This is a genomic window from Ideonella azotifigens, from assembly GCF_021043325.1.
Classification (GTDB): Bacteria; Pseudomonadota; Gammaproteobacteria; order Burkholderiales; family Burkholderiaceae_C; genus Ideonella; species Ideonella azotifigens.
In genome coordinates this window covers 1-56,779 of sequence record NZ_JAJNKD010000016.1, presented here as the reverse complement: position 1 = coordinate 56,779, position 56,779 = coordinate 1, and the positions used below count along the sequence as shown (strand labels likewise).

At 67.4% G+C, this 56,779-nt stretch carries 48 protein-coding genes and 1 tRNA gene (1 of these 49 cut by a window edge); 31 read left to right on the top strand and 18 right to left on the bottom strand.

What is annotated here, in order from left to right; all coding sequences use genetic code 11:
- The 4 genes from LRH25_RS25500 to LRH25_RS25485 all read left to right on the top strand — a co-directional run.
- Positions 1-489 carry the 3' portion of a Tll0287-like domain-containing protein gene (locus tag LRH25_RS25500; RefSeq protein ID WP_141287353.1) on the top strand. The gene continues 423 nt to the left of window position 1, outside the view, so the window shows 489 of its 912 coding nt (coding positions 424-912); its start codon lies off the left edge, out of view; it ends in the stop codon at positions 487-489.
- A gap of 3 nt (positions 490-492) precedes the next feature.
- Positions 493-2,451 carry a mechanosensitive ion channel domain-containing protein gene (locus LRH25_RS25495; protein WP_231012792.1) on the top strand — a complete coding sequence of 653 codons (1,959 nt, stop codon included), beginning with the start codon at positions 493-495 and terminating at the stop codon, positions 2,449-2,451.
- Positions 2,448-2,849, top strand: coding sequence for a type II toxin-antitoxin system VapC family toxin (vapC, locus tag LRH25_RS25490; RefSeq protein WP_141288105.1), 402 nt, complete (start codon positions 2,448-2,450; stop codon positions 2,847-2,849). The genes LRH25_RS25495 and vapC overlap by 4 nt, the downstream gene beginning before the upstream one ends.
- A gap of 276 nt (positions 2,850-3,125) precedes the next feature.
- On the top strand, positions 3,126-3,449 hold the full coding sequence (locus LRH25_RS25485) for a hypothetical protein (protein WP_170200903.1): 324 nt from the start codon (positions 3,126-3,128) through the stop codon (positions 3,447-3,449).
- A gap of 152 nt (positions 3,450-3,601) precedes the next feature.
- Here LRH25_RS25485 and LRH25_RS25480 read toward each other — a convergent pair whose 3' ends face one another.
- From LRH25_RS25480 to alaS, 5 genes are all read right to left on the bottom strand, one after another.
- Positions 3,602-3,985: a hypothetical protein gene (locus LRH25_RS25480; protein ID WP_141288107.1), complete on the bottom strand. Its 384-nt coding sequence runs from the start codon at positions 3,983-3,985 to the stop codon at positions 3,602-3,604.
- A 193-nt stretch (positions 3,986-4,178) separates the two neighbouring features.
- On the bottom strand, positions 4,179-4,655 hold the full coding sequence (locus LRH25_RS25475; RefSeq protein WP_141288108.1) for an NUDIX hydrolase: 477 nt from the start codon (positions 4,653-4,655) through the stop codon (positions 4,179-4,181).
- Between the two features lie 76 nt (positions 4,656-4,731).
- Positions 4,732-5,148, bottom strand: coding sequence for a hypothetical protein (locus LRH25_RS25470; RefSeq protein WP_211361408.1), 417 nt, complete (start codon positions 5,146-5,148; stop codon positions 4,732-4,734).
- A gap of 606 nt (positions 5,149-5,754) precedes the next feature.
- Positions 5,755-6,954, bottom strand: coding sequence for a hypothetical protein (locus tag LRH25_RS25465; RefSeq protein WP_141288110.1), 1,200 nt, complete (start codon positions 6,952-6,954; stop codon positions 5,755-5,757).
- 415 nt (positions 6,955-7,369) lie between these two features.
- On the bottom strand, positions 7,370-9,997 hold the full coding sequence (gene alaS, locus LRH25_RS25460) for an alanine--tRNA ligase (protein ID WP_141288111.1): 2,628 nt from the start codon (positions 9,995-9,997) through the stop codon (positions 7,370-7,372).
- A gap of 208 nt (positions 9,998-10,205) precedes the next feature.
- Between alaS and LRH25_RS25455 the strand changes: the two genes are divergently transcribed.
- Together LRH25_RS25455 and LRH25_RS25450 are read left to right on the top strand one after the other, a co-directional pair.
- Positions 10,206-12,092, top strand: a complete 1,887-nt coding sequence (locus LRH25_RS25455; RefSeq protein ID WP_231012791.1) for a M48 family metalloprotease — start codon at positions 10,206-10,208, stop codon at positions 12,090-12,092.
- A gap of 91 nt (positions 12,093-12,183) precedes the next feature.
- The gene (locus tag LRH25_RS25450) at positions 12,184-12,699 is read left to right on the top strand and encodes a hypothetical protein (protein WP_141289098.1); all 516 of its coding nucleotides are present in this window, start codon (positions 12,184-12,186) and stop codon (positions 12,697-12,699) included.
- Between the two features lie 6 nt (positions 12,700-12,705).
- On the opposite strand, the gene LRH25_RS25445 is transcribed toward LRH25_RS25450, so the two are convergent.
- A complete protein-coding gene (locus LRH25_RS25445) occupies positions 12,706-14,100 on the bottom strand; it encodes an aminotransferase-like domain-containing protein (RefSeq protein ID WP_141289096.1) in 1,395 nt (464 codons plus the stop codon).
- Positions 14,101-14,246: 146 nt separating this feature from the next.
- Here LRH25_RS25445 and gabT point away from each other — a divergent pair, with 146 nt between their 5' ends.
- From gabT to LRH25_RS25410, 7 genes are all read left to right on the top strand, one after another.
- Complete coding sequence (gene gabT / locus LRH25_RS25440; protein ID WP_141289095.1) at positions 14,247-15,545, top strand: 4-aminobutyrate--2-oxoglutarate transaminase; 1,299 nt, start codon at positions 14,247-14,249, stop codon at positions 15,543-15,545.
- Between the two features lie 119 nt (positions 15,546-15,664).
- The gene (locus LRH25_RS25435; protein ID WP_231012790.1) at positions 15,665-16,714 is read left to right on the top strand and encodes an ABC transporter ATP-binding protein; all 1,050 of its coding nucleotides are present in this window, start codon (positions 15,665-15,667) and stop codon (positions 16,712-16,714) included.
- A 127-nt stretch (positions 16,715-16,841) separates the two neighbouring features.
- Positions 16,842-17,876, top strand: coding sequence for an ABC transporter substrate-binding protein (locus LRH25_RS25430; RefSeq protein WP_141289093.1), 1,035 nt, complete (start codon positions 16,842-16,844; stop codon positions 17,874-17,876).
- 12 nt (positions 17,877-17,888) lie between these two features.
- Entirely contained in the window at positions 17,889-19,172 is a 1,284-nt protein-coding gene (locus LRH25_RS25425) for an ABC transporter permease (protein WP_231012789.1), read from the top strand.
- A gap of 4 nt (positions 19,173-19,176) precedes the next feature.
- Positions 19,177-20,007: an ABC transporter permease gene (locus LRH25_RS25420; protein WP_141289939.1), complete on the top strand. Its 831-nt coding sequence runs from the start codon at positions 19,177-19,179 to the stop codon at positions 20,005-20,007.
- A gap of 10 nt (positions 20,008-20,017) precedes the next feature.
- A complete protein-coding gene (gene speB, locus LRH25_RS25415; RefSeq protein ID WP_141289938.1) occupies positions 20,018-20,968 on the top strand; it encodes an agmatinase in 951 nt (316 codons plus the stop codon).
- 110 nt (positions 20,969-21,078) lie between these two features.
- On the top strand, positions 21,079-22,566 hold the full coding sequence (locus tag LRH25_RS25410) for an NAD-dependent succinate-semialdehyde dehydrogenase (protein WP_141289937.1): 1,488 nt from the start codon (positions 21,079-21,081) through the stop codon (positions 22,564-22,566).
- An 11-nt stretch (positions 22,567-22,577) separates the two neighbouring features.
- Here LRH25_RS25410 and LRH25_RS25405 read toward each other — a convergent pair whose 3' ends face one another.
- The 3 genes from LRH25_RS25405 to LRH25_RS25395 all read right to left on the bottom strand — a co-directional run bounded on the left by LRH25_RS25405 (position 22,578) and on the right by LRH25_RS25395 (position 25,852).
- On the bottom strand, positions 22,578-23,495 hold the full coding sequence (locus LRH25_RS25405) for a GGDEF domain-containing protein (protein WP_231012788.1): 918 nt from the start codon (positions 23,493-23,495) through the stop codon (positions 22,578-22,580).
- A gap of 171 nt (positions 23,496-23,666) precedes the next feature.
- Positions 23,667-24,428 carry an OmpW/AlkL family protein gene (locus tag LRH25_RS25400; RefSeq protein WP_141286943.1) on the bottom strand — a complete coding sequence of 254 codons (762 nt, stop codon included), beginning with the start codon at positions 24,426-24,428 and terminating at the stop codon, positions 23,667-23,669.
- 26 nt (positions 24,429-24,454) lie between these two features.
- Positions 24,455-25,852 carry an alpha/beta hydrolase family protein gene (locus tag LRH25_RS25395; protein WP_141286945.1) on the bottom strand — a complete coding sequence of 466 codons (1,398 nt, stop codon included), beginning with the start codon at positions 25,850-25,852 and terminating at the stop codon, positions 24,455-24,457.
- 334 nt (positions 25,853-26,186) lie between these two features.
- On the opposite strand from LRH25_RS25395, the gene LRH25_RS25390 reads away from it, so the two are divergent.
- Positions 26,187-26,465: a type II toxin-antitoxin system ParD family antitoxin gene (locus LRH25_RS25390; protein WP_141286947.1), complete on the top strand. Its 279-nt coding sequence runs from the start codon at positions 26,187-26,189 to the stop codon at positions 26,463-26,465.
- A complete protein-coding gene (locus LRH25_RS25385; RefSeq protein ID WP_231012787.1) occupies positions 26,462-26,779 on the top strand; it encodes a type II toxin-antitoxin system RelE/ParE family toxin in 318 nt (105 codons plus the stop codon). The genes LRH25_RS25390 and LRH25_RS25385 overlap by 4 nt, the downstream gene beginning before the upstream one ends.
- 67 nt (positions 26,780-26,846) lie before the next feature.
- Here the strand turns inward: LRH25_RS25385 and LRH25_RS25380 are convergent.
- From LRH25_RS25380 to LRH25_RS25360, 5 genes are all read right to left on the bottom strand, one after another.
- Positions 26,847-26,920: transfer RNA gene (locus LRH25_RS25380), tRNA-Gly, on the bottom strand.
- Between the two features lie 56 nt (positions 26,921-26,976).
- Positions 26,977-27,957: an isopenicillin N synthase family dioxygenase gene (locus LRH25_RS25375; RefSeq protein WP_141286948.1), complete on the bottom strand. Its 981-nt coding sequence runs from the start codon at positions 27,955-27,957 to the stop codon at positions 26,977-26,979.
- Positions 27,954-28,484, bottom strand: a complete 531-nt coding sequence (locus LRH25_RS25370; protein WP_141286950.1) for a nucleoside deaminase — start codon at positions 28,482-28,484, stop codon at positions 27,954-27,956. Before LRH25_RS25370 ends, LRH25_RS25375 begins: the two co-directional genes overlap by 4 nt.
- Positions 28,485-28,491: 7 nt before the next feature.
- Positions 28,492-29,523, bottom strand: a complete 1,032-nt coding sequence (locus tag LRH25_RS25365) for an ABC transporter substrate-binding protein (protein WP_141286952.1) — start codon at positions 29,521-29,523, stop codon at positions 28,492-28,494.
- A gap of 89 nt (positions 29,524-29,612) precedes the next feature.
- Positions 29,613-30,539: a LysR family transcriptional regulator gene (locus LRH25_RS25360; RefSeq protein WP_170200814.1), complete on the bottom strand. Its 927-nt coding sequence runs from the start codon at positions 30,537-30,539 to the stop codon at positions 29,613-29,615.
- Positions 30,540-30,639: 100 nt separating this feature from the next.
- On the opposite strand from LRH25_RS25360, the gene trmB reads away from it, so the two are divergent.
- Entirely contained in the window at positions 30,640-31,377 is a 738-nt protein-coding gene (gene trmB, locus LRH25_RS25355; RefSeq protein ID WP_141286955.1) for a tRNA (guanosine(46)-N7)-methyltransferase TrmB, read from the top strand.
- A 3-nt stretch (positions 31,378-31,380) separates the two neighbouring features.
- Here trmB and LRH25_RS25350 read toward each other — a convergent pair whose 3' ends face one another.
- Positions 31,381-32,223, bottom strand: coding sequence for an undecaprenyl-diphosphate phosphatase (locus tag LRH25_RS25350; protein WP_141286956.1), 843 nt, complete (start codon positions 32,221-32,223; stop codon positions 31,381-31,383).
- Between the two features lie 168 nt (positions 32,224-32,391).
- Between LRH25_RS25350 and LRH25_RS25345 the strand changes: the two genes are divergently transcribed.
- The 4 genes from LRH25_RS25345 (at position 32,392) to LRH25_RS25330 (ending at position 35,669) form a co-directional block, all read left to right on the top strand.
- Positions 32,392-33,117 carry a TetR/AcrR family transcriptional regulator gene (locus LRH25_RS25345; RefSeq protein WP_141286958.1) on the top strand — a complete coding sequence of 242 codons (726 nt, stop codon included), beginning with the start codon at positions 32,392-32,394 and terminating at the stop codon, positions 33,115-33,117.
- Positions 33,118-33,199: 82 nt separating this feature from the next.
- Positions 33,200-33,853 carry a protein-L-isoaspartate O-methyltransferase family protein gene (locus LRH25_RS25340; protein WP_141286960.1) on the top strand — a complete coding sequence of 218 codons (654 nt, stop codon included), beginning with the start codon at positions 33,200-33,202 and terminating at the stop codon, positions 33,851-33,853.
- A 29-nt stretch (positions 33,854-33,882) separates the two neighbouring features.
- The gene (locus LRH25_RS25335; protein WP_141286962.1) at positions 33,883-34,227 is read left to right on the top strand and encodes a rhodanese-like domain-containing protein; all 345 of its coding nucleotides are present in this window, start codon (positions 33,883-33,885) and stop codon (positions 34,225-34,227) included.
- 89 nt (positions 34,228-34,316) lie between these two features.
- On the top strand, positions 34,317-35,669 hold the full coding sequence (locus LRH25_RS25330) for a TolC family outer membrane protein (protein ID WP_141286963.1): 1,353 nt from the start codon (positions 34,317-34,319) through the stop codon (positions 35,667-35,669).
- A 6-nt stretch (positions 35,670-35,675) separates the two neighbouring features.
- Here the strand turns inward: LRH25_RS25330 and LRH25_RS25325 are convergent, their stop codons facing one another.
- On the bottom strand, positions 35,676-37,013 hold the full coding sequence (locus LRH25_RS25325) for a 3-deoxy-D-manno-octulosonic acid transferase (RefSeq protein WP_231012786.1): 1,338 nt from the start codon (positions 37,011-37,013) through the stop codon (positions 35,676-35,678).
- Positions 36,985-38,373 carry a phosphomannomutase/phosphoglucomutase gene (locus LRH25_RS25320; RefSeq protein WP_141290924.1) on the bottom strand — a complete coding sequence of 463 codons (1,389 nt, stop codon included), beginning with the start codon at positions 38,371-38,373 and terminating at the stop codon, positions 36,985-36,987. The genes LRH25_RS25325 and LRH25_RS25320 overlap by 29 nt, the downstream gene beginning before the upstream one ends.
- Before the next feature lie 245 nt (positions 38,374-38,618).
- On the opposite strand from LRH25_RS25320, the gene LRH25_RS25315 reads away from it, so the two are divergent.
- The 11 genes from LRH25_RS25315 (at position 38,619) to LRH25_RS25255 (ending at position 55,777) form a co-directional block, all read left to right on the top strand.
- On the top strand, positions 38,619-39,812 hold the full coding sequence (locus LRH25_RS25315; RefSeq protein WP_231012785.1) for a sensor histidine kinase: 1,194 nt from the start codon (positions 38,619-38,621) through the stop codon (positions 39,810-39,812).
- Positions 39,809-40,558: a LytR/AlgR family response regulator transcription factor gene (locus LRH25_RS25310; protein WP_141292082.1), complete on the top strand. Its 750-nt coding sequence runs from the start codon at positions 39,809-39,811 to the stop codon at positions 40,556-40,558. The genes LRH25_RS25315 and LRH25_RS25310 overlap by 4 nt, the downstream gene beginning before the upstream one ends.
- Positions 40,559-40,633: 75 nt before the next feature.
- Complete coding sequence (locus LRH25_RS25305) at positions 40,634-42,211, top strand: AlkA N-terminal domain-containing protein (RefSeq protein ID WP_231012784.1); 1,578 nt, start codon at positions 40,634-40,636, stop codon at positions 42,209-42,211.
- A gap of 9 nt (positions 42,212-42,220) precedes the next feature.
- The gene (locus tag LRH25_RS25300; protein ID WP_141291202.1) at positions 42,221-42,790 is read left to right on the top strand and encodes a methylated-DNA--[protein]-cysteine S-methyltransferase; all 570 of its coding nucleotides are present in this window, start codon (positions 42,221-42,223) and stop codon (positions 42,788-42,790) included.
- The gene (locus tag LRH25_RS25295) at positions 42,787-43,683 is read left to right on the top strand and encodes a DMT family transporter (RefSeq protein ID WP_141291200.1); all 897 of its coding nucleotides are present in this window, start codon (positions 42,787-42,789) and stop codon (positions 43,681-43,683) included. The genes LRH25_RS25300 and LRH25_RS25295 overlap by 4 nt, the downstream gene beginning before the upstream one ends.
- A 9-nt stretch (positions 43,684-43,692) precedes the next feature.
- Positions 43,693-45,207: a helix-turn-helix transcriptional regulator gene (locus tag LRH25_RS25290; protein WP_231012783.1), complete on the top strand. Its 1,515-nt coding sequence runs from the start codon at positions 43,693-43,695 to the stop codon at positions 45,205-45,207.
- A gap of 135 nt (positions 45,208-45,342) precedes the next feature.
- On the top strand, positions 45,343-46,473 hold the full coding sequence (locus LRH25_RS25285; protein ID WP_141291649.1) for a hypothetical protein: 1,131 nt from the start codon (positions 45,343-45,345) through the stop codon (positions 46,471-46,473).
- Positions 46,474-46,563: 90 nt separating this feature from the next.
- Positions 46,564-48,087, top strand: a complete 1,524-nt coding sequence (locus LRH25_RS25280; protein WP_231012782.1) for a helix-turn-helix transcriptional regulator — start codon at positions 46,564-46,566, stop codon at positions 48,085-48,087.
- Positions 48,088-48,399: 312 nt separating this feature from the next.
- Positions 48,400-51,549, top strand: coding sequence for a S8 family serine peptidase (locus tag LRH25_RS33205; RefSeq protein WP_310742443.1), 3,150 nt, complete (start codon positions 48,400-48,402; stop codon positions 51,547-51,549).
- Positions 51,550-51,619: 70 nt separating this feature from the next.
- On the top strand, positions 51,620-54,781 hold the full coding sequence (locus LRH25_RS25260; protein ID WP_141289787.1) for a S8 family serine peptidase: 3,162 nt from the start codon (positions 51,620-51,622) through the stop codon (positions 54,779-54,781).
- 69 nt (positions 54,782-54,850) lie between these two features.
- Entirely contained in the window at positions 54,851-55,777 is a 927-nt protein-coding gene (locus LRH25_RS25255; RefSeq protein ID WP_231012781.1) for an alpha/beta hydrolase, read from the top strand.
- Positions 55,778-55,784: 7 nt separating this feature from the next.
- On the opposite strand, the gene LRH25_RS25250 is transcribed toward LRH25_RS25255, so the two are convergent.
- Positions 55,785-56,534, bottom strand: a complete 750-nt coding sequence (locus LRH25_RS25250) for a sulfite exporter TauE/SafE family protein (protein ID WP_141288206.1) — start codon at positions 56,532-56,534, stop codon at positions 55,785-55,787.
- Positions 56,535-56,779: the final 245 nt, after the last annotated feature.

Here is a 56,779-nt window from a genome sequence, read left to right as displayed (position 1 = left end):
GACAGGCGGTTTTACGTGGCCCGCCCCATCCGCCTGAGCAACCCGGCCTGCCTGCAATGCCACAGCGTGCCGGCGGCCGCGCCAGCGCCCATGGTGGCGCAATACGGGCCCGTGAATGGCTTTGGCTGGAAGCTGGGTGAGGTGGTGGCCTTGCAGGTGGTGGAGGTGCCCAGCAAGCCCGCGCATGACAAGGCGCTGCGCAGCGTGCTGGTGACCGTGGGCTCGCTGGCCTGCGTGTTCGTGCTCTCGGCAGCGGTCTTCCTGCTGCTGCTGCGCCGGCATGTGACCTACCCGCTGGAGCGGCTGACGCAGGCGGCGCATTCGATCAGCGTGGACGGCGCGCATGCCCAGCAGCCGGCTTTTGCGGTGAAGGAGGCGGGGCAGTTCTCCGAGCTGCACGAGGCCATCATCCGGCTGCGGGCCAGCATGGACTCGGCGCTCAAGCGCATCGCTGCCTTCAGCAAGCAAGACGACGACGCGGGCAAATAAGCCATGTGGACCTTGATTGCGATGGCGCTGGCTGCCCTGCTGTGGCTGGTGGTGGTGACCCTGGGGCACGGCGTTGATGCGGAGCCAGATGGCATCAACCTCACGGCGATCCAGTTGGCGGCGATGAGCCTGACGGCGCTGAGCGTGGCGCAGCTTCTGCAGCGGCTGCTGAGCCATCTCTTGCTCGGCAAGAGCGCGACGCAGGGTGCGGGGCGCTCGTCGGACCTGCTGCGCTCGGTGCTGAACGTCACCCTGTATCTGGTGGTGGGCGTGCTGTTCCTGCACTATGGCCTGGGGCAGGACGTGACCAGCGTGCTGGCCACCTCGGCGCTGCTGACGGCCATCCTGGGCCTGGCGCTGCAGCCGACCTTGGGGCACCTGTTTTCCGGCGTGTCCATCGAGATCGAACGCCCGTTGCGGGTGGGCGATTACGTGCGGCGCGACGAGTTGGAGGGGCGTGTGGTCTCGCTGAGCTGGCGGTCGGTCTCGCTCGAAACCGACCGCGGCACGCTGCTGGTGATGCCCAACGCCGAATTCACCAGCCGCTCGGTGGAAATCATCCGCGCCAGCCAGCCCTCGCGGCACCAGATCGTGTTCCACATGGCCAGCAACTGCTCTCCCAGCCAGGTGCTGCGGGTGGCCATGCAGGTGCTGCGCAGCGACATCACGGACATCGTGCCGGTGCCTGCGCCCAGCGTCGTCATCCTCGGTTCCGATCCATTGACCGGCACGCTGCGCTTCGCGGCGCGCTTTTTCACGCTGAAGTTCCTGGACCGCTCCCGCATCGCCTCCCTGTTCATGGAGCGCCTGTGGTTTGCCTTGTCCAGAGAAGGCTTGGCGCTGCCGCAGCGGCCCATGCTGGGCAGCACTGAGGAGGCGGCCGGTTGGCATCTCATGCCAGACCATGGCCCGGCCCAGGAGCAGCTTCTGGCCGCAGAGCTTCCTTTGCCGGCGGCTGCCGGCAGAGCGGCTGCCCCGCAGCCTGCCGCAATGCGCGGCCTGGTTGCGCAATCACTGGCGGGCGTGCCCGCCGCGCTGCGACAGGAACTGCTGGCTGCCGGCCAGCTGGCGCTATACGGGCCCGATGAACGCTGCAACCGGCGCCAGGCGGGCGTGCTGGTGCAGGGCCAGCTGGCGCAGGACAGACCGCCGCAGCCCGAGCAACGCCAGCGCGAGCTGGACTGGCTGCGAGCTCAGGTGGCGCCGTTGCCTTCTCAGTCGCCCTCGCAGTTGCTGAGCGCTGAAGCCATGGTCATGGAGCCCGATCACTTCGAGCGCTTCGTGCAACGCGCCGCGCTGGCCATGGGGCCGCTGGCCCACAGCCTGTGCCTGCGCATCGCGCTGCACACCGATGACCTGAGCCTGGCCCACGCGCTGCTCGCCGAGTCCATCCCCGACCCAGCGCAGCGCCAGGCCTTCCTGGCCCAGGCGCCAGCGCCCTCCAGCTCGCGCCTGGCGGCCCCGGCATGGTTCGCGGCTGGCGCAGCCTTCTGGAGTGCGATGCCTGCGCCTGCCGCGCCGTTCAGGACTGCGCGGTCTTTGTGTGGCCGGCGGCCGTGCTGCGGCCGATCCTGGCGCACTGTGCGGCCGCCGATCTGCAGGCCTTCTCAGCCCTGCTGCAGCAAGACGAGGCCGACGGTGCGGCGCTGTCTGCCGAGCGGCTGGTGGCCTGGGCGCGCGCCGAGGCGTGACGCGCCCTTGCGCGCTCAAACCTTGCGCACGCCGGCAGTGATATCCTGTGTACCAGGAACCCGAAAGGTACACATCGTGCGCACGAACATCGAGATCGACGACAAGCTCATGAAAGACGCGCTCCTTGCGACTGGTGCAAAGACCAAAAAGGAAGCGGTTGAGCTTGGGCTGCGGACTCTGCTTGACCTTCGTGCTCAAGAGAAAGCCCGGGAACTGCGCGGGAAAATCACCTGGGAAGGTGACCTCAACGCGATGAGAACCGACAAGTGATTCTTGTCGACTCCAGCGTTTGGATCGACTACTTCCGTTCGACAGACACGCCGCAGGTTGCCTTACTCGACTCCTTGCTTGGGCGAACCCGAATCGCAGTCGGAGATTTGATCGCAGGTGAAGTTCTGCAAGGTATTCGCGACGACAAAGAGTTCAAACGGGTCAAGGATATCTTCGATGCCTTTACCCGTCTCGACCTCTGCGGATACGACCTGGCTTTGAAGGCGGCAGAAAACTACCGCACTCTTCGGGCAAAAGGCATCACCACCCGAAAGACCATCGACACCTTGATCGCAACGCGGTGCATCGAGGATGGTCTGACTCTCCTGCACTCCGACAGAGACTTCGCACCTTTCGCGATGCACCTGGGTCTACGCGAGGCATATTCGGAAGCCTAGCAAGCTGCGACGCCCGACGGTCACACATCGTTCCGACATGGCACGACGGATCGGCGCTGATCGGATGTTGCTACTTCCCTTTACGCGCGCCACGGCAACCGTCGGCGCGCCTGCGGGTACTCAAGAAGGTCCGCATCGATTGCCACCTACGGCTTCCAGGGCACCGCTGAAAAGCGAGCCGGCTGCAGGGGGACGCGATGCCTCCATCCGAGCTGTTCCATGCCACACCCTTGCTACCTCCGCGACCTGCACGGCCAAGAACCTGGCGACTATCCAATGCCCCTGTGGGACATCGTGATCTGGGACGAAACCCGGCAGCGCTACTTCTGCTCGGAAGCCACGTTTGACGACCCCGCCGAGGCACACGGCTACCTGGCCACCACCGAACCGGCGCTCATGCTGCGCACGGCCTACGCCCTGAAGCTGCAGCTGGTGCCACCGGCCATCGTGGCCGCCGTGGCGGCGCGACAAGCCCTGTGCCAGCGCGCCGCCGCTGCCTGCCTGACCCGCACCACATGGACGGTGCCCTGCCAGCCAAGCCAGAAGCTGGCCCCTCCGCCCTGCCCTCTGGCGCTGGCCGCACTGTGGCCGGCTGGCTGATCCCGCCCAGGCCTCAATCGTGCGACTTGCAATTGCAGAGTTCGAATTCGTGACCGCCGGGTGATGCTTGTCTCAGGAGTTCAGTTCGGCGCAACAGGCCTGCCGAAGGCGGGTTCCCCTGAACGAAAGGCTCAGCCCGCAATGTGGCGGAGCTAGAAGCACTGCGCATCATTGGGGTTCTCGGCCACACGACAACTCCACTGGAACAACTCAGCGCCATTCTTCATGGAACGGCGGAACCTGGCTGCGGGCTGATTGGCGATGGCGTCAGGGAGTGGCAACTCGGCTTTGACCGCCGACGTGTTTTCGTAGAAGTTGACGAAGCAGGTGCGCTCAGGTGGACACAACTTGGCCAACTGAACCTGGTAAGCCGAGAAATCTCTCGCCTGCTCTTTGGGAACGATCACGACTTGAACCAGGCCCTGCACGCCGACCACCTGCCACGACGGCGAATCTTCTGCCTTGACGCTGGCGGCGCACAGCATCGCGGCCACGCCCGCGAGCAAGCACACCGCGCGATGCCCCGTCGTATTCATTGCCAGATCTCCGGTGAAAGGCGCAATCCTCATCCTGTCCCATTAGATGCAGGCCGCACCATTTCGTCAACTTGACCAGCACAGGGAAGTCCATGACGATTCTGGCCGTGGGCATTGATCTCGCCAAGAACGTTTTTGCCGAGCATGGCGTGGGTGAGTCCGGTCATCCTGAACTTCAAGGAAGTTTCATCCCTCATTCATACTCTCGCTGAACGGCATGCGAGAAGACCAGCGGATTGGCGGTGAGAGAAGCCTGGAGAAAAGTGGGGCGTAGATTGATCGCAGCCAGATCTTCAAGCGCGAACCAGCGAAATTCCAGATTCAGGTGGCTCTCCAAGCCACAGTAGGTTCGAGCCTTGTCGAGGTGACCTGAGGTTTCGGCAAGTGATACGAGGAAATAAAAACCGATTTCGTGGTTGCGGCGCCCTGCAAGATCAAAGAAATTCTCTGCTATGTGGAGAAGTTGGCCGCATTCAACATCCTCCCCGAGCTCTTCCTTCATCTCTCGGACGATGGTAGCTGATGCCTCCTCGCCCACTTCCACCCGGCCACCCGGGAGAGCCCAGTATTCGTCGCCTGGCGCTCGATGGAGCAGCACGTATCCGGCATGAAGGACGATGGCAGCGGCACGAACCTGGAATCGCTGGCCTTGGAGATCGACAGAAATCATGAGGCCCAGCGTTCGATGTGAGGGTTGGCCCGCTTGTGGGAACTCCCTGCAGAAGGGTTTGGCAACACAGCGTTGCTCAGCAGGGAATTGCTTCGAGATCGGGCTCGACAAACGCCGTGCGAGCGCGCTCAGAGAACAATGCAGCAGCGGAGTAATGAGTCAGCATGACCTTCGTGTCCAGAAGTGCTTGGCTGTGTGCGATGAATTCTGAGAAGGCGCTAGCGTCTCTTCGGCTCATGAAATGAGAGACCGCCATGATCCATGCGCGGGTGAGTGTCTCGTGAAACTTCTCACGAGGAATTTCATTGGCATCGAGGAATGCCAGGAGCGCCTCACGCATCTTCTGCTCGGCGTAATTCAAATCGCCTCGACAAAGATAGACATAGGCCATGCGCAGGTGAGCGAGGTGATTGAACTCGCTGGCTGGTATTTCACCGCCCTCGAATGCGCGCGTGAACTCAAGATCTGATTGCGACGCTACGGAAACTGACACGACATTCTCCTGTGTTGTCTACGTTGAAGCTGAGGGGCCGAAGACAGATGACCGCGCGCAGCAATGGCGGGCTGTTGAGCATAACGCTGGTAGCGGAAGAAGTGCAGCAGCCTGTCGGTGGTCGCCATCAAGGCAGTGGCGCGCGAGCTAGCGCGAGCCTGCTACCACGTCATGAAAGACGGCAAGCCTTTCGACGTGTCCGCCAGCGCCGATCCCACCCAAGCAAAGAGTTCGTTGCGCCCGTACCGTGAGCCACAAGGGGCTGGATCGCACCCGTGCGAAGCCACAGACCTGTGCGGCCGGCTCGACTGGCTGCGTGGATTGGACGCGGTGGGGAACAGAGGGGTTTTCTGGGGCTGCGAACGCAGCCAGGGGCCAGTCGCCGCAAAGCGCCCGAGCCTTGATCCTGATGGGTGACTGGTGCGCAGCGGCGCAACCAATCTCCGAGAACCAAGTGTGCAGTGACCTCAACGGCTGGGAATGCAGGCTTTGGAGGGAAAAATGCGGGGGACGACCGCAGAAATCTGCTCGTCCCCATTGACGGAGGCGGCTAATGGGTGACCCCGAGATCCAGACTTGAGACCGCCTTGGTATTTCAGCAGTCCGCTAGGCCATCTTCTGCAGTGTCATCAACGCGGCGTACAAGTAGTTCCCTGCAGCACCCTGAATAGACCCTTTCACAAAGAGTTCCTTGAGGGTGTTGGCCAGTGATGGCTGACTCTGTAGCAGTGGGTTCAACTGCTCCACGAGTTTATCGACAGATGGCTGATCACTCGTTTCGAAAGAGTCGGCGATAACTCTCATCATCTCGCGATTGTCGCCGGTCAACGACATAGCAATGTTCCGCAGTGCCTCCGCCGTTTGTCCGGACTCATACTGCGTCTTGTCGAGCAGGCGCCGCATAAAGCCAATTTCTCCCTCGAGGGAGGCGATTCGGTCGCCGAGGCCCTTTCTCTCGATATAAAGCAAGTCTCGCGTCTGCTGAACCTCCAAGCGTGAAAGTTCCAGCTTATGTCGAAGTGCCATAGCGTCTCTGGCATCTGGCATGTATTCGTCAACGGACAGATCGCCGGAGACAACCAAGGCATATTGGCCAAGTTCCCGTTCAATCTTCTCTATTTCGCCTGATGGGGTCTCGATTATGAGGGAAACCCTATCGCCCTCCTGTTCGATGCGAATTCGAACGTCGAGAGTTGGATACTTCTTTTCAACTATCGTTCCAAAATAGGCTAGTAGAGCCATCCCCGCTTGTTTGTATTCCGGCTTGAAGACTATTGATCGGACCAGTTCATCTGCAATATTCTTATTCTTGATATCTATATTAAGTTCAATAGCGACTTGGTCGAAGGCCATTTGCGCTTGGCGAAATATCTCAATGAAGTGGACGGGGTGCTGGTTTCGTTCCGGAATTTCTCCGCGCGTATCAAGTGCACGCGCATCGAGGCCAAGCGGATCGCCGGCCATCCTGTCGAATGCTTGCCTGTAGGGTGTCTCATCGAATGGGGCATTGAGTCGACGAGCCTCCTCGCATTCCTTGGGAAAGAATCGAGCGAGCAGTTCGGCGTAGGAGACGAGGCTTCGATGGCAAGAAAGTACATTAGCACGGAGAAGGTCAGCATCGTCTCGGAGAGCGGACTTTGTCACGATAGAGAGCAGCATTAGTAGTTGATCTCGGAGGAACTTCCGCGCATCGGCCAACACCTTGCCGTCCGTATAGTCAGCAAAGAAAGGATACAGGTGCGAGTCTCGATAGTCTAGTCGGCGAGCTAACACTTCGAGGAGGCGTCTTGCGCGGTGAGTATTCATGTGACTCTCAGGAGGTGTTTGTGGTCGCTCGGGTTGACGCGGCAAAGGACGGAGCACGTTGAGTGCCCTACTTCTTTATCGGGCGACCGCTTTGCTGCGTAAGACCTACCTGTCTCCATAAAAATGGGATCTCAAGTGGCCGCAAGTTAGCGTCGGCATTGATTTTTCCAGCGGCTGGACCCGTGTCATTCATTGCGAAATTTCCGGCGAAAGGAGCAGTCCTCGTCCGGTCTCATTGGATGCAGGCGGCGCCATTTCGTCAACCTTTCCCGGATGGATGCAGCAACTTCGCTACGCCGTACCCCACGAGGGAAAACCGGGTTGCGTTGGGTAGCACGCTGGCTCGCAGACACACCGCGCCCCAAAAACAAAAACCCGCCGAAGCGGGTTTTTGAATGAGGCGGGCAGCGCAGTGTCAGAGACGCTCGGACACCCAGGCTTGCACGCCCGCCAGCGCCGCCGGCAGCGCCGCAGCGTCGGTCCCCCCAGCCATCGCCATGTCCGGCTTGCCGCCGCCCTTGCCGCCCACTTGCTGGGCCACGAAGTTCACCAGTTCGCCGGCCTTGAGCTTGGAGATGGTGTCTGCGGTGACGCCTGCGGCGATCTGGACCTTGCCGCCGTCGACTGCGGCCAGCACGATGGCGGCGGTCTTCAGCTTGTTTTTCAGCTGGTCCATGGTGGCGCGCAGCGTTGCGGCGTCTGCGCCTTGCAGGGTGGCGGCAAGGACCTTGATGCCCTTGACGTCGACGGCTTGGGCGACCAGTTCGTCGCCCTGGCTGGAGGCGAGTTTGCCCTTCAGCGAGGCGACTTCCTTTTCGAGGGCGCGCAGCTGGTCCTGCAGGCTGCCGATGCGGCTGCTCAGCTCAGCCGGTGCGGCCTTCAGCGAGGCGGCCACTTCGTTGACCGTGTGCTCCAGGCTTTGCAGGTAGGCCAGCGCGTTGGCACCGGTGACGGCTTCGACGCGGCGGATGCCGGCGGCCACGCCGCTTTCGCTGACGATCTTGAACAGGCCGATGTCCCCTGTGCGCTGCACGTGGGTGCCGCCGCAGAGTTCCTTCGAGCTGCCGATGCTCAGCACGCGCACGGTGTCGCCGTATTTCTCGCCAAACAGCATCATCGCGCCGCTTTTCTGCGCGTCGTCCAGCGCCATCACTTCGGCTTGCGCCGCAGCGTTGGCCAGGATCTCGGCGTTGACCTTGGCTTCAACTTCCTTGATCTGCGCTTCGGTCATCGGCGAGGTGTGCGCGAAGTCGAAGCGGGTGCGCTCGGCGTTGACCAGCGAGCCCTTCTGCTGCACGTGCGTGCCCAGCACTTCGCGCAAGGCCTTGTGCATCAGGTGGGTGGCGCTGTGGTTGCGCACGGTGCGGGCGCGGTGCTCGGCGTTGACGCGGGCGGTGAAGGTGTCGCCCACCTTGACTTCGCCTTCGAGCACGCGGCCGTGGTGGCCGAACACGTCGGCCTGGATCTTCATCGTGTCTTCGACGACCACGCGGGTGCTGGCGTTGCGCAGCTCGCCGGTGTCGCCCACCTGGCCGCCGGACTCGGCGTAGAACGGCGTGTGGTCCAGCACGATGACGGCGTCGTCACCGGCGCGGGCCACGTCCACCGGGCTGCCGTCCACATAGACCTGGACCACGCGCGAGGCTTCGCGCAGCAGCTCGTCGTAGCCGTGAAAGGTGGTGGGCGAGCCGGTGTAGGCCAGGCCCGCGGCCATCTTGAACTTGCCTGCTGCACGGGCCTGCTCGCGCTGGCGCGCCATTGCGGCGTCGAAGCCGGCCTGGTCCACCGTCACGCCACGCTCGCGGCAGACGTCGGCCGTCAGGTCGACCGGGAAGCCGAAGGTGTCATGCAGCTTGAAGGCGGTTTCGCCGTCGATGACCTTGGTGCCCGTGGCCAGTGCGGCCTCGAGGATCTCCATGCCGCGCTCGATGGTCTGGAAGAAGCGCTCTTCTTCCTGCTTCAGCACGGCCGTGACCCGCGCTTCGCCCTGGCGCAGCTCGGGGTAGGCGTCGCCCATCTGGTTGACCAGCTCGGGCAGGATCTTGTGGAAGAACGGGGTGCGCGCGCCCAGCTTGTAGCCGTGGCGGATGGCGCGGCGGGCAATGCGGCGCAGCACGTAGCCGCGGCCTTCGTTGCCGGGGATCACGCCGTCCACGATGGTGAAGGAGCAGGCGCGGATGTGGTCGGCGATGACCTTCAGCGAGGCGCTGTCCTTGTCGCAGTCACCAGCCCCGGCACCGTCAACGGCGGCCTTCGCGGCAGCCAGCAGCGCAACGAAGGTGTCGATCTCGTAGTTCGAATGCACATGCTGCAGCACCGCAGCCAGGCGCTCCAGGCCCATGCCGGTGTCCACCGAGGGCTTGGGCAGCTTGTGCATCACACCGTCTTCGGTGCGGTTGAACTGCATGAAGACGTTGTTCCAGATCTCGATGTAGCGGTCGCCGTCTTCGTCCGGGCTGCCCGGGGGGCCGCCGGCGATTTCCGGGCCGTGGTCGTAGAAGATCTCGGTGCAGGGGCCGCAGGGGCCCGTGTCGCCCATCATCCAGAAATTGTCGGAGGCGTAGCGGCCGCCCTTGTTGTCGCCGATGCGGATGATGCGTTCGGCCGGCACGCCCACCACCTTGTGCCAGATGTCATAGGCCTCGTCGTCTTCGGCGTAGACGGTGACCCACAGCTTCTCGGCCGGCAGCATGAACTTGGTCGTCAGCAGCTCCCAGGCGTACTGGATGGCATCGTGCTTGAAGTAATCCCCGAAGCTGAAGTTGCCCAGCATCTCGAAGAAGGTGTGGTGGCGCGCGGTGTAGCCGACGTTGTCCAGGTCGTTGTGCTTGCCGCCGGCGCGGATGCACTTCTGGCTGGTCGTGGCACGGGTGTAGGCGCGCTTGTCGAAGCCCAGGAACACGTCCTTGAACTGGTTCATGCCCGCGTTGGTGAACAACAGCGTCGGGTCGTCTCCGGGCACCACGGGCGACGAGGCCACGATGGTGTGGCCCTTGGACTCGAAGAACTTCAGGAAGGTCTGGCGGATCTCTGCGGCTTTCATCCGGGTCTTTTCTCGAGGGTCACGCCGAGTCTGGCGAAGCTTTCGATTATAGGTGGCGAGGGCCGGCCTTGCGGCCTGGGCAAGCCCGTGGCCCTGGGGCGCGGGCTGCCCAGGTTGTGCGGCAGGCAGGCCTCGTCACAAAATGCAGCCAAAGCGGAAAACCGCAAGTTCAAAGAGGGTCCAAGAAGCTTGGCATGAGGGAGGAAAGATGGAAATCGAACGTTTCGAGCGCATGGTCGCTCGGCTGGAGGCCGAGAGCGCGGCCGCGCCCCGGCGCTACCAGCTCAAGGTGGCGCTGCTGGCACTCGCCGGCTTCGGGCTGCTGGGGCTGATCGGCCTGGGGCTGGGCATCGGCCTGGTGCTGCTGGGGGGCGCGGTGGCGGCGGCCTTGTGGGTGGGCGGGCCGGCGGCCTGGCTGCTGTTGCTGAAGCTGGGCAAGCTGCTGCTGCTCGTGGCCATTCCGGTCTGGCTGCTGCTGCGCAACACCATGAAGGCGCTGTTCGTGCGCCTGCCCGCACCGCAGGGGCGCAAGCTGCAGCGCAGCGACGCACCGGCGCTGTTCGCCGCGCTGGACGACATGCGCCGCCGCCTGCGCGGCCCGGCGGTGCATCAGGTGCTGGTGGTGGACGGCATCAATGCGGCCATCGTGCAGCGCCCGCTGTTCGGGCTGATCGGCTTTCCGCGCAACCACCTGCTGCTGGGCCTGCCGCTGCTGGAAAGCCTGTCGCCTGACGAGGCGATGGCCGTGGTGGCGCACGAGTACGGCCACCTGTGCGGCGCACACGGCCGCTTCAGCGCCTTCATCTACCGGCTGCGCTTCAGCTGGGCCACGATCCAGGGCCACGCCGCCACCTGGCGCGGCTGGGCCGGCCGGCTGATGCAGCGCGCCGTGGGTGCCTACGCGCCCTACTTCAACGCCTACACCTTCGTGCTGGCCCGGGCCCAGGAATACCAGGCCGACGCGACCTCGGCCCAGCTGGTGGGCAGCGCCGCCGCAGTGGCCGCACTCAAGCGCACCAACCTGGCCTCGGCCCACCGCTCGGGCTTCTTCGACCAACTGCTGGAAACCACGCGCGACCAGGCCACGCCGCCGCCGGACCTGGCGCTGCGCTGGGCGGCGGTCGCTACCCAGTTGCCCGCCACGCGCACCGGCCCATGGCTGGACCGCGCACTGGACCGCTCGCCCGGCGCAATGGACACCCACCCGACGCTGCGCCAGCGCCTGCAGGCGCTGGGCGCGGACGGCGCCGAAGCGCAGGCCGCGCCCGCCCCGTTGGCCGGTCCTTCGGCGGCCCAGGTGCTGCTGGGCCCGGTGGCCGACACGCTGCGCAGCGAGTTCCAGCGCAGCTGGGCCGAAAACGCCGCGGAAGGCTGGGGCGAACAGCACGCCCAGTGGCAGGCCCGGCGCCAGCGCCTGGCCGAGCTCGAAGCCATGGCCGAGCGCGACAGCGACCAGCGCCTGGAACTGCTGCGCCTGAGCATGGGCCTGCAGCCCGAGCTGGACCTGCGTGAGGCGTTTGCCGAGTTCAACCGCGAACACCCGGACCATGCGCTGGGCCTGTTCCTCGAAGGCTCGGCCCGGCTGGCGCGGGACGATGCCGGCGGGCTGGAACAGCTGGAGGCCGCCATGCGCCTGGACGTGGAGGCCACGCGCGGCGCCTGCGAACGTGCGCATGCCTGGCTGATCGAGCGCGACCCGGCGGCCGCCAAGCCCTGGGCAGAACGCTGGCAGGCCCGGGCCGAGCTGGAAGCACTGCGCCAACACCAGCTGGACCGGCTGGACCCCAAGGGCAAGCTGCTGCCAGCCGAGCTGGCGGCGGACACGCGCGTGGCGATGGGCAAGCTGGTGGCCCAGCATGGCAAGGGCGTGCGCCAGGCCTGGCTGCTGCGCCGCGAGATCCCGGCCGACCCGGCCTGCGAGGCCTACGTCATCGTGCTGCAGCTGGGCTGGTGGACGCGGCTGCGCAACCAGGGCGGCCTGGCAGTGCAGGCACTGGCACGGCAGGAATGGCCGATGCCGCTGCACCTGTGCCTGGGCCACCGCTTCCGCGCTTACCAGCGCGCTGCGATGAAGATCGGCACGCGGCTGCGCTGAACTTCACGCTGGCGTGCGCCGATGCACGTCTTCGGCAAGCAACCCGCCAACGCCGGCAGGGATTTGCATCGCGCGTAAGCTCATCGGGATGATGAGCTCGCCCTTCTTTTCCAAGGCCTGGCGTGGCCTTGCCGCCGCCGCCGCGGTGGCCAGTCTCGGTGCCTGTGCGATCTTCTCTCCGCCGAAGTTCGAACCCGGCGCCAGCCCCGCCGCCGTGACGCAGCAGCTCGGCCAGCCCACCGGCGACTACCCGCAACCGGGCGGCGGCCACACGCTGGAATTCGCCAGCGGACCGTTCGGCCGCTTCACCTACCTCGTGCGCTTCGATGGCGACGACAAGCTGGTGAGCGGCGAGCAGGTGCTGACCGAGCGCAACTTCAACGCCATCAGGGCCGGCATGACGGCCGACGAAGTGCGCCTCGCGATCGGCCGGCCCGGCACCACCTTCGGCGTGCACTACCCGAAGGAAATCGTCTGGGCCTACCGCTACGACTCGCCGTTCTGCCAGCGCTTCATGGTCGGCATGGGCTTTGACGACAAGGTCATCGACACAGCCTACGGCCCGGACCCGGCCTGCGACAACGACCGGCCATTCTTTGCGCGCTGAGGACGCTCAGCCCAGGCCTTGCGCCTGGAAGAACTCGGCCAGCTTGGTGTCCAGCGAAAACGCCACGTTGAAACGCATCCACGGCGTGGGGCCGAGGTCGGCCGAGAACAGGTGGCCGGGGCCGAGCATGATGTCGTGCTCGGCCGCCTTGTTGGACAGCGCCACCGGGTCGCTGACCAAAGGGTGCCGAGCCCACAGGAACATGCCCGCCTTGGGCTCGGCAAACAGCTCGAAGCCCAGGCCCGAGAGCCGCTGGCCGACCTGCTGGTGAGCATCGGCCAGCCGCTCGCGCAGGCCTTTGAGGTGCTTGCGCCAGCGGCCTTCGATCAGCACGCCCAGCGCCAGCCGTTCGCCGAATTCGGCGCTGGTCAGCCCGGCGATCATCTTCAGCTGCGCAAGGTCTTCCACCATGTCCGGGTGCGCCACCAGGTAGCCCACGCGGATGTTGGGCGAGATGGTCTTGGAGTAGCTGCCGACCGTGATGACGCGGCTGAGTTGATCGAGGCTGGCCAGCGATGGCCGCGGGTTCGGGTCCAGGTCGACGTAGATGTCGTTCTCGACGATGGTCAGGTCGTGCTTCTCGGCCAGCTGCAGCACGCGGTGCAGGTGCGCCAGCTGGGCCACCGAGCCGGTGGGGCTCTGCAGCCGCGGCTGGGTGAAGAACACCTTGGGCTGGTGCGCCACGATCAAGCGCTCCAGCGCAGGCAGGTCGTAGCCCTGCGGTGTGCGCGGCACGCCCACCAGCGTCGCGCCCTGGAAGCGCAGGCTGAACAGCAGGTTGGCATAGCCGGGGTCGTCAACCAGCACCGTGTCGCCCGCGCGCACCAGGCGGCGCACCGCCAGGTCCAGCGCCTGGCTGGAGCCTTGCGTGAGCAGCACCTGGCTGGGGTGCACCTGCACTTCCTGCTCGGCAAAGGCCTCGGCAATGAACTGGCGCAGCGGCGGGTAACCTTTGGGATCGCCGTAACCGCCGAGGTCCGCGTCTTCGCTGGCCAGGCCGCGCAGCGCGCGGCGCAGGCCGTCTTCGGCCAGCCAGTCGCCCGGCAGCCAGCCACAGCCGGCCTTGATGGACAGGTGGCGGTGCTCGAAGATCTTGCGCATGTACCACATGGCATCGAAACCCTGGCCCGCCGCGACCTGGGTCTGTGCCGGACCGTCGGCCTGCGCCCGCCGCCGCACGAAGAAGCCCGAGTGCGGGCGCGAGACCAGCCAGCCCTGCGCCACCAGCCGGTCGTAAGCCTCGACCACGGTGAACACGCTGACCTGGTGCGCATGCGCGAACTGGCGAATGGACGGCACCTTGGCGCCGGCACGCAAGCCACCCTGCTCGATCTGCGAGCGCAGGCCCTCGACGATCTGGGCCACCAGCGAAATGCTGGACTGGGGCTGAAGCTGGAGCATGGAGGAAGGCCGACGCGGCGCGCTGTACAGGTCTTGCGGCCTGCACAGTGCACCGCACAAGACCTCGCGCTGTACATGGTAACGCCCGTGTCATGAGGCCTAAAGTCGGCGCCTCACCTGCAAACCAGGACAGGAAGGCAAAGACCATGAAACACGAAGCTCCGAACAATGCGATGCTGATGGCGCGCCGCCGCGCTGCGCTGCCCACCGGGCTGGGCCAGACCTACGAGGTCTTTGCCGAGCGCGCGCTGAACGCCGAAGTCTGGGACGTGGAAGGCAAGCGGTACATCGACTTCGGCGGTGGCATCGCGGTGCTGAACACCGGCCACAACCACCCGAAGATCGTGGCCGCCGTGAAGGCGCAGCTGGACAAGGTGCACCACACCTGCTTCCAGGTGCTGGCCTACGAGCCCTACGTCGAACTGGCCGAGCGCCTGATCGAAAAGACCCCGGGCGACTTCGCCAAGAAGGCCTACTTCCTGTCGACCGGCGCCGAGGCGGTCGAAAACGCCGTGAAGATCGCCCGCGCCGCCACCGGCCGCCAGGCCGTGATCGCCTTTGGCGGCGGCTTCCATGGCCGCACGCTGCTGGGCATGGCGCTCACCGGCAAGGTCGCGCCGTACAAGGCCGGCTTCGGCCCCTTCCCGGCCGAGATCTACCACGCCGAGTACCCGAACCCGCTGCACGGCATCGGCACCGCCGAGGCGCTGCGTTCTGTCGAACACATCTTCAAATACGACGTGGAAGCGGCCCGCGTTGCCGCCATCATCATCGAGCCGGTGCAGGGCGAAGGCGGCTTCTACGTCGCCCCCAAGGACTTCGTGCAGGCGCTGCGCAAACTCTGCGACCAGCACGGCATCGTGCTGATCGCCGACGAAGTGCAGACCGGCGCCGGCCGCACCGGCACCTGGCTGGCCAGCGAGCAATGGGGCGTGGCGGCGGACATCGTGACCATGGCCAAGTCCATGGCCGGCGGCTTCCCGCTCTCGGCCGTGATCGGCCGTGCGGACCTGATGGACAAGCCGCTGCCCGGCGGCCTGGGCGGCACTTATGCCGGCAACCCGCTGGCCTGCGCCGCGGCGCTGGCGGTGCTGGACGTGTTCGAGGAAGAGCAGCTGCTGGCCCGCTCGGTGGCCGTGGGCGAAAAGCTCACCGCCGGCCTGAAGGCGCTGGCCACCAAGCACAAGCAGATCCAGGACGTGCGCGGCCTGGGCGCGATGGTGGCGGTCGAGCTGTTCAAGGACGGCGACATCGAAAAGCCTGACGCGGATCTCACCAAGCGCGTCTGCGCCGAAGCCATCAAGCGCGGCCTGGTGCTGCTGTCCTGCGGCGTGTATGCCAACGTGATCCGCATCCTGGTGCCGCTGACCGCCAGCGATGCGCTGCTGGATGAAGGCCTGGCCGTCCTGGGCGAGGCCTTCAGCGCCGCCGTCCAGCAAGGCTGAGACCGATGAACACCATGCCGCATGAGGCAACGCAGGGCCGCTCCCAAGTTGACTCATCCCCCTCGGGGGGCCTGACGCGCAGCGACAGGTCTGGGGGCCCACTTGTTCGGTTTGCAGGTGTGCAGAAGACCTACGACGGGCTCAGCCTGGTTGTGCGCTCGCTGGACCTGGACATCCAGCGCGGCGAGTTCCTGTCGCTGCTGGGCCCGTCGGGTTCCGGCAAGACAACCACGCTGATGATGCTCGCGGGCTTCGAGTCGCCCACCGCAGGCGAGATCCTGCTGGACGGCTCGCCGATCACGCGCACGCCGCCGCACAAGCGCAACTTCGGCATGGTGTTCCAGAACTACGCGCTGTTCCCGCACCTCTCGGTGGCCGACAACGTGGCCTACCCGCTCACGGTGCGCAAGGTGCCCAAGGGCGACATCGCCACCCGCGTGGCCAAGGCGCTGGACATGGTGCAGCTGGTCGGCAAGGGCGAGCGCCTGCCCGGCCAGCTCTCCGGCGGCCAGCAGCAGCGCGTGGCCCTGGCCCGCGCCCTGGTGTTCGAGCCGCAGCTGGTGCTAATGGACGAGCCGCTGGGCGCGCTGGACAAGCAGCTGCGCGAGCACATGCAGATCGAGCTGAAGGAACTGCACCGCAAGCTCGGCGTGACCTTCGTCTACGTCACCCACGACCAGGGCGAAGCGCTGACCATGAGCGACCGCGTGGCCGTTTTTAACGACGGGCTGATCCAGCAGATCGCCCCGGTCGAGCAGCTCTACGAAACCCCGGTGAACCGCTTCGTGGCCGGCTTCGTGGGCGACAGCACGCTGCTGACCGGCACTGTGGGCCAGGCCGACGGCGACAGCTGCGAGCTGGTGCTGCCCACCGGCGAGCGGCTCACGGGCCTGAACATCAACCGTGCGCTGCCCGGTACCCAGGTGCTGGCCTCCGTGCGGCCCGAGCGCATCGAGCCCTGCCTGGTCAAACCCGAGGCGCTGGGCAATGCGGTGCAGGCCGCCGTGACCGACATCATCTATTTCGGCGACCACCTGCGGCTGCGCTGCGCCGTCAACGGCCAGGCGCCGGCCACCGTCAAGCTGCCGCTCGCAGGCGGGCTGCAGCCGGTCGTGGGCCAGGCGGTGTGGCTGCACATTCCGCAGCCCTACCTGCGCATCTATCACTGAACCCGGATCCAAAGGCCCGACCGAGGCCCGCACATCAAGAGGCCCTGCAGCGCAAGCTGACGGTGGCCCGTGACTTCTCTCGCTGCACGACACGTCCCTCCCTCAAGCCCTTTCAGGAGTTATTGCGATGAAGAAGACGTCCATGGCCTTTGCGGCCGCGGCGATGCTGGCCGCGCTGCCAGCGCTGGCCCAGAGCCAGTTGACGGTGGTGAACTTCGGCGGCGCCAATGGCGCGGCACAGAAGAAGGCGTATGTGGAGCCGTTCGAGAAGAGCAGCGGCGCCAAGCTGGTGATCGTGGAATACAACGGCGAGCAGGCCAAGATCAAGGCCATGGTCGAGACCGGCAAGATCAGCTGGGACGTGGTGGAGGTCGAAAGCCCGGACGTGGCGCGCGGCTGCGATGAAGGCCTGTTCGAGAAGATGGACTGGAGCAAGGTCGGCAACAAGGCCGACTTCCAGCCGGCTGCCGTGACCGAATGCGGCGTGGGCGCGTTCGTGTGGTCCACCGTGATGGCCTACAACGGCGACAAGCTCAAGGACGGCCCCAAGACCTGGGCCGATTTCTGGGACACCAAGAAGTTCGCCGGCAAGCGCGGCATGCGCAAGGGCGCGCGCTACAACCTCGAATTCGCGCTGATGGCCGACGGCGTGAAGAGCGCGGACGTCTACAAGGTGCTGGCCACGCCCGCCGGCGCGGACCGTGCGTTCAAGAAGCTGAGCGAACTCAAGCCCAGCATCCAGTGGTGGGAAGCCGGTGCGCAGCCGCCGCAGTTCCTGGTGGCCGGTGACGTGGTGATGGCCACGGCCTACAACGGCCGCATTGACGCCGCGCAGCGCGAAGGCAAGAACCTGAAGATCAGCTGGACCGGCGGCATCTACGACCTGGACTACTGGGTCATTCCCAAGGGCTCGCCGAACAAGGACCTGGCGATGAAGTACATCGCCGCAGCCGCCTCGCCGGCTGCCCAGGCCGAATACGCGCAAAACATCTCCTACGGCCCGACCAACAACAAGGCCCTGGCCAAGCTGGACCCCAAGGTGCTGGCCCTGCTGCCCACCTCGCCGGCCAACAGCAAGGATGCGCTGCAGTTCAACATCGGCTTCTGGGCCGACCAGGGCGAGGCGCTGGAAAAGCGCTTTGCTTCCTGGGCCGCGCAGTGATGGCCTGACGCAATGAGCAGCAGCACCGTGACGACACTCGCAGCCGCACCGGCGCCCGCCCCCGAAGGCAACGCGCTGGCCCGCTCGCTGGCCCGGGCCCAGCGCCGCCGGCACCTGGCGGCGATCTCGCTCACGCTGCCGCTGCTCTTGTTCCTGCTGGCCACCTTCCTGGTGCCCATTGCCGCGCTGCTGGTGCGTGCCGTGGAGAACCCGGAAGTGGCCAACGCCCTGCCCCGCACCGCGCAGGCACTCTCGAAGTGGGACCGCCACCTGCCCCCCGCCCCTGCTGCCTACGCGGCCGTGGTGGCCGACCTGGCGGCCCTGCCCGAGCCGGCGCAAGCCGGTGCGCTGGCAAGGCGCCTCAACACCGAGCAGCCCGGCTCGCGCTCGCTGGTGATGAGCACCTACCGCGCGCTGCCGCAGCTGCAACCCGCAGGCACCACGCCCACACCCGACGCGCTGCGCGAGCAGATGCTGGCGCTGGACCCGCGCTGGGGCGAGCTGCCGTACTGGCAGGCGATTGCCAAGAACGCCAGCCGCTGGACACCCGACTACCTGCTGACCTCGGTGGACCTGAAGCGCAAGGCCGAGGGCGGGCTGGAGCGCGTGGCGCCGGACCAGCGCGTGTTCTCGTCCATCCTGCTGCGCACCTTCCAGATCAGCGCGGTGGTGATGCTGTGCTGCCTGCTGCTGGGCTACCCGCTGGCCTACTGGCTCTCCACGCTGAATGCGCGCCAGGCCAATGTGCTGATGATCCTGGTGCTGGTGCCGTTCTGGACCAGCATCCTGGTGCGCGTGGCCGCATGGATCGTGCTGCTGCAGCGCGAGGGCCTGGTCAACAGTGCGCTGATGGGTGTTGGCGTGATTCAGGAACCTCTGGCGCTGTTGTTCAACCGCACCGGCGTGATCATCTCGATGACGCACATCCTGCTGCCCTTCATGATCCTGCCGCTGTACAGCGTGATGAAGTCGGTTTCGCCGACCTACCTGCGCGCGGCAGTCTCCCTGGGCAGCCCGCCGCTGGCCGCCTTCTTCCGTGTGTACGTGCCGCAGACGCTGCCAGGCGTGGGCGCGGGTGGGCTGCTGGTCTTCATCCTGGCCATTGGCTACTACGTGACGCCCGCGCTGCTGGGCGGCGCAGACGACCAGATGCTGAGCTACTACATCGCCCAGTACACCAACGTCGACATCAACTGGGGCATGGCCTGCGCGCTGGGCGCCATCCTGCTGACGGCCACGCTGGTGCTCTATGCGCTGTACCGCCGCGTGGTCAAGTCTGAACTGAGCCTGGGGTAACGGCATGAGTTTTTTCTCATTTCTTCGACCGCAATTCCCGGCCTACTTCACGCTGCTGGACAAGGCCGGCTGGTGGGCGCTGCGGCTGTTCAGCCTGGGCGTGCTGCTGTACCTGTTGCTGCCGATACTGGCGATCATGCCGCTGTCGTTCTCGGCGTCTTCGTTCCTGGCCTACCCGATGCCGGGCTGGTCGCTGCAGTGGTATCACAACCTCTTCACGTCCGATGAATGGGCGCGGGCGGCGAAAAATTCCTTCATCGTCGCGCCGGCCGCCACCGTCATCGCCACCACGCTGGGCACGCTCACCGCCGTGGGCCTGGCGCGCGCGAACTTCCCCGGCAAGGGCCTGCTGATGAGCGTGCTGATCGCGCCGATGGTCGTGCCCATCGTCGTCGTTGGCGTGGCCTGCTACTTGTTCTTCGCGCGCATCGGCCTGTCGGACACCTACGCCGGGCTGATCATCGTGCACGCGGCACTCGGCGCGCCGTTTGTCGTCACCACCGTGCTGGCCACGCTGCAGAACTTCAACCACAACCTGGTGCGCGCCTCGCTGAGCCTGGGCGCCGGGCCGCTGCAAACCTTCTTCCGCGTGACGCTGCCGGTCATCGCACCGGGCGTGATCTCGGGCGCGCTGTTCGCGTTTGCCACCTCGTTTGACGAGGTCGTCGTCACGCTGTTCATCGCCGGGCCTGACCAGGTGACGCTGCCGCGGCAGATGTTCACCGGCATCCGCGAGAACATCAACCCGACGATTGCCGCCGTGGCCACGCTGCTGATCCTGTTCACCACCGCGCTGATGGGCGCCTTGGAGTGGATGCGTGGCCGTCGAGCCTGAAAGCAAGACCATGAGCCGTGAACTGAACATGCCGCTGGGCGGCAACGAGATGCCGCGCTTCGGCGGGCCGGCCAGCATGATGCGGCTGCCGGTCGCCAGTTCGCCCGTCGGGCTGGACGCCGCCTTCATTGGCGTGCCGCTGGACATCGGCACCTCCAACCGTGCCGGTGCGCGCTTCGGCCCGCGGCAGATCCGCGCCGAGTCGTCGCTGATCCGGCCCTACAACATGGCCACCGGCGCCGCTCCGTTCGATGCGCTGCAGGTGGCGGATCTGGGCGACGTGCCGATCAACACCTACTCGCTGGAAAAGTCTGTCCCGATCATCACCGAGTTCTACCGGCCGGTGCTGGCGGCCGGCTGCATACCGCTGACCCTGGGCGGCGACCACACGATTGCGCTGCCCATCCTGCGCGCCGTGGCGGAGAAACACGGCCCGGTGGCGCTGATCCAAGTGGACGCGCACGCCGACGTCAACGACGACATGTTCGGCGAGCGCATTGCGCACGGCACACCCTTCCGCCGCGCGGTCGACGAAGGTCTGCTGCAGAACCACAAGGTCTGGCAGATCGGCCTGCGCGGCTCGGGCTACGCGGCAGACGACTTCGACTGGCCACGCCGGCAAGGCTTCACCATCGTGCCGGCGCACGAGGTATGGTGGCAGTCGCTCACGCCGCTGATGGCGCGCATTGGCGAAGCGATTGGCGACGCGCCCTGCTACCTCAGCTTCGACATCGACGGCATCGACCCGGCCTACGCCGGCGGCACCGGCACGCCGGAGATCGGCGGGCTCAACGTGCCGCAGGCACTGGAGATCATCCGCGGCTGCTTCGGCCTGAACCTGGTGGGCTGCGACCTGGTGGAGGTTTCACCGCCTTATGACACCAGCGGCAACACCTCGCTGCTGGGTGCCAACCTGCTCTACGAGATGCTGTGCGTGCTGCCGGGCGTGCCACGGCGGTGAGCCGCGCCGCCAGCCTCAAGCAACACGCAGACACGAAAGCACTGGCACGCGCGCTGTAGAGTCCGCGTCCTACCCTGCCGGCAGCGCGCCGGCCGATTCCGGAGATTTCCATGGACATGAGCCCCACGAGCAATTCCCCGCTGAACACCTTGCGCGACCCCAGCCTGCTGAAGAGCGACGCGCTGATCAATGGCGAATGGGCGCCCGCGCCTGGCCGTTTTGCGGTCAACGATCCGGCCACCGGCGCCTTGCTCGCCGAGGTGGCCAACCATGGCGCCGAATCGGCGCACCACGCCATCGTCGCGGCCAACCGCGCATGGCCGGCCTGGAAGGGCAAGACGGCCAAGGAACGTGCGGCCATCATGATGAAGTGGTTCCAGCTGCTGCACGCGAATGCAGACGACCTGGCCCGCATCATGACCGCCGAGCAAGGCAAGCCGCTGGCCGAAGCCAAGGGCGAGGTCACCTACGGCGCCAGCTTCATCGAGTGGTTTGCCGAGGAGTCCAAGCGGGTCTACGGCGAAACCGTGCAGACCACCGACGGCAACAAGCGCTACCTGGTCATCAAGCAGCCGGTGGGCGTGTGCGCGGCCATCACGCCGTGGAACTTCCCGATCGCGATGATCACCCGCAAGGTCGCGCCGGCGCTGGCTGCCGGCTGCACCGTGGTCATCAAGCCGGCCGAGGCCACGCCGCTGTCGGCCCTGGCAGTGGCCGAGCTGGCGCAGCGTGCCGGCATGCCGGCGGGCGTGCTGAACGTGCTGACGGCGGATGCAGAGCAGTCCATCGAAGTGGGCAAGGTGCTGTGCAGCAGCGACGTGGTGCGCCATCTGTCCTTCACCGGCTCGACCGAGGTCGGCCGCATCCTGGCCGCGCAGTGCGCGCCGACGGTCAAGGCGCTGTCGCTGGAACTCGGCGGCAACGCACCGTTCATCGTCTTCGACGACGCGGACCTGGACAGCGCGGTCGAAGGCGCGATGGCCAGCAAGTACCGCAACGCCGGCCAGACCTGCGTCTGCGCGAACCGCTTCTACGCGCAGGACGGCATCTACGACCGCTTCGTCGAAAAGCTGGCCGAGAAGGCCGCGGCAATGAAGGTGGGCAACGGCTTCGAGGCAGGCGTGGTTTTGGGCCCGCTGATCGACGACGCGGCGATTGCCAAGGTACAGGAACACGTGGCGGATGCCGTCGCCAAGGGCGCGCGCCTGGTGACCGGCGGCGAGCTGATCGAAGGCCGCTTCTACCAGCCCACGGTCCTGGCAGACGCCACCGCCGAGATGCGCTGCTCGCGCGAGGAGACCTTCGGTCCGGTGGCGCCGGTGTTCCGCTTCCAGACCGAGGCCGAAGCCATCGAGCTGGCGAACGCGACCGAGTTCGGCCTGGCCAGCTACTTCTACAGCCGCGACGTGGGCCGCATCTTCCGCGTGGGCGAGGCGCTGGAGTACGGCATGGTGGGCATCAACACCGGGCTGATCTCGACCGCCGAAGTGCCGTTTGGCGGCGTCAAGCAATCGGGCCTGGGCCGCGAAGGTGGCCGCCAGGGCATCGAGGACTATGTCGAGACCAAGTACCTGTGCCTGGGCGACATCCTGAAGTGAGCCTTTGAGGCTCACTCGTCGTCGTTTGCTGCCGCCGCGCCCACGCTGCGCAGCCGGCTCATGGCCTCGCCCGAGGCCTGGGCCACGGCGCGCGACAGCAGCGCCTGCGCGTCCTTGCCGTGCGCGGGGTACTGGCCCACGCCGACCCGCGCGCCCAGCGGCACGCTGTGCCCCGTCACCTGGAAGGGCTGCGTGACCGAGGACAGCAGCTTGCGGGCGACGCGCTCGGCATCGTCGTCCGCGTCGATCCAGGCCAGCAGCACCGCGAACATGTCGCCACCCAGCGAGGCCACCACGTCGCTCGCGCGCAGCGAGGCGCGCAGGCGCACCGCCGCCTTGCGGCGCAGCACGTTGGCCGATTCGGTGCCCAGGCTGGCCTCGGCAGCACGGAAGCCGTCCAGGTGCAGCACGATCAGCGCCATCGAGGCCGGCTCGCGCTCGCGCAGCGCCAGCAGGTGCGTCATGTGCTCCAGCAGTTGGTGGTGGTTGGGCAGGCCGGTCGTCAGGTCGATGCTGTAGGCGCGGCGGGCGGCGTCGTCCTGGCGCTTGCGCTCCAGCGCAATGCGCAGCGAGCGGCCCATCATCTCGTCATTGACCTCGCGCTCGGACAGGATCTCGCGCACACCCGCCTGCAGCAGCTTCAGGCAGGTGACTGGCGCCGGCTCGGGCGCCACCACCAGCACGGCCGCGGCCATCACCGCGCGCGCCAGCCCGGGCCATTGCAGCAGCTTGTCCAGCCCGCCCGCGGTAGGCAGGTGGATCAACAAGGCCGGGCCGATCTCGCTGCCGTCTGTGACCTGGGTGTTGAGTTGTTCGGACAAGGCGTCCAGCGTGGCGCAGCTGCGCAGCACGAAAGGACCGAAACCCGAAGTGATCAGATCGGGCAGTTTGGGGCTGAGGCAAAAGACCTGGAAAGGCGTGGCGGACATGAGAGATCCCTGTGTTCGCTGTGCATGATGCCCGAAGCCAGGGCCCCGCGAACACGGAAAACACGGAGTGGGCCCGGCTGTTCAGCGCATCGGATCCCCCATGGAAAACGCCGCGGCAATGCGCGGCGTTGAACCATCAGGGCAGGCGCCGGACATGCCGGCGCGCAAAGCTCAGAACGTATAGCCCAGCGACAGCGAATAAACAACCGGGCGAAAGTTGATGTTCGCGGTGTGCGTGACCGTGACCGGCCCGTTGCCCAGGTTGGTCTGGGTGGTCGAGGTCTGCGTGCTGGTGACGTGCGCGTAGGCCACCGTGCCGACGAAGGACCAGTTGCGGTCGATCTGCCAGGTGCCGCCGACGTGGCCCGCCAGGCCCCAGGACGAATCCAGCTTGACCTTGGTCTCGCCACCGGCCGCCGCATTGCCCGAAGCGGTGTTGCGGGCGCGCAGAAAGCGCGTGTAATTGATACCCGGGCCGACGAAGAAGGACACGCCTTCTGCCACCTCGGGGAAATGGTAGTTGAGGAAGGCAGCCGGTGGCGCCTGCTTGACCAGCGTGATCTGGTCGAAGGACTCGAGCAAGTCCTCGCCGTGGATGCTGTGCTCGGCCGGCAGGCCCAGGGCCAGTTCGCCGCTCCAGGTCTTGTTGAAGCGGTAGACCAGACCAAAGCCGACGGTGCTGGCATCGTCAATGCGAAAGCGCGCGGCGTGGGTGCTGCCATCTGGGAACGTGGTGCTGGTGCCGCTCAGCGGGCTGGACTTGGCGTGCACGTCGATGTAGGCGCCACCCAGGTAGAAGGTCCAGCCGTCCAGCATGCTGCCGGAACCGGTGCCGGCATCGGCTGCGTGGGCCTGGCCAGCCACTGCCAGCGCGGCCAGCGCGGCTGCGCGCAGGCTGGTCGAAAGCGAAGGGAATTGGAATCGGGAAGTCATCGGTTTGAATCCTTGGCGCTCGGCATTCACTGGACGAAGTTGGCGAAGAAGCCGCGCACGAAAGTGGCGCAATATGGCGCCGCAGCTGCGTGGTCGTTCTCCGTGCCAGGCGTGCCGACTGCCGTGCCTGCCGCAGGGTTGTTGACCTGGAAAGCGCCGGCCAGCTGTGCAGCAGAATTGCCAAGCGTGCCAGCAATGGTCGCCGGGTCGCCACGCACATCAAGTGCTGGCACCAGCACGCCGCGCGATGCGAGGTCGGCCTGCATGTCGGTCGTGTTGTAGGCATAGACGGTCGGATCGGCCGCGCTGTAGCACATGGCCATCGGCGCCTTGGGCGTCCAGCCCAGCAGCGTGTTGGCCGCGGCGGCCTTCGCGAAGCCGCTGCCTGAGGCAAAGTAGGACGCGCGGTAGCTCTCCTGGATCAAGCCTCCGGTGCCAAACAGCTTGCGGAAGGTCGTGTCGGCGGGCAGCTTGCCGGTCGTCAACAATTCTTCCGCCGTGCTGTTGGTCGGCAGCAGCGTGGCCGTGGCCGCGCCATAGGGCAACTGGTAGACGCTGGCGGCGTCGCTGTAGACGTCACCGTAGGAGCGTTGCCAGCTGGTCAGCAGCAGCGGCGTGAACAGCGTGGCACCGGCGTTCACCGTGCAGTTCGGGTCGGACGAGCCCAGCGTGGGGCAAACATCCGGGCCGCTGTTGATCTGGGCGATGAACTTGGCCAGGTTGTGCGGGCCGGACATCGGCGCCGAGGCTGTGACGGTGAACTCGCTGGCGTAGTCGCGCTCGATGATCTTGTGCGTGGCCATCGCCACGTGGCCGCCTTGCGAGTAGCCGGTCACGAACAGCTGGGCCGAAGGCTTCACCGCGCTGGCTTCGTTCAGGTAGGCCTTGGCGGCGCGCAGGCCGTCGACCATGTCGATGGCGCTGTTCTCGGCGTTCAGGTACGGGTGGTAGTCCAGGCCGGACTCGTCATAGCCCAGGTAGTTCGGCGCGACCACGATGTAGCCATGCGCTGCCAGCAGCGCTGCGACCAGGCTGCCTTCGGAGTTGTGGGTGATGTCGGCCATGTTGTAGGCCTTCTCGATCGTCGTACCGTGCGCGTACAACACCACCGGACGCGAGCCGGTGCAGCTGGCATCGGTGCCCGAAGGAACAAAGGCCGCGGTGCTGGCCGTGGCAGGCTGGCCAGCCGGGTCGCGGGTCTGGTAGACCACATAGCGGATGTCCACATTGCAGACCGCGGCGCCCGTCAGGCCGATCAGGCCGGTGGCCGTGGTGCCTGCGTCGATCTGGGCCGTGGTGGCCTGGCCGGCCAGCTGCGCCAGAACAATCGTGGCGCGCGGGGGTGGCGCGTCGGTACTGCCACCGCAGCCGGCCAACACGGCAGCGACCACGGGCAGCAAAAACAGGGGGCGCTGGAAACGCATCCGGGAGCTCCTAAAACACTCGAGATCAAAACGAACGACCGTTCGTTTTTGTTGCCTGTGACTGTACGCGCGCGCTCAAAGTCGACCCCAGTCGGACAAACCACTAGCGGCAGGCCGCTCACCTTGCCCTGGCTCAAGCGGCCAAGCAAATGGCTTGCAGGGTCGGGTTTCAGGCCTGGCTGCGAGGCCTTGGCGCAACACCTCCAACGGTACCAAGCCGGGCAAGCTGAAGGTTTGACCCATGAAGGCATCCATGCCGCAGCACGATGCCGCCACATGAGCTGCGTTGACCCGCGTCTGGTAGTATTTATTCCTACCCACTCAGGAGGCGCCCATGTCTCAGATCAGCCGAAAGATGAGCATCTCGATCCCGCCCGAATTGGCTGAGTACGTCAGCCAGAAGGTGGCCTCCGGCGAGTACGCCAGCGACAGCGAGGTTTTTCGAGATGGCCTGCGCATGCTGCGCGCCCGAGACAGGGCAGTCGAGCAATGGCTGCTCACGGACGTTGCCGCGTCCTTCGATGATCGCAAGAAAAACGGCACCCGTGGCGTGTCAGCCGAGGAGTTGCTGTCACGGCTGGATCAACGCAGAAAGGCGAGTACCGCAGGATGATCCGCTACGAAGTCGAGTTCCTGCCGAAAGCCCAGCGGCAGCTCGCGGACCTGGAGGACTTCATCGCCGAAGGGCCACCGAAATCGCCAGTCAACGCCGCGAACTTCGTCACCGCCATCGTCAAGCACTGCAAGAAGGAGATTGGCAACCTGCCCCACGGTGGTGTTGCCCGTGATGACATCCGTCCTGGGATGAGGGTCACCCACTTCCGCGGCAGCACCGTGATCGCCTTTGAACCCGACGACCAAAGCGAGGTCGTCTTCATCCACGGCATATTCTACGGTGGTCAGGACTACGAAGCCGTCCTGGGCTGACCCAAGGTCGCACTTGCTCAACAAAAAAGCCAAGGCGGTGAGGCCTTGGCTTTTGTGTGGGGTCGTCTGGAGCGGGCGATGGGAATCGAACCCACGCTATCTGCTTGGGAAGCAGAAGTTCTACCATTGAACTACGCCCGCGAAGGCCGTGAGTTTACGCGATCCGGCAGGCGCCTCGGGCTTGACGTGCGTCAGGCTCAGTACTTCGCAAAGTTGGCGTTGACGCGCTGCTGCAGGTAGTCCTCGGCGGAAATGGGTGCGTACTTGCCGGCGGGACTTTCGATCATCACGTCGCGGTTGGCCTGGGCGAAAAAGGCCAGGCTGTAGCGCGGGCCCTGGTATTCGTCTGGCGTGGGGTTGCGCACACGGTGGAAGTTGGACGGCAGCTGGTCGTCGCTCCAGCGCATCAGCATGTCGCCGATGTTGCAGGTGATCAGCTCGTCGGCCGGCGTGATCGAGGTCCAGGCCTGCGAGTCCATGTCCTTGCCGGGCAGCAGTTGCAGCCCTCCCTGCCCTGCGCGCTGGAACAGCAGCGTCAGGCAGTCGAAGTCGGTGTGGGCACCGGCGCGCCACAGGCCCATGTTCGCGCGCTGCGCCGGGTCGACCGCGAAGTAGTGCAGCAGGCGCAAGGTGCTCTGGTAGCCGGGCCGGGCCGGGTCATGGGCGCGGGTGAAGAAGTCCGCCGCGAAGCCCAGCTTCAACGCGAAACAGGACAGCACCTGCATTGCCACGGTCCAGGCCTTGGCCTCGAAGGCCAGCATCGTGGCCTGGAACTGCGGCAGCTCGGCCTCGCTCGGCCACAGGCCGGCCATGTGCGGCCGGGTGATCTGGTAGGACTCCTTCTGGTCCGGCGTGCCGGTGGACGGCCGCACCTGGGCGCGGCTTTCCCAACCGGCGTTCAGGCCTTTCTTCAGCGGATGGCGGGCCTTGGTCTCGGCCGGCAGTGCGAAGAAGCGCTCGGTCATCTCGAAGGCCTCACGCGTGGCGGCGAGGTCAATGCCGTGGTTGGCCAGCTGGAAAAAGCCCACGTCGACCGCGGCGTCCCACAGCTGGTCGGCAATCTCCGCCTGGCGCTGTTCGAAGTTGGCCAGGTCGATCACCCGCACCTCGCGTGGCCGTTCGGTGCCCACTGCGCCCATGCGGGCCTCCCTCTTCAGTTCGTCGAGCATGGGGTTCATCGTGTGTTCTCCAGTGTTTCGGCCTTGGCGGCAGCGCTCACCCGCCAGTACGCCTCGTGCGGCAGCGCCGCCTCCTGCTGCAGCGCCGGGCCGATGACGACACACGGCTCCGGGCTGCGCGCCAGCACTTCGCGGCATGACATTTCCAGGTCGCCGGCACCGGCCTGCAGCACGCGAAAACCGCGCAGGCTGACGGCGTCGATGCCGAACACCACGCGCCGGATGCCGGCCCAGAAGATCGCGCCGGCGCACATCACGCAGGGCTCGCCGGATGCGTACATGGTGGCGCCCGCCAGCAGCGCACGCGGGTGGCGCGGCGAGGCCAGGCGCAGTGCGTTGACTTCCGCATGCGCGGTGCAGTCGCCGGTCGCAGCGTTGTTGTTGATGGCCTCGGCCAGCACCTGGCCATCGGCCGAGACGATCACCGCGCCAAACGGCCGGTTGCCCTGCGCGGCGGCCTCGGCGGACAAGGCGATCGCGCGGCGCAGGTAAGTACCGTCGGCGTCGCTGAGCAGGTCCTGCTGCATGCTCACCTCAGGCCTTGACGATGCGCTCTGCAGCGGCCGGCAGGAACGTGGGGTTGAACACGGCTTCCGGCCTGGGCGGGTTCTTCAGCGCGAAAGTGCGGGTCACTTCGTCGAGCTGGGCCTTCAGCAGTTCGGGCCGCACGGCGCCAAGGCCATGTTCGCGGGTGTCGGCCGTCACCACGTATTTCGCGGTGATCCCAAAGCGCTGCACCTCGACCTTCTCGTCCAGCATCGGCTCGCGTTGCTTCACGTGAGCCATGGCAGCAACGGGGTCGACCAGCGTCTCCTGCAGGCCGCGATTGGTCGCACGCAGGAAGGCCTTGACGAGCTCAGGCCTCCTGCTGGTGAGTTCGGTCGACGCCAGGATGGCGTTGCCGTAGAGGCTCAGGCCCGCGTCGGCAAACACCAGCACCGAAAGCTGTGCCGGGGCCATGCGCTGGAACAGCGACAGCGCCGAGTCGTGGAAGTAGGTCGCGCCGTCCACGTCGCCGCGCACGATGACGTTGTCGCGCTGCGAGAAGTCGGTGGTGACCCACTCGAAGGCATCTGCCTTCATGCCGGCGTGTTGCGCGACCATGGGCCAGGCGCGGCGGGTGGACTCGACGGCGGCTGCGGCAATGCGCTTGCCGGCCAGGCTCTTGAAGTCCGGGCCAATGCCGCGGTCCTTGCGGCCGATGATCGCGAACGGCGCGCGGTTGTAGTACTGGTAGACGGCCTGCACCTTGGCGGCTGTGCCCTGCACCGACTGGAACTCCATCAGCGCGCTCAGGTCGCCAAAGCCCAAGTCGTAGGCGCCGCTGGCCACGCGGGTGATGGCGGCCACCGAGCCCGAGCCCACGTCGAAGCTGGGCGCCAGGCCTTCGTCCTTGTAGTAGCCCTTGGCCAGCGCGACGAAAAACGGTGCGACCTGGCCGCTGATGCGGAAGTCCAGCGTGAACTTCAGCGGGGTCAGTTCGCGCTCGGCGCGGGCGGTCGGCACCGCGGCCAAGCCGGCCAAGCCAGCGGCGGTGCTCAGGTGCAGGAAGTGGCGGCGTTGCATGGGCGGGCTCCTTGAGATGGATCAAAGTCTAGGGAGCCACCCCTCATGGCAACAGGCCGAGCCAGGCCATACAGGCCATGGCCCAAGTGTTATGGACCCACCTGTCCTTTGACTTGGGCTTTGACCTGCTCGCGCAGCCATCGACTGGCCGCACTCGCATGGTTGCGCTCGTGCCAGAGCTGGTAGAAACGCATCGGCGGCAGCTCGGCGGGTGCGGGCACCACCACCAGCGGCAGTTGTGCCGCGTAGTGCTCGGCAAAGCGGCGTGCGGTGGTGAAGACCAGTTCGCTGTCCAGCAAGGCAAACGGCGCGAGATTGAACTCGGGCACGGTGGCGACGATCTGGCGCTGGTAGCCTGTCTTGGCCAGCTCGCCGTCAATCGGTCCGCTGCGCGGCTGCGAGCCGGTATAGGGCGCGAGGTGGCGCATGCGCAGGTAACGCGCCAGCGGCAGCCGACGCTCCTGCGCCAGCGGATGATCGCGGCGCATCAGGCAGACCACATCATCGGTGAACAGCGCCCCCAGGCGCAGGTCCTCGCGCGGCTTGGGGTCGTTGTTGATGACCAGGTCCACGCCGCCTTCGTCCAGCGCCTGCGCGAGGTCGAAGGCAGGGTCTGCTGGGCGCACATGGGCGCCGATGCGCGGGCCGGCTGCAGTCAGGCGCTTGACCACGCCGGGCAGGAAGTCCGGTGGCAGGCAGTCGGAGCAGACGATGTGGAAGCTGCGCTCGGCCAAGCTCGGGTCGAACACCGTGGCACCTTCCAGCCGCGCGGCCTGAGCCATGATTTCCCGCAGCGGCTCGCGCAGGCCCAGCGCCCGCTCGGTCAACACCAGGCGCGCGCCGCTGCGCACCAGCAATGGGTCGGCCAGCACCTCTCGCAGCCGCTGCAGCTTGCGGCTGACTGCCGGCTGGGCCTGGCCGCTGGCCTCGGCCACGCGGGTCACGCTGCGCTCCTGCAGCAGCAGGCTCAGCAGCTTCAGGTCGTTCAAGCTCAGTTGGTGCAGGTCGTCAGCCATGCAGTCATCATCGCCCAAGCACGACGGGCAGATCAGCACTGGCAAAATGCGCTCCCCTTCCTCGCGGCGGGCCTCCGGGCGTGCCGCCTTTCGATACGCGATGACTGCCCTGCCCAACCCACCCGCCGACCACCCTTCGGACGAGGCTTCGCCCGCCGACGAATCGGCCACGCCGCGCCGCGGCATCCGCAGCTTCGTGCTGCGCGCCGGCCGCATGGGCACCGGCCAGCAGCGTGCACTGGAAGAGCTGGGGCCACGCTTCGTGCTGCCGTTCCAGGACCAGCCGCTGGACGCCGCGGCCGTGTTCGGCAGGCAGGCGCCGCTGGTGCTGGAGATCGGCTTTGGCATGGGCGCGGCCACGGCGGAGATCGCCGCTGGCCGGCCCGACACCGACTTCATCGGGGTTGAGGTTCACACGCCTGGCGTGGGCGCGCTGCTCAAGCGCATTGGCGAGCAGGGCCTGGGCAACCTGCGCATCGTGCAGCACGATGCCGTGCAGGTGCTGGAGCAGATGATCGCCCCGGCCACGCTGGCGGGCGTGCACATCTTCTTCCCGGACCCCTGGCACAAGAAGAAGCACAACAAGCGCCGGCTGATCCAGCCGCCGCTGGTGCAACTGCTGGCCAGCCGCCTGGCGCTGGGCGGCAAGCTGCATTGCGCGACCGACTGGCAGCCCTATGCCGAACAGATGCTGGAAGTGCTGTCCGCCGAACCGGCGCTGACGAACACCGCGCAGGGTTACGCGCCCAAGCCCGACTACCGGCCGCTGACCAAGTTCGAGGCCCGCGGCCTCAGACTCGGCCACGGGGTTTGGGACCTCGTTTTCACCAGACGCTGAACCTTAACTGTCCGTCCAACTGACCACGCCTGTGTAAGCCGTAATCAGGATCAGCAGCCCGAAGCCAATGCGGTACCACGCAAAGGCGTTGAAGTTGTGCGTCGAGACGTAGCGCAGCAGCCAGCGCACGCAAGCCCATGCGGCGATGAACGAGAACACGAAGCCGACCGCAAACAGCGGAAGATCCGCCGCAACCAGGCTGTGGCGCACCTTCAGCAGGCTGTACGCGCCAGCGCCGATCAGCGTGGGAATGGCGAGGAAAAACGTGAACTCGGTGGCCGCCTTGCGCGACAGGCCAAACAGCATGCCGCCGATGATGGTCGAGCCCGAGCGGCTGGTGCCCGGCACAAAGGCCAGGCATTGCACCAGGCCGATCTTCAGCGCGTCCCAGGGCGTCATGTCTTCGACCTCGGCCACGCGGATGACCACGTTCTTGCGCCGCTCGGCCCACAGGATGATGAAGCCGCCGATGATGAAGGTGGCCGCGACGATCAGCGGCGTGAAGAGCAGTTCCTGCACCTTCTTGCCGATCAGCAGGCCAAACACCACCGCCGGCAGGAAGCCGATCAGCACGTTCAATGCGAAGCGGCGCGCATTGCGCTCCGTGCCCAAACCACGCACCACCGCGCTCAGGCGTTGCCAATACACCAGCACGATGGCCAGGATCGCACCGGTCTGGATCGAGATCTCGAAGGCCTTGACCTTCTCTGGCGTCAGGCTGCCGCCTTCAAAACCCAGCACCGAACCGGCCAGGATCAGATGCCCCGTGGACGACACCGGCAGGAATTCCGTCAGGCCTTCCACCACGCCCATCACGGCGGCCTTCAGCAGCAGCAACCAATCCAAGTGCATCTCCTTGAGCTAGCGCGGGGGGACCCCGCGAATCGGGCGGGATGATACCCGCCGCCTCGGGACAACCCTGAGTCGACGCACGTCTTAAGCACGGCTCGCGCCAAGCCTTTGCTTGACGGGCGGAACCAGCCTGCTAGGATTACTGACCAGTCAGTCATTAACATGTCCGAACCGTCCCAACGCCAGCGCCGCAAAGACGCCCGCCCCCAGGAATTGCTGGATGCGGCGCTGTCGCTGTTCGTCGAAAAAGGCTTTGCCGCCACCCGCTCCGACGAGGTGGCGCACCGGGCCGGCGTGTCCAAGGGTACGCTCTACCTTTACTTCCCGAGCAAGGAAGACCTGCTGAAGGCCGTCATCCAGCAGACGCTGGCAGCCGAGATCGCCGAAGGCGAACGCGTGCGCCAGGCGCACACCGGCAGTTGTACCGAGATGCTGGTCGATGTGCTGGCGGAATGGTGGGTCAGGATCTTCGAGAGCCCGGCTTCCGGCGTCTTCAAGCTGGTGCTGACGGAGATGCGCAACTTCCCGGAGCTGGCCCAGTACTACGCCGAGCATGTGGTGCAGCCCGGCAGCGCGGTGATCGCGCGGCTGGTGCAGTCCGGCATCGAGCGCGGCGAGTTCCGGCCGGTCAGCATCGACGTGGCGGTTCACAGCATCGTCATGCCCTTGATCATGATGTGCATGCACAAGCACACGCTGGACGCCTGCGGTTATGCGGACCTGGCGCAGTCGGACCCGCGCGCCTTCATCCGCCAGCACCTGGAACTGCTGCTGCTGGGGCTGAGCAGGCCGCAGGAGGGCGATTTGCAAGCGGCTGCGCAAGCGCGGGTTTCCGAGGCTCGGCCGGCTGAAATACAGGCCGAGAAGCTGCCTAAAATGAAGGGTTAACCCGCGCGGCCGTGCCGCCAACCCAGCGAGTCGGCGCAGTGCGTCCAGCTCGCTCGCCCTTGCCTCTTTTGCAGGACACGCCATGAACATCGAACAAGCCCGCTTCAACATGATCGAACAGCAGATCCGCCCCTGGGATGTGCTGGACACCGCCGTGCTGGAACTGCTGGCCGTCGTCAAGCGCGAGGACTTCGTGCCACCGGCCTACCGCGCGCTGGCCTTTGTCGACACAGAGGTGCCGCTGCCTGAAGGCCAGCTGATGCTGGCGCCGCGCGTCGAGGCCCGGCTGCTGCAGGAAGCCAAGGTGCAGCGCCACGAGACGGTGCTGGAAATCGGCGCCGGCTCGGGCTTCATGGCCGCGCTGCTGGGCCACCGCGCGCAGCGCGTGATCTCGATGGAGATCCGCCCCACCCTGGTCAAGATGGCGACCGACAACCTGCGCCGCGCCGGCCTGTCCAACGTGACGGTGCGCGAGGGCGATGGCAGCCAGGGCCTGGCCGCCGAAGGCCCGTTCGACGTGATCGTGCTGTCCGGCTCGGTGGCCGCCGTTCCGCAAGTGCTGCTGGACCAGCTGAAGGTCGGCGGCCGGCTGGTGGCGGTCGAAGGCGAAGAGCCGGTGATGCGCGCCACGCTGCGCACCCGCACCAGCGCTTCGGCCGTCACCAAGGTCGACCTGTTCGACACCGTGGTGCCTCGCCTGGACGACTTCGCCGAGCCGAGCCGCTTCCACTTCTGAACCCGCTTTCCCGGACGCATCGCACGCCAATGAACAGCTTGAACGCGCAGGACCTGCCCGCCTTCGTGGCCGAAGCGGCCGCCGAAGCCACCGGGCAGCCTGTGCTGCTGGACGTGCGGGAGGACTGGGAGGTGGCGCTGGCGCCGCTGGCCGTGGCCGGCGCGCGCACGCTGCACATCCCGATGAACCAGGTGCCGGCACGGCTGGCCGAACTTGCCGGGCTGCAGCCCATCGTCTGTTTTTGTCATCACGGCATGCGCAGCGCGCAAGTCGTCGCATTCCTGCAGCGCCAAGGCCACGAACACGTGTACAACCTCGCCGGCGGTACCGAGGCCTGGTCCACCCAGGTCGACCCCGGCGTGGCGCGCTACTGAGCAGCGCCCGCGCCGTGCCGCCCCGAACACCCCACCGGCCCTGTACGCACCCTTGTCTCTTGTCTCTCGCGCATCCTGAGGAAAGCACCATGCCGTTTTCTAGCGTTCGTCTGTTGAGCCCCCGCCTGGGCGCGTTGTCGCCGCTGGCCCTGGCCGCCCTGTGCCTGGCCGGCAGTGCCCACGCGCAAAGCCTGCAGGACCTGTACGACGCAGCACATCAGTACGACGCGACCTACCTCGCAGTGCGCGCAGCGACCGATTCGGCCCAGTACCGCGCCGACCAGACGATGGCGCTGCGCCTGCCCGGCGTGCAGTTGACGGCCGGCCTTTCGCGCAGCACCAGCGACACGCCCTACACAACGCCCAAGAGCAGCGAGACCAACGCCCACTCGGCCACGCTGTCGGCTTCGCAGAACGTCTTCAACCGGGCCAACGACATCACCATCGACCAGGCCGACAAGGCCGTGGTCATCGCCCAGTCGCAGCTGCGTGCCGCCGAGCAGGACCTGATCGTGCGCCTGGCCCAGGCCTACTTCGACGTGCTGGCCTCCAGCGATGCGCTCGACACGGTGCGCGCCAATAAGGCCGCGATCAAGGAGCAGCTGGCCTCGGCGCAGCGCAACTTCGAAGTCGGCACCGCCACCATCACCGACACCCGCGAAGCCCAGGCCGCCTACGACCTGGCGCTGGCCCAGGAACTGGCCGCCGACAACGACCTGCGCGTCAAGCGCGTGGCGCTGGAGCAACTGGTCGGTCGCGACAACCTGCAGCCGCGACCGCTGGCCGTGCCGGTGGTGCTGCCGCTGCTGGCGCCAGCGTCGGTAGACCCATGGGTCATCACGGCAGACGCCAACAACCCGACCATCGAGCAAGCCCGCCTGGGGCTGGACGTGGCCAAGCTGGAAACCTCCAAGGCCCGCGCCGGCCACCTGCCCACAGTGGCATTGACCGGCAGCTACACCAAGGGCCATCTGGACACCGACACCTCGTCTGGCTCGCTCAAGGGCAACAACGGCAGCTCGGCCATCGGCCTGACGGTCACGGTGCCGCTGTTCGCCGGCTTCGCCACGCAGAACCGCATCAAGGAAACCCTGTCGCTGGAAGATCAGTCGGTCAACAACCTGGAAGCCGCCCGCCGCGGCGTGGCCCAGGGCACGCGCACCGCGTTTTTCGGCGTGCAGTCCGGCATGGCGCAGATCAAGGCGCTGGAAGCCGCCGAGGTCTCCAGCAAGCTGGCGCTGGATGCCACCAAGCTGGGCTACGAAGTGGGCGTGCGCGTGAACCTGGACGTGCTGAACGCCCAGACCAAGCTCTACACCACGCAGCGCGACCTGGCCAAGGCCCGCTACGACGTGATCCTCGGCAAGCTCAAGCTGCGCCAGGCTTCGGGTGAACTGAACCCGAGCGACATCGCCGCCGCCAACGCGCTGCTCGCGAAATAAGCCCGCTCAGCAGCGCGCCAGGATGGCAGCAGCCATCCTGGCTGCCGCGCCACGGTGCCGCGCAGCAAAGGCCTGGGCGTGCGCAACGGCTTCGCTCAATGCGAGCGGATGCGCCAGCCAGTCTTTTGCCATGGCCAGTGCTTGCGGCACGTCCTGGGCTGACCGGGCCGCACCAGCGGCCAGGGCCAGCTGCGCAGCTTCGGCGAAGTTGAAGGTCGACGGCCCCACCACGATGGGGCAGCCATTGGCCGCGGCCTCGATCAGGTTGTGCCCGCCCAGCGGCAGAAAGCTGCCGCCCAGCAGCGCCACGTCGGCCAGGCTGTAGTACAGCGACATCTCGCCCAGCGAATCGCCCAGCCAGACATCTGCCTGTGCGGCTTCGGCCGGCGGCTCATCCGCCGTCCAGGCACTGCGCCTAGCAAGCGACAGCCCTGACTGCGCCACCAGCCGGGCCACGTCGTCAAAACGTTGCGGATGCCGCGGCACGATCAGCAGCAAGGGCCGCTCACGGCGCCCTGCAAACGCCTGGCCCCATTCGCGCAACAGCAGCGCTTCTTCGCCATCCCGCGAGTTCGCCAGCACCACCACGGGCCGCGCCAGCGCCGCGCGCCAGGCTTCGCCGATGGCTTGCTGCGCGGCAGGCGGCTGCAGGTCGTACTTCAGGTTGCCGGCCACCTGCACGTCCGGCACACCGGCGCTACGCAGGCGCTGCGCATCGGCCTCGCTTTGCGCCAGCGCCAGCGCCAGCGCCTGCACCGCAGGCGCCATCAGCGCGCGCAGCCGCTCGCCCTTGCGCGCGCTGCGTTCGCTCAGGCGGGCATTGGCCAACACCATCGGCAGGCCAGCACGGCCGGCTTCATGCAGCAGGTTGGGCCAGATCTCGGTCTCCATCAGCACGCCGGCCGCCGGCCGCGTGGCGCGCAGGAAGCGCCGCACGGCGCCGGGCGTGTCCACCGGCAGCCAGGCTTGGGCATCGCCTTGGCGCAACAAGGCCTGGCCGGCTTCGCGACCCGTCGCAGTGCCGTGGGTCAACAACAAGCGCAGGCCCGGACGCTGCACACGCAGCGCATCGACCAGCGCCGCTGCCGCCTTGGTCTCGCCGAGCGAGACCGCGTGCAGCCACAGCGCTCCCGGCGCGATGGCCGGCTCGCCAAAGCCCAGCCGCTGCGGCAGCGCCACGCGGTAGCCTGGCTCGGCCCGCCCGCGCAGCCACAGCCGCAGCAGGTAGGCCGGGATCAGCAGCCGGAACAGCGTTGAATAGGCGGCGCGCGCCAGCCCCTGGGACACGACGGCGCGCTCCGCTACCAGTGCCAGCTCAATGCGCGGCAGCGGCAAACTCCGCATCCGGCTTCACGGTGCGCAGTGCAGTCATGAAGTCGGTTTCGATGCGGTGCATGGCTTCGGGCGTGTGGCCTTCGAAACGCATCACCAGCACCGGCGTGGTGTTGGAGGCGCGCACCAGGCCAAAGCCGTCCGGGTACTCGGCACGCAGGCCGTCGATGGTGATGATCTCGGCGCCCGGGAACTTGGCGGTTTCGAGCAGCTTGGCAATGACCTGCGCCGGCTCGCCTTCGGCGCAGGGCACGTTCAGCTCAGGCGTGTTGAAGGCGGTGGGCAGTGCGTTCAGCACGGCGCTGGGGTCGTCGCTGCGCGAGAGGATTTCCAGCAGCCGGCCGGCCGTGTACATCGCATCATCGAAGCCGTACCAGCGCTCGGAGAAGAAGATGTGGCCGCTCATTTCGCCGGCGATGGGCGCGCCGGTTTCCTTCAGCTTGGCCTTGACCAGCGAGTGGCCGGTTTTCCACATCAGCGGCTTGCCGCCAGCGGCTTCCACTTCCGGCGCCAGGCGCTGCGTGCACTTCACGTCATAGATGATGGTGCCGCCCTTGACGCGCTTGAGGATGTCGCGCGCGAACAGGATCAGTTGGCGGTCCGGGTAGATGATGTCGCCGCCCTTGGTGACCACGCCCAGGCGGTCGCCGTCGCCGTCGAAGGCCAGGCCTAGCTCGGCACCGGTGGCATGCACGACCTTGATCAGGTCGGCCAGGTTCTCGGGCTTGGACGGGTCCGGATGGTGATTGGGGAAGTCGCCGTCGACCTTGGAATACAGGTCGATCACCTCGCAGCCCAGGGCCTTCAGGATGGCCGGGCCGGTGGCACCGGGAATGCCATTGCCGGAGTCGACGACGATCTTCATCGGGCGCGACAGCTTGCAGTCGCTGACAATGCGGTGGCTGTACTCGGGCACGATGTCCATCGCACCAATGCGACCCTTGCCCACCGTGTAGTCCTCGGCCTCGATGCGCTTGCGCAGGCCCTGGATCTCCTCGCCGTAGATCGCACGGCCGGCCAGCACCATCTTGAAGCCGTTGTAGTCCTTGGGGTTGTGGCTGCCGGTGACCTGGATGCCGCTGGTGCAGCCCTGCTTGGCGCGGGTCGCGGCCACGTAATAGACCATGGGCGTGGTGACCGCGCCGATGTCCACCACGTCCAGCCCGGTGGAGGCCAGGCCACGCTTGAGCGCATCGACCAGGCCCGGGCCCGAGAGGCGACCGTCGCGGCCGACGACCACGGCTTTTTCGCCGGCCTTCAGCGCCTCGGTGCCGAAGGCCCGGCCCAGGTGCTCGGCGACGCTTTCGTCCAGCGTCTTGCCGACGATGCCGCGGATGTCATAGGCCTTGAAGATCGATGCGTTCACTTGCATGGCGGGCGGATCCTGTGTTGTTTCCCTGAGGGGTCTGGGTCAATGTGAGACTGGCGCCGATTGTAGGCAGCCACCGTGTCGCGCTTGTCAGCGCAAGCCGCAGTCTGCTCAACCGGCGGGCGTGCAAGGAATGCGCCTGCCAGGTCTGTACCGTTCCCGACAGCCGCTGGCCAACTGTCGCATCGGCTCGCCATCCATCGCAGCCCGCTGCCGCCACCGGCAGTGCCTGCCTACACTGCAACCGCATGAAGTCTTCCATCGCCCTGCTCAAGCGTTCGCTGCGCGCCTGGTCGGCTGGCGTCCACCAGGAGCGACCGGCTGGGCCGGGCTGGCTGCAATGGCTGTGGACCGCACTGTTCGGCACCGCCATCGGCGTGTTCTTCACCTTGCTGGGCTTCATCTTCCACGCCCGCGGCGAGGACTGGACGAGCTGGCCCAACTGGCGCCACTGGCTGGGTGTGAACCTGTTCGTCAGCCTGTTCATCGCATTTTTCATCCACCTGCTGTGTGAGCTGGTGGTGCGCCTGCTTGGCCAGGCCCGCATTGCCGCCTGGCCACCCGGGCGCAGGCGGGTGGTGTTCAATGTGACGCCGCTGGTGGGCGTGGCCATCGGCTGGCCGCTGGCCACCTCGCTGGCCGGCCGGTTCACGCGCATCGAGTCCGACGGGCCAAACTCGGTCAACCTGGTGCTGGGCATGCTGGCCTTCGTGCTGATGTTCTCGGCGCTGGTCTCGCTGTACTTCAACGGCAAGGCCCGCGCCGAAGCGGCCGAGAAGCGCGAGGCCGAGGCCAGGCTGAGGTTGCTGCAGGGTCAGATCGAACCGCACTTCCTGTTCAACACGCTGGCCAACGTGGTCAGCCTGGTGGAAGCCGACCCGCAGCGCGCGCGCTGGATGCTGGAGGCCTTCGTGGACTACCTGCGCGCGTCGTTCGCCGGCCTGCGCGACGCGCAGCACAGCCTGGGCCAGGAGTTGGCGCTGGTCGAGGCCTACCTGCAGGTGCTGGGCGTGCGCATGGCCGACCGCTTGCGCTGGCGCATCGAGGTGCCAGCCGACTTGCGCGAGCTGCCGCTGCCGGCACTGCTGCTGCAGCCGCTGGTCGAAAACGCCATCCACCACGGGCTGGAGCCAAAGATCGAAGGCGGCGAGGTGCTGGTGCGCGCCGAACGCGTCGGTCGCCAGTTGCGGCTGGAAGTGCGCGACGATGGCCTGGGCTGGCCCGAGCCCGGCGAGCCGCCGCCCGCGCGTTCACCTCGCGCAGGCACCGGCAGCGCGCTGGCCAACATCCGCGCGCGCCTGGCCCACGCCCATGGCGACGACGCCTCGCTGACGCTGACGCAGCGCCCGGAAGGCGGCGTGTCGGCGCTGCTGGTGCTGCCAGTCGCCCCCGCTGCCGCGACGCGGCCCTTGCCCACTGCCACTGCCCCGAATCACCCATGACCACTGCGCTGATTGCCGACGACGAACCTCACCTCGCCCGCTTTCTCGGCGAGCAACTCAAGGCCTTGTGGCCCGCGCTGGAAATCGTCGCCGTGGCGCGCAACGGTGTGGAAGCGGCGCAGCAGATCGATGCGCTGCAGCCCGACGTGGCCTTCCTGGACATCCGCATGCCGGGCCTGACCGGGCTGGAGGTGGCGCAGGGCATCGAGGGCCCGACGCGCGTGGTCTTCGTCACCGCCTTCGACGAGTTCGCGGTGCAGGCCTTCGAGGCCGCCGCGGTGGACTACCTGCTCAAGCCCGTCAGCGAGGCCAGGCTGCAGCGCACGCTGGCTCGCCTGCAACAGCCGCTGCCATCGGACGACAGCCTGCTGGCGCGCACGCTGCAGCAGCTGCAGGCGCCCGCCGCCGTGGCCGAGCCGCCGCTGCGCTGGATCCGCGCCAGCGCTGGCGACACCACGCACCAGATCCCAGTCGACGAGGTGCTGTTCTTCCAGGCCGACGACAAGTACACCTGTGTGCACACCGTCAGCGGCCGGCAGCACCTGATCCGCACCGCCGTCGCCGATCTGGCGGCGCGGCTGAACCCGCAGCAGTTCTGGCAGGTGCACCGCGCCACGCTGGTGAACCTGAACCACCTGGCCAGCACCCGGCGCGACGAGGCCAGCCGGCTGTGGCTGAGGCTCCAGGGCCATGCCGCCGAACTGCCGGTCAGCCGCGCCTACGTGCACCTGTTCAAGGCCATGTGACCGGGCGTTCGGGCGCTCCGATGCACAGGTCCGAAAACGGCCAGTCGGCGCCAACCAGCGGCCTATCATGCCGCCATGTCGCTGAGAAACACCCCTTCGCCTGACGCACTGGTCGCCCTGGCCGCGCCGGCCGATGCAGCGGCCGAAACCGCTGCTGCCGCGCCGGCGCTTGCGCTGTCCGACAGTGCCGCCTACCTCGCGCTGCAAACCCGCGACGCGCGCTTCGACGGCCGGCTCTTCGTCGGCGTCACGTCCACCCGCATCTACTGCAGGCCCATCTGCCGCGTGAAGCTGCCCAAGGCTGCGAACTGCCGCTTCTTCGCCAACGCCGCAGGCGCCGAACAGGCGGGTTTCCGGCCCTGCCTGCGCTGCCGGCCGGAGCTGGCGCCGGGGCTCTCGCATGCCGACTCTTCGCAGGCGCTGGCGCGTGCCGGCGCGAAGTGGATCGAACACGCCGTCGCGCAGGGCGAAGAGCTGGCGCTGCCGGACGTGGCGCGCCGCCTGGGCGTGACGGACCGCCACTTCCGCCGCATCTTCCAGGCCATGCACGGCGTGAGCCCGGTGGACTGGCTGGCCACGCGCCGGCTGCTGCTGGCCAAGCAACTGCTGACCGACACCCAGCTGCCCGTGACCGAAATTGCCGGCGCCAGCGGCTTTGGCAGCGTGCGGCGCTTCAACGCGGCCTTTGCCGAGCGCTACCGGCTGGCGCCAAGCGCGCTGCGGCGACAGTCGGCCGACGGCAGCGCCACGCTGCCCAGCGAGCCGGCCACGGTCAAGCTGGCCTGGCGCCCGCCGTATGACGTGGCCGCGATGAAGGGCTTCCTGGCTGCGCGACCACTGCCGGGCGTGGAGGCCCTGCATGAGGGCCGCTGGCATCGCACGCTCGCGTTGACCCACCGCGGCCAGCACTGCGAAGGCTGGCTGGCCCTGGCCTTCGAGCCCGAGAAGGCGCAGGTGCGGCTCACGCTGTCACCCGGCCTCGCGCCAGCGCTTGGCGCGGTGGTGGCCCGGGTGCGCCACCTGCTGGACCTGGACGCCGATCCGAGTGCGGTGGACGGCGCGCTCGCCGCAGTGCTGGCCGGCATGCCGCAGCCCTACCGGTCGGGCCTGCGCGTGCCCGGCTGCATCGACGGTTTCGAAACCACGGTGCGCATCATCCTCGGCCAGCAGGTCACCGTGGCCGCGGCCTGCACGCTGGCTGGCCGGCTGGTGCAGCGCTTCGGCCAGCCGCTGGCCACGCCGGTGCCCGGCCTCACGCATTTGTTCCCCACCGCGCAGGCGCTGGCCGAGGCCACGCCCGAAGCCATCGGCACGCTGGGCATCGTGCGCACCCGCGTGGCTGCGCTGCAGGCGCTGGCCCGCGAAGTGGCAAGCGGCGAGCTGGCGCTGCACCCGGCTGCACCGATGGCCGACACGCTGGCCAGGCTGCGTGCGCTGCCCGGCGTGGGCGACTGGACCTGCGAGCTGGTCGCGCTGCGGGTGCTGGCCTGGCCGGACGCATTTCCGGCCACCGATGCCGGCGTGGTCAAGGCGCTGCAAGGCGCGCGTGCCCCCGCCTCGCTGCTGCTGGCCGAAGCCTGGCGGCCGTGGCGTTCTTATGCGGTGCTGCAGCTCTGGCAGTCGCTCTCGCCATCCGCCCCCAATCTCTCGTAGGAGGTCGCCATGACACTCGCTCTTCATCGCCCCTGGGTCGCACAAACTGTCGTGGACACGCCGCTGGGTCCGCTGCGCCTGGCCGCCACCGAAGCCGGCCTGGCCGGCGCCTGGTTCGAAGGCCAGCGCCATCATCCCGGCGCGTTGAATGCACCGGACAACCCGTCCCAGCGCTGGCTGCGCCAGGCGACCGACGAACTGGCGCTCTACTGGCGCGACGCGCGCCGCAGTGTCTTTCAGGTGCCGCTGGACGCCGACGGCACGCCGTTCCAGCGCGAGGTCTGGCGCGCGCTGCTGGCCATTCCCACGGGCACGCTCAGCAGCTACGGCCGCATCGCCAGTGAACTGGGCCGGCCCAGCGCTTCGCGCGCGGTGGGCGCCGCGGTGGGCCGCAATCCGCTGTCCATCCTCGTGCCCTGTCACCGCGTGGTGGGCGCCGATGGGGGCCTGACCGATTACGCTGGCGGGCTGGACCGCAAGCAGGCCTTGCTGGCACGCGAAGGTGCGCTGACCGCCCTCGCGCCAACCCGCTGCAGCGAAGCCGACAGCCCGCTGCCGCTTTTTGAACACGCTGAATGAAACCTCGCCACCTCGCCGAATTGCTCCTGCTCGCCGCCATCTGGGGCGCTTCCTTCCTGTTCATCCGCATGGGCGCCGCGGCCTTCGGCCCGCTGGCGCTGGCTGGCATGCGCACCGTGGGCGCCACGCTGTGCCTGCTGCCGCTGCTGGTCTGGCGTGGCGAGCAGGGTGCGCTGCTGAAACACTGGAAGCCCATCCTGCTGGTGGGCATCACCAACTCCGCCCTGCCGTTTGTCTGCTTCGGCGTGGCCGCGCTGGCGATCAACGGCGGCCTCTCGGCCATCTTCAACGCCACCACGCCGCTGTGGGGTGCGCTGCTGGCCTGGCTGTGGCTGGGCGACAAGCCCACGCGCGCCAAGTCGCTGGGCCTGGCCATCGGTTTTGCAGGCGTCTTGTGGCTGGCCTGGGACAAGGCCAGCTTCCGCCCCGGCGACCACGGCGTGAGCCCCGCACTGGCGGTGCTGGCCTGCATGGCCGCCACGCTGCTGTACGGCTTTTCGGCCAACTTCACCCGCCGCTACCTGACGGGCGTGCCGTCGATGGCGCTGGCCGCCGGCAGCCAGATCGCCGCCAGCCTGCTGCTGGTGCCGCTGATGCTCACGCATTGGCCCGAGGTCAACCCGGGTGCACGCGAATGGCTGGCTGCCGTGCTGCTGGCGGTCGTCTGCACCGGCCTGGCCTATGTGCTGTACTTCCGGCTGATCGCCAGCATGGGCGCGTCCAATGCAATGACCGTGACCTTCCTGATCCCCGCTTTCGCGGTGCTCTGGGGCGCGCTGTTCCTCGCCGAACAGCTCACCGGCGCAATGCTGGCCGGCTGCGCGGTGATCCTGGTCGGCACCGGGCTGGTCACCGGGTTGTTGAAGCTGAAGCTGTTGTCACCAGGGAGATAGCGCAGGTCCATGCCCGCCAAAACCGCCACGCCGCACCGCGCCTCTTCCTCTCAAAACCGCCAGCGAGCGCATGCCCTGCTGGACCACCTCGCCAAGCAGCCGCCGTTCGACCAGGTCGCGCAGCGGGAAGGCGCCGCGCAGGCCCATGCGCTCGCGGTCGAGGCGGGCGATCTGGTGCTGCAGGCCGAGGCCTTGCTGGCCGGTGCCAGCTGGCCAGGCCAACTGATCGACCCGCTGGGCGCCTGGTCGGCGCTTCAAAGGGCCGAGCGCATCTTCCGGGCCAATGGCATTCCCGACCGGGCAGCCGCTTGCCAGGTGGCCATGGCGCGTGCGCTGTACGACCTGGGCCAGGAGCGCCAGGCCGACGTGGTCGTGCAGGCCGCCCTGCAGGAGCCTTCGCTGCCCGCGCCGCAGCGCGCCAGGGCCTACATGCTGCGGTTCCTGGCATTGGGCCGCATGGGGCAGATCGAAGCCGCCTACGAATGCCTGGTCGACCAGGCCGTGCCGATGGCCCGGGCCTGTGGTGACGTTTACCAGCTGGCCCGCGCCATCGGCCGGAAGGCCTGGTTGATCGCCCGGCTGATGCACAGCGCAGGCAACCCCGAGCTGCCGCTGCCGGCCTTCGCACACCTGACCAAGCTCAAGCGTGAACCGGCCACGCTGGCGCACGTGCTGAGCCTGCTCGACGAAGCCCGCGCCGCGTTGCCAGCCGGCGCACGCTGGGCCGAGATCGAGATCACGCACCACTACGCGCTGGGGCTTACGCGCCGGCCAGCGGCGGTGGCCGCAGCCGGGCAGGCGCTCTGCGCGCTGGCCGAGGAAGTCACCGCGACTGACCCGCCACTGGCCGCCTGGGCCTACCTCTGCGCGGCGATGGTGCTGCACGTGGGCGGCGACGTGGCAGGCGCGCTGGCCGTGCTGCCGCAGGCGCTGCGCGTGGCCGAGTCGGCCCGCCTCACGGTGATGGAGCGTGACGTGCTGTTCTACCAGTCGCTGTGCTTCGAAGCTGCCGGCGACCTGGGGGCTGCACTGGCCGCCTACAAGCGGCACTACGCGCTGATCATGAACCCAAGCGAATCGGCAGACCCCCACGACCAGCGCGTGCCGGCCGACCTCGAACCGCAATTGCCGAGCGACGCGGCAGCCGAGCCGCTGCACCGCCTGCGGGCGCTCGAGCCCGCCTGCCTGAAGCGCGCGCTGCGGCTGATCGAGCTGCGCGTGGCGGAGAACCTGAGCGCGAACGAAGTGGTCGCGGCCTGCGGCGTGAGCCGCCGCACGCTGGACGAGGCGTTCAAGGCGGCTCGCGGCACCACCTTGCTGGCCTACCTGAAGCGCAAGAAGCTGGAGTTCGCGGCCAACCTTCTGCTGCACACCCAGCGCCCCATTCGCGACATTGCCGCGTCCATGGGCTACCGCTCGGTCGCACTGTTTGCGAGCGAATTCCGCGACCGGATGGGCATGCTGCCCTCGCATTGGCGCAGCCTGCAGGCCGCACCGGTCGCGCCAGCCGCCGATCCCTCCTGAACGTAGCCGCCGGCACGCGATAGTTTCCAGAATTCGCGGGTAGCTTGCGGTAATGCGCTCATCCGTGGCCCCGTGAGGGCTCACGCGGCTGGCCCACGGCCCCGGGCTTGCATTTACCGTTGGACCACGGCCTGCATGTCGGCCGCCCACCCTCATCAGGTCCATCAGAGTCAATGCATGGCGGCCTCAAGTCTGACCAAGATTGTTTTTCTTTGGGCCGGTAATGAGTATTCGCCACGTCTCGGTGAAGTCCAGGAAAACCTGGGACATGCATGCCAGATCCAACCCTTCAAATCTCAGTTAAAAGGTGAAATCATCATGAATCTTCGTGTCTCGCGTCTCTTCGCCTCCATTCTTGCGGCCACAGGGCTTGCATTGTCATTTGCGTGCGCCTCTGCAACGGCCGCCAATCCGGGCGCAGCAGTAGAGCAGCCGCTCAGATTCCAGGCCTATGACAACCCGAAATTCCCCACTTTTGCCTTTGGCATGGAGAAGCACGGCACGGTGGTGGGGTATTACTACAACGCCAATTACAATGCCTTGGGTTTCCTGCGCACTGCAGACGGTGGTTATACCGATGTTGTTTATCCCAAAACACCAACCTCGACCTTCGCGCAAGCCATCAACAACGCGGGCAATGTTGCGGGCTACGGGCAAATTGCGGGTGTGAATGGCGCTTACGGCTGGTTCTACGACGCAGCGAGCAAGGCCTTCACTGCGATTGAGGTGCCACACGCCCAGGCCACAGATGTCTGGGGTTTGAACAATCAGAACGTGGTGGCGGGTGCTGCCTATTTCTATACGGATTCGACCGGGCGCGGCGTGGGCTTCACATGGACCAATGGGACGTTCAAATACTACAAAATTCCCGATGCCCAGTTCACCCAGATTTACGCAATCAATGATAACGGGGACGTGGCGGGCTCGTATATTGAGACCAGTGGTGCGAGCCATGATTTCATCTGGAAGGCGGACGGCACCGTCTCCATCCTGGATCCCGTCAACGAATTCAACAACATGGCGGGGGTCGCCGGGCTCAACAAGAATGGCGATTTTGTCGGCCCCTGCTATGACCAGGACTTCAATACCATGGGTTGCTTCTACAAGCGCAGCACTGCCAAGGTCACTTCCTTCAAGCTGGACGGTTTCTCGTCGACGATGCCGTCTGGCATGTCGCATGGGGACATCGTGGGTTATGGCATCGACGCGACCTCGGGCATAGCCCAGGCTTTCGTGATTCCCAAGTCGTCCGTGCTGGGGAAATGAGCGGCCTGCCGCGGGCGATATCGCCCGCGGCTGAATGCATGGCGCCGCGTTGCGTGTAGGCTCAGGGCTACCGCCCCCCTGCACCGGCCCATGCCCGCTCCCACAGTCCCTCAACCCCGCGCTTCCAACCACAGCCACACCACCTTCCGCCAGCGCGCCCGCGCACTGCTGGAGGACCTGGCCCGGCGGCCGCCGCTGGATCAGGTCGCACGGCGGACAGACGCCGCACAGGCACAGGCCTGGGCCGTCGACGCCGGTGACCTGGTGCTGGAGGCAGAAGCCGTGCTGGCCGGCGCGAGCTGGCCCAGTCAGCTGATCGACCCGCTGGGCGCCTGGTCAGCCCTGCAGCGGGCCGAGCGCATCTTCCGCGCCAACGGCGTGCCGGCGCAGGCTGCGGCGTGCCAGGTGGCCATGGCCCGCGCCTTGTACGACCTGGGCCAGGAACGGCAGGCCGATGTGCTGGTGCAGGCCGCGCTGCAAGCCCCCACCTTGCCCGCGCCGCAGCGCGCCAAGGCCTACCTGCTGCGCTTCCTGGCGCTGGGTCGCATGGGGCAGATCGAGGCCGCCTACGAATGCCTGGTCGACCAGGCCATGCTGATTGCCCAGGCCTGCGGCGACGGCTACCTGCTGGCCCATGCCACCAGCCTGAAGGCCTGGCTGATCGCCCGCCTGATGCACAGCGCAGGCAACCCCGAAGTGCCACTGCCCGCCTTCGCCCACCTGCCGAAACTCCGGCGCGAGCCGGCCACGCTCTCGCACGTGCTGGAACTGCTGGACCAGGCCCGAGCGGCCCTGCCCCAAGGCACGCGCTGGGCCGAGATCGAGATCACGCACCACTACGCGCTGGGACTCACGCGCAGGCCAGCGGCGGTGGCTGCGGCCGGGCAGGCACTGAGCGCGCTGGCCAGGGAAGTCACCGACACCGACCCGCCACTGGCCGCCTGGGCCTGCCTCTGCGCCGCGATGGTGCTGCACGACGGCGGCGATGTGGCCGGCGCGCTGGCCGTGCTGCCGCAGGCCCTGCGCGTGGCCGAGTCGGCCCGGCTGACGGTGGCCGTGCGCGACGTGCTGTTCTACCAGTCGCTGTGCTTCGAGGCTGCCGGTGACTTCCCCGCCGCGCTGGCCGCCTACAAGCGCCACTACGCGCTGATCATGAACGCGGCTGGCTCGGCCGAACACGCCGACCAGCGCGTGCCGGCCGATGTGGAGCCGCAACTGCCAGGCGACGCGGTGGCCGAGCCCCTGCACCGTTTGCGGGCGCTGGAGCCCACCTGCCTGAAGCGAGCGCTGCGCCTGATCGAGCTGCGGGTGGCCGAAAACCCGAGCGTGGCCGAGGTGGTCGCCGCCTGCGGTGTCAGCCGCCGCACGCTGGACGACGCCTTCAAGTCGGCTCGCGCCACCACGCTCTCGGCCTACCTGAAGCGCAAGAAGCTGGAGTTCGCTGCCAACCTGGTGCTGCACACCGACCGCCCCATCCGCGACATCGCCGCGTCCATGGGCTACCGCTCGGCCGCCCTGTTTGCGAGCGAATTCCGCGAGCAGATGGGCATGTTGCCCTCGCAATGGCGCAGCCTGCAGACCACGCCAGTCTCGCTGGCGGCCGCATCCCTTTGAAAAAGGCACCTCGATCGGCCTGACACGGTGCGCAAGCGGTGGTGGACAGGGCCTGGGAAGGCGCCGCCGCCGAGCCAGCCGCACGATAGTTTCTAAAAATCGCAGGTCGCTTGCCACCAAGCGCCCATCGACCCCGCGCGACGGGGCCCCGCCCTGATGTCGCGGCCCCGGCCTTGCATCTACCGTCGGACACCGGACTGCACCACCACCGCCACCGGCGCCAGCCACAAGCTGAGCCCCCGGTCCCGCGTGAGTGCCGCCCTCTATTGCTACCCCTTTCCGCTCTCCTCCTTCAGGTTCCCCGGAGTCCGCATGACCCACGCTTTCCACCGCCTGTGCGGCGCGCTGCTGCTGGCCGGCCTTTCGGCCGCCAGCCACGGCGCCGCCCCCGCCAAGAAGACAGCGCCACCCGCGCAGCGCTACATCGTTCAGCTGAACGCGCCACCCGCCGCCAGCTACACCGGCAACCTGCCCAGCCTGGCCGCCACCCAGGTGGGCGAAGGTCAGCACCTGGACGTGCGCGCCGCGCACGTCCAGGCCTACCGCAGCCACCTGGCCCGCGAGCAGGACCAACTGCTGGCCTCGCTCGGCTCGCGCGTGAAAGCCACGCATCGCTACAGCGTCAGCTTCAACGGCTTTGCCGCCCGCCTCACGCTGGACCAGGTGCAGCGCCTGAAGGCCACCGGCAAGGTGCGCCTGGTCGCGCCGGACACACCACGCCTGGCCGACACCGTCTCCACGCCCAGCTTCCTGGGCCTGGACGGCGCAAAGGGCGTGTGGTCGCAGCAGCGCAAGGGCCTGTCCGTGCTGGGCGAGGACGTGATCATCGCCACCATCGACACCGGCGTGCAGCCCGAGAACCCGGCCTTCTATGACCAGGTGGATGCCAATGGCGTGCCGGTTGCCAGCGGCGGCACCGTGGCCTACGGGCCTGCGCCTTCGCACTGGAAAGGCGGCTGCACCGTGGCACCGGCCTTCCCGGCCACGGCCTGCAACCACAAGCTGATCGGCGCCAGGCTGTTCAACACCGGCTGGCTGGCCAGCGGCACCGAGCCGTGGTTCGGCACCTTCTCCGATTCGCCGCGCGACGAAAACGGACACGGCTCGCACACCTTGTCGACCGCTGGCGGCAATGCGCTGGCACCGGCCTACGACACGAAGGGCGTCTACCTCGGCAGCACCAGCGGCATGGCGCCGCGGGCACGCCTGGCCTCCTACAAGGCACTGTTCACCGCGGTGGTGGCCGGCGTGCCGCAGGGCGTGGGCATGACCAGCGACATCATCGCGGCCATCGACGCAGCAGTGGCCGACGGCGTGGACGTGATCAACTTCTCGGTCACCAGCGACCCGTACAACATGCTGGACCCGGTGGAGATGGCCTTCCTCGGCGCCTCCAACGCCAACATCTTCGTGGCCGCCGCGGCGGGCAACAACGGCCCGTACAACACGGTGCAGAACCCGGGCCCATGGGTGACCACGGTGGCCGCCTCCACGCACGACCGCAACCCCTATGCGCAGCTCACGCTGGGCAATGGCGCTGCCTACAGCGGCGCCTCGTTCAACGCCACCGCCCTGCCGGCGGCCCCGCTGGTCCTGGCGCAGGACATTCCGGCCGCGGGCGTGTCGGGCAGCCAGGCCAACTGGTGCTCACCCAACAGCCTGGACAGCAGCAAGGCCGCGGGCAAGATCGTCGTTTGCGACCGGGGGGATGCCACCGCTCGCCTGGACAAGAGCGCCGAGGTCAAGCGCGCAGGTGGCAAGGGCATGGTGCTGCTCAACACCCAGGCTGCGGAGCTGGACGCCGACTGGCACACCGTGCCCACGGTGCACCTGGCCATGAGCGACCGTGACGCCGTGCGCAGCTACGCAACCAAGGCCTCGCCCAGTGCCAGCATCGGCGCGCGTTACCAGGTGCCCGGCCTGGTCGCCCCGGTGATGGCGGACTTCTCCTCGCGTGGCCCGAACCTGGCTGCGGAAGAAGTGATGAAGCCCGACCTCACCGCACCTGGCGTCAGCATCGTTGCCTCGTTCGCGTACCAGCAGAAGTCGCAGGCGGAGAACTACGCCGAGCGCGCCGGCACGCTGGTGCCGCCGCCGGTGGTGGCCTCGCTGGACGGCACCTCGATGGCCACGCCGCACGTGGCTGGCCTGGCCGCGCTGCTGCGCCAGGCCCGCCCGAGCTGGTCGCCCTCGGCCATCAAGTCCGCGCTGATGACGACGGCCACCGGCGTGAAGCTGGCCGACGGCAGCGCCGACCCGGATGTGGCCGGCTACGGCGCCGGCCATGCCAACCCCAGCGGCGCGCTGGACCCGGGCCTGGTCTACCAGGCCTTCCAGGGCGACTACGTGCGCTTCCTGTGCAACGCCGGCTGGTACGACGCCAGCAGCGCCGATTGCGCCGACGTGAAGGTCAACGGCATCCCCGACCCCAACCTGCCGGCCCTCGCCGGCTCGGTGGCAGGCGTGCGCACCATGCACCGCAAGGTGCGCAACGTGGGCAACAGCACCGCGACCTATGCGGCCACCGCCGCGGTGCCCGGCTTCGACGTGCTCGTCTCGCCCAGCAGCCTGACGCTGGCCAAGGGCGAGGTCGGCGAGTTCACGGTCAAGTTCACCCGCACTTCCGCCACCTTCGGCTCCTTGGCCACCGGCGCGCTGAGCTGGAGCGATGGCGTGCACCTGGTGCGCAGCCCGATCCAGCTCAAGGCGGTCGAGTTCCAGGCGCCCACGCTGCTGCAGAGCCCGAACCTGAGCGATGCGGTCGAGGCCGACGTGGTCTACGGCTTCAGCGGCAAGACCAGCACCCGAGTGGCCGGCCTGAAGCCAGCGGCGCAGGTCACCGGCCACGTACCCGAAGGCACCTACACCTGCAACCCGGTGGTCATTCCGGCCAACACCCTGCATGCCCGGGCCTCGCTGAACCCGGTGGACACCACAGGCAAGGGCGTGGACAGCCTGTACCTGGCCTACCTGGACGAAAACGGCTGGTTCAACACCGGCGTGGAGCACACCGAAGGCAGCGACTTGGTCACCGAGATGCACCTGCCGGCTGCGGGCAACTACAACCTCTGCGTGTTCGCCTTCACCACGGCGCTGGGCTACACCGACTACACCGCCTACCAGTGGCTGCTCGGCACCTCCGACATCGGCGGCAGCCTGCAGGTGGCGAACCTGCCCACCAGCAAGGCCAAGGCCGGCAAGGTCTACCCGGCCAGCTTCAACTGGAGCGGCCTGAACGCCAGCAAGCGCTACCTCGGCGCTGTCGACTACCTGCGGCAAGACGGCAGCCTGCTCGGCACGACCATGGTGCGGGTGGAAGCCGGCGCGGCCTCGGTGCAGCGCCGCAGTGCGCCGCAACTGCTGCAGCGCCCCGGCAACGCCTCGCAGGCCAAGGCGGCCATTGACACCTCCAGCGCGGCAAGGGCGAAGCGGCTGCAACAGCAAGCCCAGAAGGCTCGCTGATCAAGCCCGGCGGGTGCTGCCTCGGCGGGCCCGCCCCCTCACCAGATTCAACGCATCCCACGGAGTCCCCATGACCCCCATCCTCCAACGACTGTGCGCAGCCATGCTGCTGGCCGGCCTGTCCGCCGCCAGCCTTGGCGCCACGCCCGAGAAGACCCCGAAGAAGGCGGCGCCGGCCGCGCGAACCTACATCGTTCAGCTGCGCGACGCGCCAGTGGCCAGCTACACCGGCAACGTCGCCGGCCTTCAGGCCACACAGGTCGGCGAAGGCCAGTACCTGGACGTACGCACCACCGCCGTGCAGGCCTACCGGGCCCACCTGGCACGTGAGCAGGACAAGCTGCTGGCCTTGCTGGGTTCGCGCGTGAAACCCAGCCAGCGCTACAGCATCAGCTTCAACGGCTTTGCCGCACGACTCACCCTCGCCCAGGTGCAGCGCCTGAAGGCCAGCGGCAAGGTGCGCCAGGTCACGCTGGACAGCGTGCGCGTGGCCGACACCGTCTCCACCCCGGCCTTCCTCGGCCTGGACGGCGCGGCGGGCTTCTGGTCCCACCAGCGCAAGGGCGTGCAGCTGCAGGGCGAAGACATCGTCATCGCCACCATCGACTCCGGTGTGCAGCCCGAGAACCCGGCCTTCTACGACCATGTGGATGCCAACGGCGTGCCCGTCGCAACCGGTGGCACCTTGGCCTATGGCGCGCCGCCGGCGCACTGGCTGGGCGGCTGCACCGTGGCCCCGGCCTTCCCGGCCTCGGCCTGCAACCACAAGCTGGTCGGCGCCCGCGTCTTCAACACCGGCTGGCTGGCCAGCGGCAACCTGCCCTGGTTCGGCACCTATTCCGACTCGCCGCGCGACGAGAACGGCCACGGCTCGCACACGCTGTCCACCGCCGGCGGCAATGCACTGGCACCCGCTTACGACAACGCCGGCCTGTTCCTGGGCAGCACCAGCGGCGTGGCCCCGCGGGCACGCCTGGCTTCGTACAAGGCGCTGTTCACCACCTCCACCTCCGCGGGCCTGCAAGCCGTGGGCATGACCAGCGACATCGTGGCCGCGATCGAGGCGGCCGTCGCAGACGGTGCGGACGTCATCAACTTCTCCGTCAGCGGCAACCCCGGCGACATGCTGGACCCGGTGGAGCTGGCCTTCCTCGAAGCCTCCAGCGCCAACGTCTTCGTGGCCGCGGCGGCAGGCAATTCGGGCATGCCAGGCACCATTGGCCACCCCGCGCCTTGGCTGACCACAGTGGGCGCGTCCACCCACGACCGCAACCCGTATGCGCAGCTCACGCTGGGCAATGGCGCGGCCTACAGCGGCGCCTCGTTCAATGCCGCAGCGCTGCCAGCCGCACCGCTGCGGCTGGCCCAGGACATGGCCGCGGCCGGCGTCTCGTCCGACCAGGCCAACTGGTGCGCGCCCAACAGCCTGGACCCGAGTAAAGCCGCCGGCAAGCTTGTCGTCTGCGACCGCGGCGGCATCATCACGCGGCTGGACAAGAGCGCCGAGGTCAAGCGCGCTGGCGGCATCGGCATGGTGCTGCTGAATGCCGATGACGAAGAGCTGGATGCCGACTGGCACACCGTGCCCACGGTGCACCTTGCCGTCGCCGACCGCGACGCAGTGCGCGCCTATGCGGCCAACAGTGGCGCGACCGGCGGCATTGGCGCGCGCTATCAGGTGCCGGGCGTGGTCGCGCCGGTGATGGCGTATTTCTCGTCGCTGGGGCCGAACGCTGCGTCCACCAACCTCATGAAGCCGGACCTCACGGCACCCGGCGTGAGCATCATCGCGTCGGTCGCCTACACGCAGAAGACGCAGGCTGAGAACTACGCGATCCGAGACGGCAGCATGGTGCCGCCACCCGTGGCTGCGGCCTATGACGGCACCTCCATGGCCACGCCGCACGTGGCCGGCATGGCTGCGCTGCTGCGCCAGGCGCGCCCGAGCTGGTCGCCCTCGGCCATCAAGTCTGCGCTGATGACCACCACCACCGGCGTGAAGCTGGCCGATGGCAGCCCGGACACCAGCGTGGCAGGCTTCGGTGCCGGCCATGCCAACCCGAATGGCGCGGTCGATCCCGGCCTGGTCTACCCCGCCTTCCATGGCGACTACATGCGCTTCCTGTGCTCGGAAGGCTGGTACGACAGCACCGGCGCCGAGTGCAGCGGCCTGAACGTCACCAGCCTGCCAGACCCGAACCTGCCGTCCATCGCCGCGACCTTCGCCGGTTCGCGCACGGTGCACCGCAAGGTGCGCAACGTGGGCGGTGCGAGTGCCACCTACACGGCCTCGGCAGTGCTGCCTGGGTTCGACGTGATCGTCTCGCCAAGCAGCCTGAGCCTGGGCAAGGGCGAAATCGGCGAATTCACGGTCAAGATCAGCCGCAGCACGGCGCCATTCAACACGCCGGTGGCCGGCACGCTGACCTGGACCGACGGTGTTCACATCGTGCGCAGCCCCATCCAGGTGACGGCGCAGGAACTGCTGGCACCCGCCATCCTGCTGAGCCCGGAGACCTCCGGCGCCCTGGCCTTCGACGTGGTCTACGGCTTTGGCGGCGCAACCTCCACCGCCACGCTGGGCCTGACCGCCAGCGACACGATCCAGGGCCACACAGCCTATGGCGACCTGGACTGCACCGTGAGCGAGTTCACCGTGCCAGCCAACACCAGCTACGTGCGGACCTCGTACGCCGCGGCCGACATCAACCTCGACACCAGCCTGTTCTACACCTGGTACACCGACGCCAGCGGCGGCTTCTACGGCTTCACGCACTTCGAAGGCAACGACCTGGTGCTGGACATGCAGAACCCCGCACCCGGCACCTACCAGCTCTGCATGTGGCCGCTGGCCAGCGGCAGCGGCTATGCCGACTACACCGCCTACCGCTCGGTGCTGAACCCCGCGAACCCGGCGCTGGGCGACTTCAAGGTCAGCGGCCTGCCGAGCGACAAGGCCAAGGTGGGCAAGGCCTACACCGCGACCGCCAGCTGGAGCGGCCTGTCTGCGAGCCAGCACTATTTCGGTCAGGTGCAGTACCAACGCGCAGATGGCAGCCCGGCAGGCTCGACCTACATCCGCGTGGAGCCGGGCGTCACGGCCGTCAAGCCGGCCACGCTGAGGAGCCTGCCGGTGGCTGTGCGCTCACCCGCACAGTTGAAGGCGCAGCAAAAGCGCGCTGCTGCGGAGGCCAAGCAGCGGCAGAAGGCTGCCGCCAACCGCGCGCGCTGAAGAGACAGCAGGGAGGCGCAGAGCGCCTGCCCTTGCGGAACAGGACTCTGCCCCACAATGAGGGCGACCATGAGCCTGCAAGCCTCCCTGCTGAACCTGGTGCTGCGCTTCACCTTCAAGCGCCACAGCCGAGGGCCGCTGGACGCGCTGGCCATTCGGCACCGCGTGAACCGCACCACACGCGACCTCCCGCTGCCCCGCGGCGTGCGCCGCGAGCCGGTCGCCGCGGACCCGGCTCGCGGCCTCTGCGCAGCCGAGTGGCTGCTGCCACCCTCGCCTCGCGGCACGCTGCTGTATTGCCACGGTGGCGGGTATTTCTTCTGCGACCTGGTGACCCACCGCCCGACCGCGGCGCAACTGGCCAAGCGCACCGGCATGCGGGTGCTGTCGCTGGACTACCGCATGGCGCCCGAACATGCCTGCCCAGCGGCGGTGGACGACACGCTGGCCTGGTGGCGGCAACTGCTGGCTGAAGGCACCTTGCCCGATGAAACCGTGTTCGCAGGCGACTCGGCTGGGGGTGGGCTGGTGGTGGCCACCCTGCTCGCTGCGCGCCAGCAAGGCCTCGCGCTGCCGGCCGGCTCGCTGCTGTTTTCACCGTGGGCCGACCTGAGTTGCGCGGGCGACAGCATGCGGCTGAATGCACGCTCGGACACGATGTTCGCGCCCGAGGCACTGCCACAGGCCGCGGCCTTCTACCTCGCAGGCCGCTCGGCCGAGGACCCGCTGGCTTCGCCGCTGTTCGGTGACCTGCGCGGGCTGCCACCGATGATGCTGCACGCCAGCAGCAGCGAAGTCCTGCTGTCGGACAGCGAGCGGCTGCACGCCCGTGCGCTGGCCCACGGCGTGGCCAGCGAGCTGCACATCAAGCCCGGCATGCCGCATGTCTGGCCGACCTTCATCACGCTGCCCGAAGCACGCGCAAGCCTGGCGGATTCGGCGGCTTTTGCGCTGCGTGTCACCGGTCTGCAGGCGCAGTCGGCAAACGCAGCCTGACGAGACATCAGCCTCGCAGCAGCGTGCCCAGCGAGGCCAGCAGCATCGTCAGCCCTGACAGCGACAACAAGCTGAGCACGACGCGCCGGAACGCCAGCGGGCTGAGGCCCACGTAGATTCGCGAGCCCAGCAGCGTGGGGATGACCATCGCGGGGGCGATGACCGCAAACTTCGGCAGCATGTCCAGGTGCACCGCACCAGAGACCACCATGGCGACGAAAGCCGCCGCCAACGCGGCCAGGTTGAAGTTCTGCAGCACCGTGCGGCTGACTTCCTTGTCGTAGCCGCGCAGCGTGCACCACAGCGCCGGCGCAACGCCGGTGAAGCCGCCAATGCCGCCCATCACGCCGCCGAGCACGCCCACCAGGCCGTCACCCGCCCGGCCGCCCCAGCGCAACGCGGGAAGACGCGGCGCAAACAGCATGGCCGGGCAGAACACCAGCAGCAGGCTGCCCAGCACCAGCTTGAAATGGGCAGCGTTCAGGTGCGGCAGGATGAGTACGCCAATCGGCACACCGATGGCACCGCCAACCAGGAAAGGCGCAAGCAGCGGCAGGTTCAAGCCGCGGCGGGCGGTGGCGGCCGAGAGCAACTGCCCGGTGAGGCCACCGAACACCGTCATCACCGCGGCCACGTTTGGCGCAATGCCCCAGACCCAGAACGACATCGCTACCATGCCGAACGCGAAGCCGGAAATGCCCTGGACAAAACCGGCAACGGCGGCGCCCAGCGCAAGCAGGAGAATTTCAGGAGACATCGGCGGCGGACGGACTGAAGCGACGAGGCCGATTCTCGGTGCGAATGCGGCGAAAGGCGAACCAAAACGCAAAAACGCCCGCAAACCAAAAGTTTGACGGGCGTCCTGGGTACGGTCATGATGGTGCAAGAAACCTTGCAGCAACTACCATGCGCATATTCGAAAGGAGTGGCGGAGTGGACGGGACTCGAACCCGCGACCCCCGGCGTGACAGGCCGGTATTCTAACCAACTGAACTACCACTC

Bases quoted from the DNA above. Each gene is read 5' to 3' on its own strand.
- LRH25_RS25375 (WP_141286948.1), bottom strand. From the start codon at position 27,957: ATGAACCCCATGCTCGACGAACTGAAGAGGGAGGCCCGCATGGGCGCA.
- LRH25_RS25340 (WP_141286960.1), top strand. From the start codon at position 33,200: ATGAACATCGAACAAGCCCGCTTCAACATGATCGAACAGCAGATCCGC.
- LRH25_RS25310 (WP_141292082.1), top strand. From the start codon at position 39,809: ATGACCACTGCGCTGATTGCCGACGACGAACCTCACCTCGCCCGCTTT.
- LRH25_RS25405 (WP_231012788.1), bottom strand. From the start codon at position 23,495: ATGTCCGCCACGCCTTTCCAGGTCTTTTGCCTCAGCCCCAAACTGCCC.
- speB (WP_141289938.1), top strand. From the start codon at position 20,018: ATGAGCCGTGAACTGAACATGCCGCTGGGCGGCAACGAGATGCCGCGC.
- LRH25_RS25450 (WP_141289098.1), top strand. From the start codon at position 12,184: ATGAGCTCGCCCTTCTTTTCCAAGGCCTGGCGTGGCCTTGCCGCCGCC.
- LRH25_RS25495 (WP_231012792.1), top strand. From the start codon at position 493: ATGTGGACCTTGATTGCGATGGCGCTGGCTGCCCTGCTGTGGCTGGTG.
- LRH25_RS25325 (WP_231012786.1), bottom strand. From the start codon at position 37,013: ATGCGGAGTTTGCCGCTGCCGCGCATTGAGCTGGCACTGGTAGCGGAG.
- LRH25_RS25255 (WP_231012781.1), top strand. From the start codon at position 54,851: ATGAGCCTGCAAGCCTCCCTGCTGAACCTGGTGCTGCGCTTCACCTTC.
- LRH25_RS25365 (WP_141286952.1), bottom strand. From the start codon at position 29,523: ATGCAACGCCGCCACTTCCTGCACCTGAGCACCGCCGCTGGCTTGGCC.
- LRH25_RS25280 (WP_231012782.1), top strand. From the start codon at position 46,564: ATGCCCGCTCCCACAGTCCCTCAACCCCGCGCTTCCAACCACAGCCAC.
- trmB (WP_141286955.1), top strand. From the start codon at position 30,640: ATGACTGCCCTGCCCAACCCACCCGCCGACCACCCTTCGGACGAGGCT.
- LRH25_RS25335 (WP_141286962.1), top strand. From the start codon at position 33,883: ATGAACAGCTTGAACGCGCAGGACCTGCCCGCCTTCGTGGCCGAAGCG.
- gabT (WP_141289095.1), top strand. From the start codon at position 14,247: ATGAAACACGAAGCTCCGAACAATGCGATGCTGATGGCGCGCCGCCGC.
- LRH25_RS33205 (WP_310742443.1), top strand. From the start codon at position 48,400: ATGACCCACGCTTTCCACCGCCTGTGCGGCGCGCTGCTGCTGGCCGGC.
- LRH25_RS25360 (WP_170200814.1), bottom strand. From the start codon at position 30,539: ATGGCTGACGACCTGCACCAACTGAGCTTGAACGACCTGAAGCTGCTG.
- LRH25_RS25425 (WP_231012789.1), top strand. From the start codon at position 17,889: ATGAGCAGCAGCACCGTGACGACACTCGCAGCCGCACCGGCGCCCGCC.
- alaS (WP_141288111.1), bottom strand. From the start codon at position 9,997: ATGAAAGCCGCAGAGATCCGCCAGACCTTCCTGAAGTTCTTCGAGTCC.
- LRH25_RS25260 (WP_141289787.1), top strand. From the start codon at position 51,620: ATGACCCCCATCCTCCAACGACTGTGCGCAGCCATGCTGCTGGCCGGC.
- LRH25_RS25385 (WP_231012787.1), top strand. From the start codon at position 26,462: ATGATCCGCTACGAAGTCGAGTTCCTGCCGAAAGCCCAGCGGCAGCTC.
- LRH25_RS25445 (WP_141289096.1), bottom strand. From the start codon at position 14,100: ATGCTCCAGCTTCAGCCCCAGTCCAGCATTTCGCTGGTGGCCCAGATC.
- LRH25_RS25420 (WP_141289939.1), top strand. From the start codon at position 19,177: ATGAGTTTTTTCTCATTTCTTCGACCGCAATTCCCGGCCTACTTCACG.
- LRH25_RS25400 (WP_141286943.1), bottom strand. From the start codon at position 24,428: ATGACTTCCCGATTCCAATTCCCTTCGCTTTCGACCAGCCTGCGCGCA.
- LRH25_RS25250 (WP_141288206.1), bottom strand. From the start codon at position 56,534: ATGTCTCCTGAAATTCTCCTGCTTGCGCTGGGCGCCGCCGTTGCCGGT.
- LRH25_RS25305 (WP_231012784.1), top strand. From the start codon at position 40,634: ATGTCGCTGAGAAACACCCCTTCGCCTGACGCACTGGTCGCCCTGGCC.
- LRH25_RS25455 (WP_231012791.1), top strand. From the start codon at position 10,206: ATGGAAATCGAACGTTTCGAGCGCATGGTCGCTCGGCTGGAGGCCGAG.
- LRH25_RS25300 (WP_141291202.1), top strand. From the start codon at position 42,221: ATGACACTCGCTCTTCATCGCCCCTGGGTCGCACAAACTGTCGTGGAC.
- LRH25_RS25330 (WP_141286963.1), top strand. From the start codon at position 34,317: ATGCCGTTTTCTAGCGTTCGTCTGTTGAGCCCCCGCCTGGGCGCGTTG.
- LRH25_RS25290 (WP_231012783.1), top strand. From the start codon at position 43,693: ATGCCCGCCAAAACCGCCACGCCGCACCGCGCCTCTTCCTCTCAAAAC.
- LRH25_RS25475 (WP_141288108.1), bottom strand. From the start codon at position 4,655: ATGATTTCTGTCGATCTCCAAGGCCAGCGATTCCAGGTTCGTGCCGCT.
- LRH25_RS25390 (WP_141286947.1), top strand. From the start codon at position 26,187: ATGTCTCAGATCAGCCGAAAGATGAGCATCTCGATCCCGCCCGAATTG.
- LRH25_RS25345 (WP_141286958.1), top strand. From the start codon at position 32,392: ATGTCCGAACCGTCCCAACGCCAGCGCCGCAAAGACGCCCGCCCCCAG.
- LRH25_RS25395 (WP_141286945.1), bottom strand. From the start codon at position 25,852: ATGCGTTTCCAGCGCCCCCTGTTTTTGCTGCCCGTGGTCGCTGCCGTG.
- LRH25_RS25285 (WP_141291649.1), top strand. From the start codon at position 45,343: ATGTCGGCCGCCCACCCTCATCAGGTCCATCAGAGTCAATGCATGGCG.
- LRH25_RS25430 (WP_141289093.1), top strand. From the start codon at position 16,842: ATGAAGAAGACGTCCATGGCCTTTGCGGCCGCGGCGATGCTGGCCGCG.
- LRH25_RS25320 (WP_141290924.1), bottom strand. From the start codon at position 38,373: ATGCAAGTGAACGCATCGATCTTCAAGGCCTATGACATCCGCGGCATC.
- LRH25_RS25480 (WP_141288107.1), bottom strand. From the start codon at position 3,985: ATGAATACGACGGGGCATCGCGCGGTGTGCTTGCTCGCGGGCGTGGCC.
- LRH25_RS25315 (WP_231012785.1), top strand. From the start codon at position 38,619: ATGAAGTCTTCCATCGCCCTGCTCAAGCGTTCGCTGCGCGCCTGGTCG.
- LRH25_RS25295 (WP_141291200.1), top strand. From the start codon at position 42,787: ATGAAACCTCGCCACCTCGCCGAATTGCTCCTGCTCGCCGCCATCTGG.
- LRH25_RS25370 (WP_141286950.1), bottom strand. From the start codon at position 28,484: ATGCAGCAGGACCTGCTCAGCGACGCCGACGGTACTTACCTGCGCCGC.
- LRH25_RS25485 (WP_170200903.1), top strand. From the start codon at position 3,126: ATGCCCCTGTGGGACATCGTGATCTGGGACGAAACCCGGCAGCGCTAC.
- LRH25_RS25465 (WP_141288110.1), bottom strand. From the start codon at position 6,954: ATGAATACTCACCGCGCAAGACGCCTCCTCGAAGTGTTAGCTCGCCGA.
- LRH25_RS25410 (WP_141289937.1), top strand. From the start codon at position 21,079: ATGGACATGAGCCCCACGAGCAATTCCCCGCTGAACACCTTGCGCGAC.